At 68.1% G+C, this 57,671-nt stretch carries 50 protein-coding genes (1 of these 50 running past the window's edge); 22 read left to right on the top strand and 28 right to left on the bottom strand.

Annotated features, from left to right (window positions below; genetic code table 11):
- From A5760_RS07925 to A5760_RS07910, 3 genes are all read left to right on the top strand, one after another.
- Positions 1-1,528, top strand: partial view of an acyl-CoA dehydrogenase gene (locus A5760_RS07925; RefSeq protein WP_064879404.1) — the 3' portion only. 299 nt of this gene lie to the left of the window's left edge; 1,528 of the gene's 1,827 nt are visible here — the last part of the coding sequence; its start codon lies off the left edge, out of view; the stop codon is at positions 1,526-1,528.
- Between the two features lie 81 nt (positions 1,529-1,609).
- A complete protein-coding gene (locus A5760_RS27655) occupies positions 1,610-2,380 on the top strand; it encodes a DUF5666 domain-containing protein (RefSeq protein ID WP_196772024.1) in 771 nt (256 codons plus the stop codon).
- A gap of 146 nt (positions 2,381-2,526) precedes the next feature.
- Positions 2,527-3,303 carry a DUF5666 domain-containing protein gene (locus tag A5760_RS07910; protein ID WP_064879400.1) on the top strand — a complete coding sequence of 259 codons (777 nt, stop codon included), beginning with the start codon at positions 2,527-2,529 and terminating at the stop codon, positions 3,301-3,303.
- 52 nt (positions 3,304-3,355) lie between these two features.
- On the opposite strand, the gene A5760_RS07905 is transcribed toward A5760_RS07910, so the two are convergent.
- The 7 genes from A5760_RS07905 to A5760_RS07875 are packed head-to-tail and all read right to left on the bottom strand — an operon-like array spanning position 3,356 to position 9,662.
- On the bottom strand, positions 3,356-3,703 hold the full coding sequence (locus tag A5760_RS07905; protein ID WP_064879398.1) for a metal-sulfur cluster assembly factor: 348 nt from the start codon (positions 3,701-3,703) through the stop codon (positions 3,356-3,358).
- Positions 3,678-4,178: a Fe-S cluster assembly sulfur transfer protein SufU gene (sufU, locus tag A5760_RS07900; RefSeq protein ID WP_064879396.1), complete on the bottom strand. Its 501-nt coding sequence runs from the start codon at positions 4,176-4,178 to the stop codon at positions 3,678-3,680. Before sufU ends, A5760_RS07905 begins: the two co-directional genes overlap by 26 nt.
- On the bottom strand, positions 4,175-5,437 hold the full coding sequence (locus A5760_RS07895) for a cysteine desulfurase (protein ID WP_064879394.1): 1,263 nt from the start codon (positions 5,435-5,437) through the stop codon (positions 4,175-4,177). The genes sufU and A5760_RS07895 overlap by 4 nt, the downstream gene beginning before the upstream one ends.
- A 1-nt stretch (position 5,438) precedes the next feature.
- Positions 5,439-6,221, bottom strand: coding sequence for a Fe-S cluster assembly ATPase SufC (gene sufC / locus A5760_RS07890; protein WP_064879392.1), 783 nt, complete (start codon positions 6,219-6,221; stop codon positions 5,439-5,441).
- Positions 6,218-7,417 (bottom strand): Fe-S cluster assembly protein SufD, encoded by a 1,200-nt coding sequence (sufD, locus tag A5760_RS07885; protein WP_064879390.1) that lies wholly within the window; start codon positions 7,415-7,417, stop codon positions 6,218-6,220. Before sufD ends, sufC begins: the two co-directional genes overlap by 4 nt.
- Positions 7,414-8,862, bottom strand: a complete 1,449-nt coding sequence (gene sufB / locus A5760_RS07880; RefSeq protein ID WP_064879388.1) for a Fe-S cluster assembly protein SufB — start codon at positions 8,860-8,862, stop codon at positions 7,414-7,416. Before sufB ends, sufD begins: the two co-directional genes overlap by 4 nt.
- A complete protein-coding gene (locus A5760_RS07875) occupies positions 8,859-9,662 on the bottom strand; it encodes a helix-turn-helix transcriptional regulator (protein WP_155764249.1) in 804 nt (267 codons plus the stop codon). The genes sufB and A5760_RS07875 overlap by 4 nt, the downstream gene beginning before the upstream one ends.
- Before the next feature lie 80 nt (positions 9,663-9,742).
- Here A5760_RS07875 and mptB point away from each other — a divergent pair, with 80 nt between their 5' ends.
- The 4 genes from mptB to A5760_RS07855 all read left to right on the top strand — a co-directional run bounded on the left by mptB (position 9,743) and on the right by A5760_RS07855 (position 14,218).
- Positions 9,743-11,449, top strand: coding sequence for a polyprenol phosphomannose-dependent alpha 1,6 mannosyltransferase MptB (gene mptB, locus A5760_RS07870; RefSeq protein ID WP_064879384.1), 1,707 nt, complete (start codon positions 9,743-9,745; stop codon positions 11,447-11,449).
- On the top strand, positions 11,446-12,417 hold the full coding sequence (locus A5760_RS07865; RefSeq protein WP_196772023.1) for an ABC transporter ATP-binding protein: 972 nt from the start codon (positions 11,446-11,448) through the stop codon (positions 12,415-12,417). Before mptB ends, A5760_RS07865 begins: the two co-directional genes overlap by 4 nt.
- Positions 12,418-12,494: 77 nt before the next feature.
- Positions 12,495-13,205 (top strand): ABC transporter permease, encoded by a 711-nt coding sequence (locus A5760_RS07860; RefSeq protein WP_231122577.1) that lies wholly within the window; start codon positions 12,495-12,497, stop codon positions 13,203-13,205.
- 83 nt (positions 13,206-13,288) lie between these two features.
- Positions 13,289-14,218, top strand: coding sequence for a COX15/CtaA family protein (locus A5760_RS07855; RefSeq protein ID WP_196772026.1), 930 nt, complete (start codon positions 13,289-13,291; stop codon positions 14,216-14,218).
- On the opposite strand, the gene A5760_RS07850 is transcribed toward A5760_RS07855, so the two are convergent.
- Entirely contained in the window at positions 14,168-14,833 is a 666-nt protein-coding gene (locus A5760_RS07850) for a hypothetical protein (protein WP_064879378.1), read from the bottom strand. The genes A5760_RS07855 and A5760_RS07850 overlap by 51 nt on opposite strands.
- Before the next feature lie 19 nt (positions 14,834-14,852).
- Between A5760_RS07850 and A5760_RS07845 the strand changes: the two genes are divergently transcribed.
- Complete coding sequence (locus A5760_RS07845) at positions 14,853-15,827, top strand: quinone oxidoreductase family protein (RefSeq protein WP_064879377.1); 975 nt, start codon at positions 14,853-14,855, stop codon at positions 15,825-15,827.
- A gap of 80 nt (positions 15,828-15,907) precedes the next feature.
- Here the strand turns inward: A5760_RS07845 and A5760_RS07840 are convergent, their stop codons facing one another.
- On the bottom strand, positions 15,908-16,834 hold the full coding sequence (locus tag A5760_RS07840) for a heme o synthase (RefSeq protein ID WP_064879374.1): 927 nt from the start codon (positions 16,832-16,834) through the stop codon (positions 15,908-15,910).
- Positions 16,835-17,089: 255 nt separating this feature from the next.
- On the opposite strand from A5760_RS07840, the gene tkt reads away from it, so the two are divergent.
- The 7 genes from tkt (at position 17,090) to A5760_RS07805 (ending at position 25,019) form a co-directional block, all read left to right on the top strand.
- Complete coding sequence (tkt, locus tag A5760_RS07835) at positions 17,090-19,189, top strand: transketolase (protein WP_064879372.1); 2,100 nt, start codon at positions 17,090-17,092, stop codon at positions 19,187-19,189.
- A gap of 16 nt (positions 19,190-19,205) precedes the next feature.
- Positions 19,206-20,327: a transaldolase gene (gene tal / locus A5760_RS07830; protein ID WP_064879370.1), complete on the top strand. Its 1,122-nt coding sequence runs from the start codon at positions 19,206-19,208 to the stop codon at positions 20,325-20,327.
- Positions 20,324-21,868: a glucose-6-phosphate dehydrogenase gene (gene zwf / locus A5760_RS07825; protein ID WP_064879368.1), complete on the top strand. Its 1,545-nt coding sequence runs from the start codon at positions 20,324-20,326 to the stop codon at positions 21,866-21,868. The genes tal and zwf overlap by 4 nt, the downstream gene beginning before the upstream one ends.
- Positions 21,869-21,919: 51 nt before the next feature.
- Positions 21,920-22,831: a glucose-6-phosphate dehydrogenase assembly protein OpcA gene (gene opcA / locus A5760_RS07820; protein ID WP_064879366.1), complete on the top strand. Its 912-nt coding sequence runs from the start codon at positions 21,920-21,922 to the stop codon at positions 22,829-22,831.
- A complete protein-coding gene (gene pgl, locus A5760_RS07815; RefSeq protein WP_064879365.1) occupies positions 22,828-23,583 on the top strand; it encodes a 6-phosphogluconolactonase in 756 nt (251 codons plus the stop codon). The genes opcA and pgl overlap by 4 nt, the downstream gene beginning before the upstream one ends.
- 87 nt (positions 23,584-23,670) lie before the next feature.
- Positions 23,671-24,069 carry a hypothetical protein gene (locus tag A5760_RS07810; RefSeq protein WP_064879363.1) on the top strand — a complete coding sequence of 133 codons (399 nt, stop codon included), beginning with the start codon at positions 23,671-23,673 and terminating at the stop codon, positions 24,067-24,069.
- Positions 24,070-24,089: 20 nt separating this feature from the next.
- The gene (locus A5760_RS07805; RefSeq protein WP_064879361.1) at positions 24,090-25,019 is read left to right on the top strand and encodes a histone deacetylase family protein; all 930 of its coding nucleotides are present in this window, start codon (positions 24,090-24,092) and stop codon (positions 25,017-25,019) included.
- 1 nt (position 25,020) lies between these two features.
- Here A5760_RS07805 and A5760_RS07800 read toward each other — a convergent pair whose 3' ends face one another.
- The 3 genes from A5760_RS07800 to ppc form a co-directional block, all read right to left on the bottom strand.
- Positions 25,021-26,007 (bottom strand): aldo/keto reductase, encoded by a 987-nt coding sequence (locus A5760_RS07800; RefSeq protein WP_064879468.1) that lies wholly within the window; start codon positions 26,005-26,007, stop codon positions 25,021-25,023.
- A 107-nt stretch (positions 26,008-26,114) separates the two neighbouring features.
- On the bottom strand, positions 26,115-26,906 hold the full coding sequence (locus tag A5760_RS07795; protein WP_064879359.1) for a DUF4239 domain-containing protein: 792 nt from the start codon (positions 26,904-26,906) through the stop codon (positions 26,115-26,117).
- A gap of 75 nt (positions 26,907-26,981) precedes the next feature.
- Positions 26,982-29,789, bottom strand: coding sequence for a phosphoenolpyruvate carboxylase (gene ppc, locus A5760_RS07790; RefSeq protein ID WP_064879358.1), 2,808 nt, complete (start codon positions 29,787-29,789; stop codon positions 26,982-26,984).
- Between the two features lie 138 nt (positions 29,790-29,927).
- Here ppc and A5760_RS07785 point away from each other — a divergent pair, with 138 nt between their 5' ends.
- Positions 29,928-30,845 (top strand): LLM class F420-dependent oxidoreductase, encoded by a 918-nt coding sequence (locus A5760_RS07785; protein WP_064879466.1) that lies wholly within the window; start codon positions 29,928-29,930, stop codon positions 30,843-30,845.
- A 24-nt stretch (positions 30,846-30,869) separates the two neighbouring features.
- On the opposite strand, the gene secG is transcribed toward A5760_RS07785, so the two are convergent.
- From secG to A5760_RS07750, 7 genes are all read right to left on the bottom strand, one after another.
- Positions 30,870-31,103 carry a preprotein translocase subunit SecG gene (gene secG / locus A5760_RS07780; RefSeq protein ID WP_064879356.1) on the bottom strand — a complete coding sequence of 78 codons (234 nt, stop codon included), beginning with the start codon at positions 31,101-31,103 and terminating at the stop codon, positions 30,870-30,872.
- A gap of 44 nt (positions 31,104-31,147) precedes the next feature.
- On the bottom strand, positions 31,148-31,933 hold the full coding sequence (gene tpiA, locus A5760_RS07775; RefSeq protein WP_064879354.1) for a triose-phosphate isomerase: 786 nt from the start codon (positions 31,931-31,933) through the stop codon (positions 31,148-31,150).
- Positions 31,934-31,947: 14 nt separating this feature from the next.
- Positions 31,948-33,177, bottom strand: coding sequence for a phosphoglycerate kinase (locus A5760_RS07770; protein ID WP_064879352.1), 1,230 nt, complete (start codon positions 33,175-33,177; stop codon positions 31,948-31,950).
- 3 nt (positions 33,178-33,180) lie between these two features.
- Positions 33,181-34,200 (bottom strand): type I glyceraldehyde-3-phosphate dehydrogenase, encoded by a 1,020-nt coding sequence (gap, locus tag A5760_RS07765; RefSeq protein ID WP_064879350.1) that lies wholly within the window; start codon positions 34,198-34,200, stop codon positions 33,181-33,183.
- 124 nt (positions 34,201-34,324) lie between these two features.
- Positions 34,325-35,749, bottom strand: a complete 1,425-nt coding sequence (locus tag A5760_RS07760) for a phytoene desaturase family protein (protein ID WP_064879348.1) — start codon at positions 35,747-35,749, stop codon at positions 34,325-34,327.
- Positions 35,746-37,560, bottom strand: a complete 1,815-nt coding sequence (locus tag A5760_RS07755) for a DUF3556 domain-containing protein (protein WP_064879346.1) — start codon at positions 37,558-37,560, stop codon at positions 35,746-35,748. Before A5760_RS07755 ends, A5760_RS07760 begins: the two co-directional genes overlap by 4 nt.
- Before the next feature lie 148 nt (positions 37,561-37,708).
- The gene (locus A5760_RS07750) at positions 37,709-38,200 is read right to left on the bottom strand and encodes a hypothetical protein (protein ID WP_231122574.1); all 492 of its coding nucleotides are present in this window, start codon (positions 38,198-38,200) and stop codon (positions 37,709-37,711) included.
- Between the two features lie 258 nt (positions 38,201-38,458).
- On the opposite strand from A5760_RS07750, the gene A5760_RS07745 reads away from it, so the two are divergent.
- The 4 genes from A5760_RS07745 (at position 38,459) to A5760_RS07730 (ending at position 43,577) form a co-directional block, all read left to right on the top strand.
- Positions 38,459-39,199, top strand: a complete 741-nt coding sequence (locus A5760_RS07745) for a lysophospholipid acyltransferase family protein (RefSeq protein WP_231122576.1) — start codon at positions 38,459-38,461, stop codon at positions 39,197-39,199.
- Positions 39,200-39,202: 3 nt separating this feature from the next.
- Complete coding sequence (gene fadD12 / locus A5760_RS07740) at positions 39,203-40,834, top strand: acyl-CoA ligase FadD12 (protein ID WP_064879343.1); 1,632 nt, start codon at positions 39,203-39,205, stop codon at positions 40,832-40,834.
- Positions 40,834-42,105, top strand: coding sequence for an alpha/beta hydrolase (locus tag A5760_RS07735; protein ID WP_064879341.1), 1,272 nt, complete (start codon positions 40,834-40,836; stop codon positions 42,103-42,105). Before fadD12 ends, A5760_RS07735 begins: the two co-directional genes overlap by 1 nt.
- Before the next feature lie 104 nt (positions 42,106-42,209).
- A complete protein-coding gene (locus tag A5760_RS07730) occupies positions 42,210-43,577 on the top strand; it encodes an HNH endonuclease signature motif containing protein (RefSeq protein ID WP_082279386.1) in 1,368 nt (455 codons plus the stop codon).
- 3 nt (positions 43,578-43,580) lie between these two features.
- Here the strand turns inward: A5760_RS07730 and A5760_RS07725 are convergent, their stop codons facing one another.
- From A5760_RS07725 to uvrC, 9 genes are all read right to left on the bottom strand, one after another.
- Positions 43,581-44,975, bottom strand: a complete 1,395-nt coding sequence (locus A5760_RS07725; protein WP_064879464.1) for a WS/DGAT/MGAT family O-acyltransferase — start codon at positions 44,973-44,975, stop codon at positions 43,581-43,583.
- 110 nt (positions 44,976-45,085) lie between these two features.
- The gene (locus A5760_RS07720; RefSeq protein WP_064879338.1) at positions 45,086-46,060 is read right to left on the bottom strand and encodes a PPE family protein; all 975 of its coding nucleotides are present in this window, start codon (positions 46,058-46,060) and stop codon (positions 45,086-45,088) included.
- Positions 46,061-46,203: 143 nt separating this feature from the next.
- Positions 46,204-46,560, bottom strand: coding sequence for a DUF732 domain-containing protein (locus A5760_RS07715; RefSeq protein WP_064879336.1), 357 nt, complete (start codon positions 46,558-46,560; stop codon positions 46,204-46,206).
- Positions 46,561-46,647: 87 nt separating this feature from the next.
- Positions 46,648-48,015, bottom strand: coding sequence for a PPE family protein (locus A5760_RS07710; RefSeq protein ID WP_064879334.1), 1,368 nt, complete (start codon positions 48,013-48,015; stop codon positions 46,648-46,650).
- Between the two features lie 12 nt (positions 48,016-48,027).
- Positions 48,028-49,290, bottom strand: coding sequence for a PPE family protein (locus A5760_RS07705; protein WP_155764253.1), 1,263 nt, complete (start codon positions 49,288-49,290; stop codon positions 48,028-48,030).
- Positions 49,291-50,230: 940 nt separating this feature from the next.
- A complete protein-coding gene (whiA, locus tag A5760_RS07700) occupies positions 50,231-51,208 on the bottom strand; it encodes a DNA-binding protein WhiA (protein WP_040631623.1) in 978 nt (325 codons plus the stop codon).
- The gene (gene yvcK / locus A5760_RS07695; RefSeq protein WP_155764252.1) at positions 51,205-52,269 is read right to left on the bottom strand and encodes a uridine diphosphate-N-acetylglucosamine-binding protein YvcK; all 1,065 of its coding nucleotides are present in this window, start codon (positions 52,267-52,269) and stop codon (positions 51,205-51,207) included. The genes whiA and yvcK overlap by 4 nt, the downstream gene beginning before the upstream one ends.
- Positions 52,270-52,277: 8 nt before the next feature.
- The gene (gene rapZ, locus A5760_RS07690; protein ID WP_064879330.1) at positions 52,278-53,198 is read right to left on the bottom strand and encodes an RNase adapter RapZ; all 921 of its coding nucleotides are present in this window, start codon (positions 53,196-53,198) and stop codon (positions 52,278-52,280) included.
- Positions 53,195-55,138, bottom strand: coding sequence for an excinuclease ABC subunit UvrC (gene uvrC / locus A5760_RS07685; protein ID WP_064879328.1), 1,944 nt, complete (start codon positions 55,136-55,138; stop codon positions 53,195-53,197). The genes rapZ and uvrC overlap by 4 nt, the downstream gene beginning before the upstream one ends.
- A 102-nt stretch (positions 55,139-55,240) precedes the next feature.
- Here uvrC and A5760_RS07680 point away from each other — a divergent pair, with 102 nt between their 5' ends.
- Positions 55,241-56,425 carry a cupin domain-containing protein gene (locus A5760_RS07680; protein ID WP_064879460.1) on the top strand — a complete coding sequence of 395 codons (1,185 nt, stop codon included), beginning with the start codon at positions 55,241-55,243 and terminating at the stop codon, positions 56,423-56,425.
- 257 nt (positions 56,426-56,682) lie between these two features.
- A partial coding sequence (locus A5760_RS07675) for a PPE family protein (RefSeq protein WP_064879458.1) occupies positions 56,683-57,671 on the top strand: 989 nt, incomplete at its 3' end.

Genomic DNA, 57,671 nt, shown 5'->3' with positions numbered 1-57,671 from the left:
GATCGGCGGCATGCCCGCCCCGCCGCCGCTGGCGTGGGCGGTCAACGAGATGCTCATCTGCGCCAACCCGTCGGCGAATTTCTTTTGCCTGGGCCCGTTCATGTCTCAGGCGTTGTATGTCGAGGGCAACGAGCAGCAGCGGCAATGGGCCGCGCAGGGCGTGGAGCGGGGCTGGGCGGCCACCATGGTGCTCACCGAGCCCGACGCGGGCTCCGACGTCGGCGCCGGCCGCGCCAAAGCCATCGAACAACCCGACGGCACCTGGCACATCGAGGGCGTGAAGCGCTTCATCTCCGGCGGCGACGTGGGCGATACCGCCGAGAACATCTTTCATCTGGTGCTGGCCCGCCCGGAGGGCGCCGGACCGGGCACCAAGGGGCTGAGCCTGTTCTACGTGCCCAACTTCCTGTTCGACCCCGACACCTTCGAACTCGGCCCCCGCAACGGGGTCTACGTCACCGGGGTGGAACACAAGATGGGCATCAAGTCCTCCCCGACGTGCGAATTGACTTTCGGCGCAACGGATGTGCCCGCTGTCGGCTACCTGGTCGGCGATGTGCACCGGGGCATCGCGCAGATGTTCACCGTGATCGAGCAGGCGCGCATGACGATTGGCGTCAAAGCGGCCGGCACCCTGTCCACCGGTTACCTGAACGCGCTGGCCTTCGCCAAGGAGCGGGTGCAGGGTGCGGACCTGACGCAGATGTCCGACAAGACCGCGCCGCGGGTGACGATCATCCACCATCCCGACGTGCGCCGCAGCCTGATGACCCAGAAGGCGTACGCGGAGGGCCTGCGCGCGCTCTACATGTATGCCGCCGCCCATCAGGATGATGCTGTGGCCCAACGTGTTTCGGGTGCCGATCCCGAGATGGCGCACCGCATCGACGATCTGCTGCTGCCGATCGTCAAGGGGGTCAGCTCGGAGCGGGCCTACGAGGTGCTGACCGAGTCGCTGCAGACGCTGGGCGGTTCCGGCTTTTTGACCGACTATCCGCTCGAGCAGTACATCCGGGATTCCAAGATCGATTCGCTCTATGAGGGCACCACCGCCATCCAGGCGCTGGACTTGTTCTTCCGCAAGATCGTGCGCGACCGGGGTCAGGCCCTGCAGTTCTTGACGACTCAGATCAGCGCGACCATCGACGACTGCGACGAGGCGCTCAAGCCGATCGCCCAGCTGGTGCAGGCGGCCTACGACGACGTCACGGCGATGACGGGTGCGCTGACCGGCTACCTGATGTCGGCGACACAACACCCCACCGAGATCTACAAGGTGGGGCTGGGATCGGTGCGCTATCTGCTCGCGGTCGGCGATCTGCTGATCGGCTGGCGGTTGCTGGCGCAGGCCGACATCGCGACCCGCGCGCTGGCCGACGGCGCCGGGCATGACGAAGCGTTCTACCGGGGCAAGATCGCGACCGCGGGGTTCTTCGCCAAGAACATGCTGCCGAAGCTCACCTCGCTGCGCGGTGTCATCGAGGCCATCGACGGCGAGATCATGAAGGTGGCCGAAGAGGCGTTCTGAGCGCGGCAGATACACAGGTTAAGCACAGTTTAAACGGGTAAACCAGGACGTTGGCTCTAACCGACGAATGGAGAAATGTTGATGTCTGCCAGCTGTCAAGTGCCCCGGCTCACTCGCTTCGCGGTCTTCGCCGTCGCGGGAGCCACCGCATTGTCCCTGTCTGCCTGCGGCTCTTCGAACAACTCCAGTCCCACGTCAACGTCCACCTCAACCTCGACGTCCACCGTCACGTCGACGAGCACGTCGGCCGCCCCTAACGCCGAAGCGCGGGTCAGCGGTCTGATCGCCTCGGTGGCCGGCAACTCCATTCAGGTCACCAAGGAAGACAACGCGACCGCCTCGGTCAACTTCACCTCGACCACCAAGATCACCGAGGCCGTTCCGGCCGGGCTTCCGGACGTCACCCCGGGCAGCTGCGTCAGCGTGAAGCCGACGGAGGGATCGGCGCCCGGCCAGGCGATCACCGCCGCGTCGGTGAAGATCAGCGAGTCCGTGAACGGCGCCTGCCCGAAGCCCCCGGAGTCCGCACCCGGGGCTTCGACCACCACGCCGCCGTCCCTCCCGCCGTCGCAGGCGCCCGCGAAGCCGGCCTGGGTCCGGGGCTCGGTCGCGTCGGTGTCCGGGAACACCATCAACTTGACCAACACGGATCCCAGCGGCAACACCAAGCAAACGACCGTGACGGTCGATGACAAGACCAAATACAGCAAGCGGTCGTCCACGAACACCGACGCGATCACGCCGGGTAAATGCCTGTCCGCGCGTGGAACTCAGGACAACGGCGGCGCGCTGCAAGCGACGAGCATCAACCTACGACAGGCTGTCGACGGCAAATGCGGCAAGCCCAAGTAGCCCGGCCAGGGTGGCTGACCCCGGCTCAGGCTGACTGAGATTGCCGTCACTCTTGACGGCGCGGCGTGAGAACCGCGTCCGGCGGGGGTAATTGCTCAGGGCGCCGAAACGTTTGATCGGAGATGAGTTCTGTGCCTGCCTTATCGTTGAAGACCCGGCGGACACAGATCGCCCTCGGCGTCATTGTTGCTTTCGTCGCGCTCTGCGTCGTCATGTGTGGCTCCTCACACGACACGTCGACCAGCAGCGCCCCACCGGCCGTCACGGCGGTCCCGCCGAGCGCGGCACCCAGCGCCGCGCCGCCGCCGGGGCCGCCGCCGGGGCCGCCGCCACCTCCGGTCGGCAAGGACTATGTCGAGGGCATGGTGCAGTCGAATTCGAACGGCACGATCGCGCTTCGGACGCGATCCGGCTCGGCGACGGTGGACTACACACCGCAGACCAGGGTCATGGACGTCACGCCGGCGAAGCTGACCGATGTGACGCCCGGCAGTTGCGTGAACGTCAAAGCCACCCCGCAGAGCGCGCCGCCCCCCGGGGCTCCAGCGCCCGGCGGGCCGCCCCCCGGCCCGATCACCGCGCAAGCCGTGACGGTCACCCAGTCCGCGGACGGCAAGTGCCCGCCGCCGGCCGGCTTCTACGGCACCGTGGCCTCGGTGACGGGCAACACGATCGCCGTGAACGGCCTGGGCCCGGGCGGCGCGGGCGCCGCGACCAACGTGACCGTCGCCGACTCGACCTCATACCAGCGGCAGACGCCGTCGGACACCGAGGCGATCACGAACGGTAAATGCATTGGGGCCCAAGGAACTCAGGACGGTGGCGCCCTGCACGCGACCATGATCAGTGTGGAGACGTGCCCACCCATGGGCCACCCGCACCCCCACCTGCACCTGCCTCACCTCCCACACATCCACCTCTAGGGGACGCGGGACGCCGCAGTGGCGCCGGGGCGCGGCGTACGAAAAGCCTGACTCAGACGGTGAAGCCGAGGGCACGCAGCTGCTCGCGGCCTTCCTCGGTGATCTTGTCCGGACCCCACGGCGGGTTCCACACCCAGTTGATCCGCAGGTCGTCGACCAGCCCGGCACTCACCAGCGCGCTGCGGGACTGGTCTTCGATGACGTCGGTCAGCGGGCAGGCCGCCGACGTCAGTGTCATATCGATCAGGGCGACCGTTCCCTCGTCGCCGTCTTCGACGTTCAGCCCGTAGACGAGTCCCAGATCGACGACGTTGATGCCGAGTTCGGGGTCGACGACGTCACGCATCGCCTCCTCGAGGTCGGCAAGGAATTCCTCACCCTGCGCGGTGGTTTCGCTCATCTGTGACCTCCTCGAAGTCTGCTTCCTGGTCCGAACAAGCTTTGACCAAAGCATCTTTGAACGCCATCCAGCCCAACAGCGCGCATTTCACCCGCGCCGGGTATTTGGCCACCCCGGCGAACGCGATCCCGTCGCCCAGCACGTCCTCGTCGCCCTCGATGGTGCCCCGCGAGGACACCATCTCGGTGAACGCGGTGATGGTCTTGAGCGCCTCGCCGACGCTTTGACCGATCACCTGTTGGGTGAGCACCGAGGTCGCGGCCTGGCTGATGGAGCAGCCCTGCCCGTCATAGGACACGTCGGCGACGGTCTCGCCGTCCTCGGACAGCGCCACCCTCAGGGTGACCTCGTCACCGCAGACCGGGTTGACGTGAAACACCTCGGCGCCGAACGGCTCCCGCAGCCCGCGGTGCTGCGGGTGCTTATAGTGGTCCAGGATCACGTCCTGATACATCTGCTCGAGACGCAATGTCAGCCTCTCCCAAAGAAATCCAGAGCGCGGCGCACGCCTGCCACCAAGCGCTCGACTTCCTCGGCGGTGTTGTACACGCCGAACGACGCGCGGGCGGTGGCCGCGATACCGAACCGACGATGCAGCGGCATGGCGCAGTGGTGTCCCACCCGCACCGCGACGCCCTCGTCGTCCAGCACCTGCCCGACGTCGTGGGCGTGCACGCCGTCGACGACGAAAGACACCGGCGAGGCGCGGTTGTCCATGGACACCGGCCCGACGATGCGCACGGCGTCGATGCCGGACAGACCGTCGATGGCCGCGGCGACCAGATGGTGCTCGTGGGCCTGCACGGCTTCCATGCCGAGGGCGCCGAGATAGCGTGTGGCCGCGCCCAATCCGACCACCTGGGACGTCATCGGGGTGCCGGCCTCGAACCGCTGCGGCACCGCCGCATAGGTGGACGCTTCCATGGTCACGGACTCGATCATTGAGCCGCCGGTCAAGAACGGCGGCAGGGCCGAGAGCACCTCGCGCCGTCCGTAGAGGACACCGATGCCGTTGGGGCCCAGCATCTTATGTCCCGAGAACGCGGCGAAATCCACGTCGAGGGCGTGGAAGTCGACGGGTTGGTGCGGCACCGACTGGCAGGCGTCGAGCACGGTGAGCGCGCCCACGGCGCGGGCGCGGCTGACCAGCTCGGCCACCGGGGCCACCGCGCCGGTGACGTTCGAATGATGGGTGAAGGCGACGACTTTGACGCGTTCGTCGAGCTGCAGCGAGTCGAGGTCGATGCGCCCGTCGTCGGTGACGCCGTACCAGCGCAGGGTCGCCCCGGTGCGCCGGGCGAGTTCCTGCCAGGGAACCAGGTTGGCGTGGTGCTCGAGCTCGGTGGTGACGATGACGTCGCCGGGGCCGACGGCACGATCGAAACGCTGGTCCCCCAGCACATATGACACCAGATTGAGCGCCTCCGTGGCGTTCTTGGTGAACACCAGCTCTTGTGCGTCGGCGCCCACGAATGCCGCGATGTCGGCACGGCCCTGCTCGTAGGCGTCGGTGGCCTCCTCCATCAGCTGGTGCGCCCCGCGGTGCACGGCGCCGTTGGACGTCAGCAGGAATTCCCGCTCGGCGTCGAGCACCTGCAGCGGCCGCTGTGACGTCGCGCCGGAATCCAGGTACGCCAACGGATTTCCGCTGCGCATGACGCGCTTGAGGATGGGGAAATCGGCGCGGATGGCCGCGACGTCAAGAGGTGAGACCGCCGCCGAAGGTGTAGCCATGTCAGGCCCCGGTTGCCGCCGCTTGGGTGAAGCGGACGTAGCCGTTCTGTTCGAGTTCGTCGGCTAGCTCAGGACCGCCGGATTCGGCGATCCGGCCGCCGACGAACACGTGCACGTATTCGGGGTGGATGTAGCGCAGGATGCGGGTGTAGTGCGTGATCAGCAGGATGCCACCGTGCTCGGTCTCGGCGTAACGGTTGACGCCCTCGCTGACCACCCGCAGCGCGTCGACGTCGAGGCCGGAGTCGGTCTCGTCGAGGATGGCGATCTTGGGCTTGAGCAATTCCAGCTGCAGGATCTCGTGGCGTTTCTTCTCGCCGCCGGAGAAACCCTCGTTGACGTTGCGCTCGGCGAACGCCGGGTCGATCTCCAGCGAGCCCATGGCCGCCTTGACCTCTTTGACCCAGTGCCGCAGCTTCGGGGCCTCGCCGCGGACGGAGGTCGCCGCCGAGCGCAGGAAGTTCGACACCGAGACGCCGGGCACCTCGACGGGATACTGCATGGCCAAGAAGATTCCGGCCCGCGCGCGCTCGTCGATGCTCATCGCGAGCACGTCCTGGCCGTCCAGCGTGATGGAGCCCGAGGTCACGGTGTACTTGGGGTGACCGGCGATGGCGTAGGACAGCGTCGACTTGCCCGACCCGTTGGGACCCATCAAGGCATGTGTCTCACCGGATTTCACCGTCAGGTCGACGCCGTTGAGGATGGGGATCTCCCGCTCGGACTCGGCGGCGTTCGGGTTGACGACGCTGACGTGCAGATCTTTGATTTCCAGAGTGGTCATGAGGCTGTTGTTTCCGTCTTTTCCGTTAAGGCCAGTTCGTGTTCGATGGCTGCGGTCAGGCGTTCCCGTATCTCGGGCACCGCGATCTTGGAGATGATTTCGGCGAAGAAGCCGCGGATGACCAGGCGGCGCGCCTGCTCCTCGGGGATGCCGCGGGAGCGTAGGTAGAACAGTTGCTCGTCGTCGAAACGCCCGGTGGCACTGGCGTGCCCGGCACCGATGATCTCGCCCGTCTCAATCTCCAGGTTGGGCACCGAGTCGGCGCGTGCCCCGTCGGTGAGCACCAGGTTGCGGTTCACCTCGAAGGTGTCGGTGCCGGTTGCGTCGGCGCGGATCAGCACGTCGCCGATCCAGACCGTGTGCGCGTCGGGCAGCGACGAGTCCGGATCGCCTTGCAGCGCACCCTTGTACAGCACGTTCGACTTGCAGTGGGGCTGGGCGTGATCCACCAGCAGGCGCGACTCCAGGTGCTGGCCGTCGTCGGCGAAGTACAGGCCGAGCAGCTCGGCGTCGCCGCCGGGGCCCAGGTACCGCACGTTGGCCGTCATCCGGACCACCTCGCCACCGAGCGTGACGGCGACGTGGCGCAGCACCGCGTCCCTGCCCAGCCTGGCGTGCTGCATGCTGACGTGCACGGCGTCGTCGGCCCAGTCGGCCAGCCACACCACGGTGAGTCGGGCGGCGTCGTCGACGACGAATTCGACGTTGTCGGCCAGCGTTCCGCTGCCCCGGTGGTCGATGACGACGACCGCCTCGGCGAGCTCGGAGACCCGGATCTGCAGGTGCCCGTAGGCGACCGCGCCCTCGCCGGGGCCGGTGACGGTGACTCCGATCGGCTCGGCGATGCGGGTGTCGCGCTCGACGGTGACCAGGGTCGCGGAGTTGAACGACGAAAACGCTTGCGCGGCAACGCGGTCGGTCGGCACGCCGCCCTGGCCGAGCCGCTCGTCGCCGCGGGAGACGGTCTCGACCCGCAGGCCGGGCTGCTCGCTGACGCTGATCCCGGCCTTGCCGGTGGCGCGCGCCGAGCCGTCGTGCAGGCCACGCAGCCGGCGCAGCGGGGTGAACCGCCAGATTTCGTCGCGGCCGTGCGGGACCTCGAACGCGTCCACATCGAACGAGGAGAACAACTCCCCCTTATTCAATGCGGTAAGCGAACTCCCCTCGACGGCCGAAGTCAGATTGTCGGCGGTCATCCGACAGCGCCCTCCATCTGCAACTCGATCAGCCGGTTGAGCTCCAGCGCGTACTCCATCGGCAGCTCTTTGGCGATCGGCTCGACGAAGCCGCGCACCACCATGGCCATCGCCTCGTCCTCGGTCAGGCCGCGGCTCATCAGGTAGAACAGCTGGTTCTCGCTGACCTTCGACACGGTGGCCTCGTGGCCCATGGTGACGTCGTCCTCGCGGATGTCGACGTAAGGGTAGGTGTCGCTGCGGCTGATCGTATCCACCAGCAGCGCATCACATTTCACGCTGGAACGCGATCCGTGCGCGCCCTTGTTCACCTGCACCAGGCCTCGGTAGGAGGTGCGGCCGCCGCCGCGCGCCACGGACTTGGACACGATGTTGCTCGACGTGTTCGGCGCCAGGTGCAGCATCTTCGCGCCGGTGTCCTGGTGCTGGTCCTCGCCGGCGAAGGCGACCGAGAGCACCTCGCCCTTGGCGTGCTCGCCGGTCATCCAGACTGCCGGGTACTTCATGGTGACCTTCGACCCGATGTTGCCGTCAATCCACTCCATGGTGGCGCCGGCCTCGGCGCGGGCCCGCTTGGTGACCAGGTTGTAGACGTTGCCCGACCAGTTCTGGATCGTCGTGTAGCGAACGCGCGCATTGGGTTTCACGATGATCTCGACCACCGCCGAGTGCAGCGAATCCGACTTGTAGATCGGAGCGGTGCAGCCCTCGACGTAGTGCACGTAGGAGCCCTCGTCGGCGATGATCAGCGTCCGCTCGAACTGGCCCATGTTCTCGGTGTTGATCCGGAAGTAGGCCTGCAGCGGGATGTCGACGTGCACGCCCTTCGGGACGTAGATGAACGAGCCACCGCTCCACACCGCGGTGTTCAGCGCGGAGAACTTGTTGTCCCCGGCCGGGATCACGGTGCCGAAGTACTCCTGGAAGATCTCGGGGTGTTCGCGCAGTCCGGTGTCGGTGTCGAGGAAGATGACGCCCTGGGCCTCCAGGTCCTCGCGGATCTGGTGGTAGACCACCTCGGATTCGTACTGGGCCGCGACGCCGGAGACCAGGCGCTGCTTCTCGGCCTCCGGAATGCCCAGCCGGTCGTAGGTATTACGGATGTCCTCGGGCAGATCATCCCAAGTGGCGGCCTGCTTTTCGGTGGAGCGCACGAAGTACTTGATGTTGTCGAAGTCGATGCCGCCGAGGTTCGAGCCCCAGTTCGGCATCGGCTTGCGATCGAAGATGCGCAGCGCCTTCAGCCGGGTCTGCAGCATCCACTCGGGCTCGTTCTTCTTCGCCGAGATGTCGCGGACGACGGCCTCGGACAGGCCGCGCTGGGCGCTGGCACCGGCGACGTCGGAGTCCGACCAGCCGTAGCCGTACCTCCCCAGGGAGGCGATCGCCTCTTCCTGGGTCAGCGGCGCGGTAGCCGTCTTGCTTGCCTCGGGTGTGAGTGTCATCGAGACGCTCCTTTGGTGCTCGTGGTGTCGTGGCGCGGGCTGGGCGCCTGAGTCAGGGGTACGTGCGTGGTGCAGGCGCAGTCGCCGTTGACGATGGTCGCCAACCGCTGGACGTGGGTGCCCAGCACCTCGGCCATGGCCTGCTGTTCGGCGTCGCACAGCTCGGGGAATTCCTCGGCGACGTGCGACACCGGGCAGTGGTGCTGGCAGATCTGCACGCCGTGGATCGGCCCGCCGACTTGCGTGGTGGTGGTGACGTAGCCGGCCTTGGTCAGTGCGGTGGCGATCCGGTCGGCCGTCGCCTCGACGTCGGTGTCCGCCGCGCTGTCGGCCGCGGGGACGTCGGCCAGGATGCCGTCGATGCGCTGCCGGGCGAATGCCTGCACCGCCTCTTCACCACCGATCTCGCGGAGTTGCCGCATGGCCGCCGCCGCCAGGTCGTCGTAGGCGTGGTCGAGCTTGGCCCGCCCGGCCGCGGTCAGCCGATAGCGCTTCGCGGGACGCCCCCGTCCCACCTGCTGCCACGCCGCGGCCGCGGTGGACTCGGCGTCACCGGCCTCGATCAGGGCGTCGAGGTGGCGTCGCACGCCGGCAGCCGCCAGGCCCAGCCGGTCACCGATCTCGCCTGCGGTGATCGATCCGGATTCCAGCAGCAGGCGCACGATCGCGCGGCGGGTGTGACCATCCGGCACCGAGGCGCCGACGTCCGCCGCGCCGGTAACGACGTCAGCGGCCCCATCGGGGCTGGTTCGGATTTTCACAACACCAGTGTGACGCAATTCTGGGGATCGGTCTAGCAAGGGTCCCCTGTCCTGGCGTTGCGCTGCTCACAGCCGCGGCGCGGCGGTGACCCTATCCATCCGGCGGCTACGCTGCTCTGATGGCAGCCCGCCACCACACGCTGAGCTCATCGATCGCCAGTCTGCACGGCGACGAGCAAGCGGTGGGTTCGCCGCTGAACGATACCGAGCTCACCGCGCTGCGCCGCATCCGGCTGTTCGGCGCGACCGGCACCGTGGTGATGGCGATCGGCGCGCTGGGCGCCGGCGCCCGGCCCGTCGTGCAGGACCCCACGTTCGGCGTGCGGCTGCTCAACCTGCCGTCGCGCATCCAGACCGTGTCGTTGACCATGACTACCACCGGTGCGGTCATGATGGCGCTGGCCTGGTTGATGCTCGGCCGGTTCGCGCTGGGAAACCGGCGGATGTCGCGCGGCGACCTGGACCGCACCCTGCTGCTCTGGGTCCTGCCCCTGTTGATCGCCCCGCCGATGTACAGCAAGGACGTCTACTCCTATCTGGCGCAGAGCCAGATCTCGCTGGAGGGTCTGGACCCCTACCGGGTGGGCCCGGCCTCGGGCCTGGGCCTGTCCCACATCTTCACGCTGTCGGTGCCGACGCTGTGGCGCGAGACACCCGCGCCCTATGGGCCGCTGTTCTTGTGGATCGGGCGCGGCATCTCCGCGATCACCGGGGAGAACATCGTCGCCGCGGTGCTGTGCCACCGGCTGGTCGAGCTGCTGGGGGTGGGACTGATCGTCTGGGCGACACCGCGGCTGGCCCGGCGCTGCGGCGTGGCCGAGGTCAGCGCTTTGTGGCTGGGGGCGGCCAACCCGCTGCTGATCATGCATCTGGTGGCCGGCGCGCACAACGAGGCGCTGATGCTGGGCCTGATGCTGGCCGGGGCCGAATTCGCGTTGCGCGGCATCGACGCACCGCGGTTGCTGCCCGTGTCGTGGAAGCGGTTGGGTCCGGAGTGGGAACCGCTGGGGATGCTGATCGCCGGTTCGGTGCTGATCGTGTTGTCGTCGCAGGTGAAGCTGCCGTCGCTGCTGGCGCTGGGCTTCGTCACGATGGCGCTGGCCTATCGCTGCGGGGGCACCCTGCGCGCCCTGCTGCTGACGGGCGGCGGCATGGCGGCGTTGTCGCTGGCGGTGATGGCGCTGGTGGGCTGGGCCAGCGGCCTCGGATTCGGCTGGATTTACACGCTGGGCACCGCCAACGTGGTGCGCAGCTGGATGTCGCCGCCGACGCTGCTGGCGCTCGGCACCGGACAGGTCGGCATCCTGCTGGGCCTGGGCGATCACACCACCGCCGTGCTGGGGCTGACCCGTGCGATCGGCGTGCTGATCATCACGGTCATGGTGGCCTGGTTGCTGCTGGCCGTCTTCCGCGGCCGGCTGCACCCGATCGGGGGGCTGGGCGTCGCGCTGGGCATCACGGTGCTGCTGTTCCCCGTCGTGCAGCCCTGGTATCTGCTGTGGGCGATCATTCCGCTGGCCGCCTGGGCGACCCGGACCGGCTTCCGGGTGGCGGCCATCGTCATCAGCCTGGTCGTCGGGATCTTCGGCCCAACGGCCAACGGCGACCGGTTCGCGCTGTTCCAGATCATCGACGCGACCCTGGCCAGCACCGTCATCGTCGTCGCGCTCATCGCGTTGACCTACACCCGCCTGCCGTGGCGCCGCCCGCCGGGCCAGGACACTGAATCCAATGGCGAACCGGTCAACGACACGGCGGCAACGCCGGCGGCTCCGCCGACCCCCCGCCCGGCGCCGGCACATGACGCCTACGCTGATTCCACGTGAGCTCGGCCTTTCCCGTCCGCGACGCGCGCGAATCCCCTGACGCAGTGGTGCGGCTGCGCGGGGTCTCCAAGAAATACGGATCCGGCGCGACGGCCGTCGAGGCCGTCTCCAATCTCGATCTCGAGGTGTACGCCGCCGAGGTGCTGGCCCTGCTCGGCCCCAACGGCGCCGGCAAGACGACGACGGTCGAGATGTGCGAGGGCTTCGTGCGCCCGGACGCCGGCACCATCGAGGTGCTCGGCCTGGACCCGATCGCCGACAACGCCCGGCTGCGGCCGCGGATCGGGGTGATGCTGCAGGGCGGCGGCGGCTACCCCGCGGCCCGGGCCGGCGAGATGCTCAACCTGGTGGCCGCCTACGCCGCCGACCCGCTGGACCCGGCCTGGCTGCTGGACACGCTGGGCCTCACCGACGCCGCCCGCACCACCTACCGGCGGCTCTCCGGCGGCCAGCAGCAGCGGCTGGCGCTGGCGTGCGCGCTGGTCGGCCGCCCCGAACTGGTGTTCCTCGACGAGCCCACCGCGGGCATGGACGCCCACGCCCGGCTGCTGGTCTGGGAACTGATCGACGCGCTGCGCCGCGACGGCGTGACGGTGGTGCTGACGACGCATCAGCTCAAGGAGGCCGAGGAGCTCGCCGACCGGCTGGTGATCATCGACCACGGGGCGACGGTGGCCTCCGGCACGCCCACCGAGCTGATGCGCAGCGGGGCCAAGGACCAGTTGCGGTTCAGCGCACCGCCGCGCCTCGATCTGTCGTTGCTGTCCGCCGCCCTGCCGGAGGACTACAAGGCCACCGAGGTGACGCCGGGCGAGTACCTGGTCGAGGGGCACGTCGACCCCCAGGTGCTGGCGACCGTCACGTCCTGGTGTGCGCGGATCGACGTGCTGGCCACCGACATGCGCGTCGAGCAACGCAGCCTCGAGGATGTGTTCCTCGACCTCACCGGCAGGAAGTTACGGCCTTGACGGACAACGAGATTCACTCGAGCGTGTTCCCCGCGGGCACCTTCGCTCCCGACCCGCGGCCCAGCGCGGTGCCGAAAATGCTTGCCGCGCAATTCGGTTTGGAGCTCAAGCTGTTGCTGCGCAACGGCGAACAGCTGCTGCTGACCATGTTCATCCCGATCACGCTGCTGGTCGGCCTCACGCTACTGCCGCTCGGTTCGTTCGGCCAGCACCGCGCGGCGACCTTCACCCCGGTCATCATGGCGCTCGCGGTGATCTCGACGGCGTTCACCGGGCAGGCGATCGCGGTCGCCTTCGATCGGCGCTACGGCGCGCTCAAACGGCTCGGCGCCACCCCGCTCCCGGTGTGGGGCATCATCGCGGGCAAGTCCCTGGCCGTGGTCACCGTGGTGTTCCTGCAGGCAATCCTATTGGGCGCCATCGGTTTTGCGCTGGGCTGGCGTCCCACGCCGCCGGCGCTGGCGCTGGGCGCGGCGGTCATCGCGCTGGGCACCGTGGTGTTCGCGGCGCTGGGGTTGTTGCTTGGCGGGACGCTGCGCGCCGAGATCGTGCTCGCGGTCGCCAACTTGCTGTGGTTCGTCTTCGCCGGGTTGGGCGCGCTGACCCTGGAAACCGGGATCACCCCGGCGGCGGTGAAACTCGCGGCCCGGCTGACCCCGTCCGGCGCGCTCACCGAGGCGCTCTCGCAGGCGATGACCATGTCGGTGGACTGGTTCGGCGTCGTCGTCCTGGTGGCGTGGGGCGCGGTTGGCGCGCTGAGCGCGCTGCGCTGGTTCCGCTTCACCTGACTTCCGTGCGCGACCGGGCGTACTACAGCCCGTAGTTTTGGGTGCCTTAGGATCGGGCCGTGCTTGGACGGACGCTCTTGCGACTGGTGGACCTGCTCCCCAACCCCAGCGTGGGTGTGCAGCGCCTGATCGCCGCGGCGGTCATCCTCACCCAGGGCGGCATCGCCATCACCGGCGCGATCGTGCGCGTCACCGCCTCGGGGTTGGGTTGCCCCACCTGGCCGCAGTGCTTTCCGGGCAGCTTCGTTCCGGTGGCCCACACCGAGGTGCCGCGCATCCACCAGGCCGTCGAATTCGGCAATCGAATGGTCACCTTCGCGGTGGTGATCACCGCGGCGCTGGCCGTGCTGGCCGTGACCCGGGCACGGCGGCGTCGCGAGGTGCTGGTCTACGCCTGGCTGATGCCGGTGTCCACCGTCGTGCAGGCAGTGATCGGCGGCATCACCGTGCGCACCGGGCTGCTGTGGTGGACGGTGGCCATCCACCTGCTGACGTCGATGACGATGGTGTGGCTGGCCGTGCTGCTCTACGTGAAGGTCGGCGAGCCCGACGAGGGGCTGGTTCGCGAGCGGGTGGTCAGGCCGCTGCGCGCGCTGACCGCGCTGTCCGGCCTGGACCTGGTCGCGGTGCTGGTCACCGGCACGCTGGTGACGGCCGCCGGCCCGCACGCGGGTGATCGCAGCCCCACCCGGACGGTGCCGCGGCTGAAGGTCGAGGTCGACACCCTGGTGCACATGCACTCGTCGCTGCTGATCGCCTATTTCGCGCTGCTGGTGGGCCTGGGCTTCGGGCTGCTGGCGGTGCGCGCCGCCCGTCCCGTGCGGCTGCGCCTCGCGGTGCTGCTGGTGCTGGTGTTCGCGCAGGCCGCCGTCGGCATTGCGCAGTACTACACCGGGGTTCCCGCCGTGCTGGTTGCACTGCACGTGGCCGGGGCCGCGGCGTGCACGGCGGCCACCGCGGCGCTATGGGCGTCGATGCGAGAGCGGGCCGAGCCCGAGCCGCTCGCAGGCTGACTCCACCGCCAGGGCGAAGCGGCGCTGCGCGAGGTCGCGGGCCGCGGTGTCCAGCCGGCGCCAGCCCAGTGACGGTGCGACCAGGTCGAGCCCTACCAGCCGTTCGCCGGCCACGTCGACCCGCGCGCAGAGCAGCTCCCGGGCGGCGATGCCGGAGCGCTTGGCGGCCGCGGCGAGCGCGGCGTGGCCGAGGTCCCACGACTCGAATTCCGGCTCGACCGGCCAGGCGTGCGACCGCTCGCCGCCCAGGAAGACCAACGACGCGTCGGGCGGTGCGCCCGGATCGGCCGTCGGCACCCCGTCGTGCTCGAGGTCACGCAAATACCGCTCATCGAGGTTCCAAGCCACCGCGCCGGGCGGGTTGAGCAGGTGGCGAATCCGCCGGGTCCAGGCCAGGAATTCGTCGCGCCGATCCGGGATGCCCGCGACGTCCCGCAGTATCACCAGATCCGCGCCGGCGGTGTCCGGATCGTCCCAGGACAGCCAGCGCGCGTGCAGGCCGCGGCGCCGCAGCACGCCCACCAGACCGTCGTCATCGGCCTTTCGGGCAGCGCCGTCGCCCGCCCCCGCCAGCACGATGCGGGGATGGAAGACGTCCGGGCGAGCGAGTTTCATGCCCGGGCATGATAAGCAGATGCACGCAATCGAAGTCAGCGAGACCGGCGGCCCCGAGGTGCTGCGCTACGTGGACACGACCACGCCCGCGCCCGGGCCGGGCGAGGTGCTGATCAAGGCCGAGGCCGTCGGCGTCAACTACATCGACACCTACTTCCGCTCCGGGCAGTACCCGCGGGAATTGCCGTTCGTCCTCGGCTCGGAATTGGCCGGCACCATCGAATCCCTCGGCGACGGCGTCGACGGGTTGCGCGTCGGCGACCGCGTGGTCAGCGCCGCGGCGTCTGGCGGATATGCCGAATATGCCACGGCCCCAGCACATTTGACGGCTGAGGTGCCCGACGGCGTGACGGCCGACGTGGCGGCCTCGGCGCTGCTGAAGGGATTGACCGCGCATTACCTGCTGAAGTCGGTGTATCCGGTGCAGGCGGGTGACACGGTGCTGGTGCACGCCGGCGCGGGCGGCGTCGGCCTGATCCTGACGCAGTGGGCCCGCCTGCTCGGTGTGCGGGTGATCACCACGGTTTCCACCGCGGACAAGGAGCGGCTGTCCCGGCAGGCGGGCGCCGACGAGGTGCTCCCCTACCCCGAGGACGCGAAAGCGTTCGGCGAGCGGATTCGCTCGTTGACCGACGGCGCCGGCGTGGCCGCGGTGTACGACGGCGTCGGCGCGACCACCTTCGAAGCCAGCCTGGCCAGCCTGGCCATCCGGGGCACGCTGGCGCTGTTCGGCGCGGCCAGCGGGCCTGTTCCCCCGTTCGACCCGCAGCGCCTCAACGCCGCCGGCTCGGTGTTCTTGACGCGGCCGTCGCTGGCGCACTTCGTGCGTACCGGTCAGGAATTCAGTTGGCGGGCAGAGGAATTGTTCGCCGCGATCGCCGGCGGCGACATCACCGTCGAGGTCGGTGGGCGCTACCCGCTGGCCGAGGCCGCCCGCGCCCACCGGGATCTGCAGGGCCGCAAGACGGCGGGCTCGATCGTGCTGCTGCCCTAGCCGGGTTGTCGAGTGTGGCGCCTGAGGACGGATTCGAGCCAAAGACGGTACGTAGGGCCCAGGCGTCAGGTGGTCGAAAGTCAGAACAGGTGCGGCAGCGCGATGGCCGAGTCGACCGCCAACGCGCAGAACACGACGGCCAGGTAGTTGTTCGACTGCAGGAACAGCCGCAGCGGCTTGACCGGCTCGCCGGCGCGGACGCCGGCGTAGAGCTGGTGGGCCATCGCCAGGAACCACACCCCGGCGACCACGGCAACGGCGGCGTACAGCCACCCCGTCGCCAGCGCCAGCGCCAGCGTGGCCAGCACCGTCAGCCAGGTGTAGATCAGGATCTGCTTGGTCACCTGACGCTCGGTCGCCACGGCCGGCAGCATCGGCACGCCCGCCGCCTTGTAGTCGTCCTTGTAGCGCATCGCCAGCGCCCAGGTGTGCGGCGGCGTCCAGAAGAAAATGATGGCGAACATCACCAGCGCGGGCCATTGAATGGTGCCGGTGACGGCCGACCAGCCGATCATCACCGGCATGCAGCCGGCCGCGCCGCCCCACACCACGTTCTGCGAGGTCCGGCGCTTGAGCAGCAACGTGTAGACGAAGACGTAGAACGCGATCGTCGCCAGCGCCAGCAGCCCGGACAACAGGTTCGTCGTCCACCAGAGCCAGACGAACGAGGCCACCGTCAGCACCAGGCCGAGCACCAGGGCGTTGCGCGTGGGCACCGCCGCGCGGGCCAGCGGCCGCCGCGCAGTGCGCTTCATCACCTTGTCGATGTCCGCGTCGGCCACACAGTTCAGAGTGTTGGCGCCGCCGGCGGCCAGCATCCCGCCGATCAGGGTGTTGACGATCAGCAGCGGGTTCACGGTGCCGCGCTGTGCCAGCAGCATCGCCGGGATGGCGGTGACGAGCAGCAGTTCAATGACCCGCGGCTTGGTCAGCGCCAGATAAGCCAGCACCGTGGCTTGTATTCGGCTTGGCAATTGGCTCGGCGCGGCGCGCCCGCGAACGCTCACGCAATTACTCCTTGGGGTCGCAGCGGCGCGCAGCATCTACTACACACGATGGTAGACCGCGTTGTGGCGATGGCCCGCCCGCGGGTCCATTCCCGCAGATTTTTCCCAGATTCCCGAACTGAATGTTAAGCGCTTTCGACGGGCGCGTAATTTTCACACCTGCCGGCCGCGGGTACCCGAAATCCTGCGCTGCAAGAGCCGGCCCTCCCGCACTAGGGTGGGATTGATCAGCTCGATGACCCAAGGACAACGTCTGTGACGACACTCGAAGAGATCTCTACGCTGACCCAACCGCACCTCCCCGACGACTGGTCCGAACTCGACTCGGCCGCCGTCGACACCATCCGGGTGCTGGCCGCGGACGCGGTGCAAAAGGTCGGCAACGGCCACCCCGGGACGGCGATGAGCCTTGCGCCCCTGGCGTACACCTTGTTTCAGCGCACGATGCGCCACGACCCCAGCGACACCCACTGGTTGGGCCGCGACCGGTTCGTCCTGTCCTGCGGGCACAGCAGCCTGACGCTGTACCTGCAGCTGTATCTGGGTGGTTTCGGCTTGGAGCTCTCCGACATCGAGTCCCTGCGCACCTGGGGCTCCAAGACCCCCGGGCATCCGGAGTTCCGGCACACCAAGGGCGTTGAGATCACTACCGGCCCGCTCGGGCAGGGCCTGGCGTCGGCGGTGGGCATGGCGATGGCCGCCCGCTACGAGCGCGGCCTGTTCGATCCCGACGCGGCCCCGGGCACCAGCCCGTTCGACCACTTCATCTACGTGATCGCCTCCGACGGCGACATCGAAGAGGGCGTCAGCTCGGAGGCCTCGTCGCTGGCGGCCGTGCAGCAGCTGGGCAACCTCATCGTCTTCTACGACCACAACGAGATCTCGATCGAGGACGACACCGACATCGCGCTGTGCGAGGACACCGCCGCGCGGTATCGGGCCTACGGTTGGCACGTGCAGGAGATCGAGGGCGGCGAGAACGTCGTCGCGATCGAGGAGGCCATCGCCAAGGCCAAGGCTGCCACCGACCGGCCGTCGTTCATCTCGCTGCGCACCATCATCGGCTACCCCGCCCCCAAGCTGATGAACACCGGTAAGGCGCACGGCGCGGCCCTGGGCGACGAGGAAGTCGCCGCCGTCAAGGAGATCCTCGGCTTCGACCCGGACAAGAAGTTCGAGGTGCGCGACGAGGTGCTCGCCCACACCCGCAAGCTGGTGGACCGCGGCAAGGAAGCCCACGAGAAGTGGCAGGCGGATTTCGACGCCTGGGCGCAGGGCCAACCCGAGCGCAAGGCGCTGCTGGACCGGTTGACCGCCGAGGAGCTGCCGGACGGCTGGGACGCCGACATCCCGGTGTGGAATCCGGGCGACAAGGCCCTGGCCACCCGCGCCGCGTCCGGCAAGGTGCTCAACGCCATCGGCCCGAAGCTGCCCGAGTTGTGGGGCGGCTCGGCCGACCTGGCGGGCAGCAACAACACCACCATGGACAACGTCAAATCCTTTGGGCCGCCGTCGATTTCGACCAAGGACTACACGGCGGACTGGTACGGGCGCACGCTGCACTTCGGTGTGCGCGAGCACGCGATGGGCGCGATCCTGTCCGGCATCGTGCTGCACGGTCCCACCCGGGCCTACGGCGGCACCTTCCTGCAGTTCTCCGACTACATGCGCCCGGCGGTCCGGCTGGCCTCGCTGATGGACATCGACACCATCTATGTGTGGACGCACGATTCCATCGGACTCGGCGAGGACGGCCCGACACACCAGCCGATCGAGCACCTCGCGGCGTTGCGCGCCATCCCGAAGCTTTCGGTGGTGCGCCCGGCCGACGCCAACGAGACCGCCCACGCGTGGCGCACGATCCTGGCCCGCGGCAACGGCAGCGGACCGGTGGGGCTGATCCTGACCCGGCAGGGCGTGCCGGTGCTCGAGGGCACCAGCGCCGACGGCGTGGCCCGGGGCGGTTACATCCTGGGCTCGGACGGCGAGGACGCGGACCAAGACCCCGACGTGGTGCTGATCGCCACCGGCTCGGAGGTCCAGCTGGCGGTCGAGGCGCAGAAGTTGTTGGCGGACAAGGACATTGTGGCGCGGGTGGTCTCCATGCCGTGCGTCGAATGGTTCGAGTCCCAGCCCTACGACTACCGCGACAGCGTGCTGCCGCCGACCGTCTCGGCCAGGGTGGCCGTCGAGGCCGGCGTCGCGCAGAGCTGGCACAAGCTGGTCGGTGACACCGGCAAGATCGTTTCGATCGAGCACTACGGCGAATCCGCCGACTACAAAACCTTATTCCGTGAATTCGGCTTCACCGCCGAAGCCGTCGCGGCCGCCGCGGAACAAGTAGTGGATAACTGAGGAAAGGGTAATTCACATGACCGCTCAGAACCCGAATCTGGCGGCGCTGTCCGCCGCCGGCGTATCCGTCTGGCTTGACGACCTGTCGCGTCAGCGGCTGCAGTCCGGCAACCTGCAGGAGCTGATCGACACCAAGAGCGTCGTCGGGGTGACCACCAACCCGTCGATCTTCCAGAAAGCGTTGGCGGAGGGCGATTCCTACGACGGCCAGGTCGCCGAGCTGGCCGAGCGCGGCGCCGACGTCGACGCCACCATCCGCACCGTCACCACCGACGACGTCCGCAACGCGTGCGACGTGCTCAAGCGTGAGTGGGAAGCCTCCGACGGCGTGGACGGCCGGGTGTCCATCGAGGTCGACCCGCGCCTGGCGGCCGAGACCGACAAGACCGTCGCGCAGGCCGTCGAGCTGTGGAAGATCGTCGACCGGCCGAACCTGTTCATCAAGATCCCGGCCACCAAGGCCGGCATCCCGGCCATCACCGCCGTTCTGGCCGAAGGGATTTCGGTCAACGTCACGCTGATCTTCTCCGTCGAACGGCACCGGGCCGTGATGGACGCCTACCTGGCCGGCCTGGAGAAGGCCCGCGAGGCCGGACACGACCTGTCCAAGATCCATTCGGTGGCTTCATTTTTCGTTTCCCGGGTGGACACCGAGATCGACAAGCGGCTGGAGAAGATCGGCAGCGAGGACGCGCTCGCGCTGCGCGGGCAGGCCGGCGTGGCAAATGCCCGGCTGGCCTACGCGGCCTACCAGGAGGTGTTCGAGGGTGGCGACCGCTACGAGTCACTCAAGGCCGACGGGGCCCGCGTGCAGCGTCCGCTGTGGGCGTCCACCGGCGTCAAGAACCCCGACTACTCCGACACCCTCTATGTCACCGAACTGGTGGCGCCCAACACGGTGAACACTATGCCGGAGAAGACCATTGACGCCGTCGCCGATCACGGCGAGATCAAGGGCGACACGGTCTCTGGCACCGCCGGCGACGCCCAGCAGGTGTTCGACAAGCTGTCGGCGGTCGGGATCGACCTGCCGGATGTGTTCGTGGTGCTGGAGAACGAGGGCGTCGAGAAGTTCGTGGATTCGTGGACCGAGCTGCTGGAGGAAACACAGAAGCAGCTGGGTTCCGCCTCGAAATGAGCCCAGCCCGCTCCGCGCAACAATGGCATAACCCGTTACGGGACAAGCGCGACAAGCGGCTCCCGCGGATCGCGGGGCCGTGCGGGATGGTGATCTTCGGCGTCACCGGCGACCTGGCCCGCAAGAAGGTCATGCCGGCGATCTACGACCTGGCCAATCGCGGGCTGCTGCCGCCCAGCTTCTCCTTGGTGGGCTTCGCCCGCCGGGATTGGAGCACGCAGGATTTCGGCAAGGTGGTGCACGAGGCCGTCAAGGAGCACTGCCGCACCCCCTTCCGGCAGGAGAACTGGGATCGGCTGGCCGAGGGATTCCGTTTCGTGCCAGGCGCTTTCGATGATGACGAGGCGTTCGGCCGGCTGGCCGAGACCCTGGACAAGCTGGACGCCGAGCGCGGCACCGGCGGCAACCACGCCTTCTATCTGGCCATCCCGCCCAAGTCCTTCCCGGTGGTGTGCGAGCAGTTGCACAAGTCCGGCTTGGCGCGCCCGCAGGGCGAGCGGTGGAGCCGGGTGGTCATCGAGAAGCCGTTCGGTCACGACCTGGAGAGCGCGCAGGCCCTGAACAAGGCTGTCAACACGGTCTTTCCGGAGGAATCGGTGTTCCGGATCGACCACTACCTGGGCAAGGAGACGGTCCGCAACATCCTGGCGCTGCGGTTCGCCAACCAGTTGTTCGATCCGATCTGGAACGCGCACTACGTCGACCACGTGCAGATCACCATGGCCGAGGACATCGGTCTGGGCGGCCGGGCCGGCTACTACGACGGCATCGGTGCCGCGCGCGACGTCATCCAGAACCACCTGATGCAGCTGCTGGCCCTGACCGCGATGGAGGAGCCGGTCAGCTTCAGCCCGTCGGCGCTACAGGCCGAGAAGATCAAGGTCCTCTCGGCCACCCAGCTCGCCGAGCCGCTCGACGAGACCACCAGCCGCGGGCAGTACACCGCGGGCTGGCAGGGCGGCGAGAAGGTCGTCGGGCTGCTCGACGAGGAAGGGTTCGCCAAGGACTCGACCACCGAGACGTTCGCCGCCATCACGCTCGAGGTGGACACCCGCCGCTGGGCCGGGGTGCCCTTCTACCTGCGCACCGGAAAACGCTTGGGCCGCAGGGTGACCGAGATCGCCCTGATCTTCAAGCGTGCACCGCACCTGCCGTTCGACGCGACCATGACCGACGAGCTGGGCGCCAATGCCATGGTGATCCGGGTGCAGCCCGACGAAGGCGTCACGCTGCGGTTCGGCTCCAAGGTGCCCGGCACCGCGATGGAAGTCCGCGACGTCAACATGGACTTCTCCTACGGCTCGGCGTTCGCCGAGGAATCTCCAGAAGCCTACGAACAGCTGATCCTCGACGTGCTGCTGGGCGAACCGTCGCTGTTCCCAGTCAACGAAGAGGTCGAATTGGCCTGGGACATACTCGATCCCGTGCTCGATAACTGGGCGTCCGGTGGTAAACCCGAACCGTACGATGCGGGCACCTGGGGCCCGGATTCCGCCTTCGAGATGCTGCACCGCACCGGCCGGGAATGGCGGCGGCCCTGATGATCCGCGCCGTGACGATGCAGAGCGCAGCGATGAGGAGGAGCGGCGCCCGTGATCATTGATATGGCGGACACCACCACCACGGCGGTCAACAAGAAGCTCGACGACCTGCGTGAAAGGGTCGGTGCCGTCGCGATGGGCCGGGTGCTGACCCTGATCATCGCGCCGGACAGCGAGGAGATCCTCGAAGAATCGCTGAAAGCGGCCAACAACGCCAGCCACGAACACCCCAGCCGGATCATCGTGACGATGCGGGGCAATCCGTATGCGGACAAACCGCGCCTGGACGCGCAGCTGCGCGCCGGCGGGGACACCGGCGCCAGCGAAGTCGTGGTGCTGCGGCTGTCCGGCGCGCTGTCCGGCCACGCGGCCAGCGTGGTCACCCCCTTCCTGCTGCCCGACATCCCGGTGGTGGCCTGGTGGCCCGATGTCGCGCCGGCGGTCCCCGCGCAAGATCCGTTGGGCCGGTTGGCGATTCGGCGCATCACCGACGCGACGAACGGGATCGACCCGTTGGCGGCCATCAAGAGCCGGCTGCCCGGATACACCGCGGGCGACACCGACCTCGCCTGGGCGCGGATCACCTACTGGCGCGCGCTGCTCACCTCGGCAGTCGACCTGACGCCGCACGAACCGATCGAGTCGGCGCTGGTGTCCGGTCTGGCAACCGAGCCCGCCCTGGACGTCCTGGCGGGGTGGCTGGCCAGCCGGATCGACGGCCCGGTGCGCCGGGCGGTCGGCGAGCTCAAGATCGAACTGGTGCGCAAGAGCGAGACCATCGTCTTGAGCCGCCCGCAGGAAGGAAGGACGGCCACGTTGAGCCGGACGTCCCGGCCGGACGCCCTACTCCCCTTGGCGCGCAGGGAAACCGGTGAATGCCTCGCCGAAGACCTGCGCCGACTGGATGCCGACGAGATATACCAATCAGCGCTCGAGGGCATTGAGAAAGTGCAATACGTGTGAGCACCGACATCGAAGTTTTCCCGGACGGCCAGACCCTGGTCGACGCCGCCGCGACCCGGCTGACCGACACCATCGCGAACGCCGTGGCGGCGCGGGGCCGAGCGCTCATCGTGCTGACCGGCGGCGGCAACGGCATCGGGCTGTTGAAGTCGTTGGTGGGACGCGAGATCGACTGGTCGAAGGTGCATCTGTTCTGGGGCGACGAACGCTACGTCCCCGAGGACGACGACGAGCGCAACGAAAAGCAGGCCCGCGCCGCGTTGCTCTCCCACGTCGACATCCCGTCCAGCCAGGTGCACCCGATGCCGGCCAGTGACGGGGAGTTCGGCAGCGACCTCGCCGCGGCGGCGCTGTCCTACGAGCAGTTGCTTGCCGCCAACGCCGCGCCCGGCGAGCCGGTTCCGAATTTCGACGTGCACCTGCTGGGCATGGGACCCGAGGGCCACATCAACTCGCTGTTCCCTGACACCCCGGCGGTGCTCGAAACCGCCCGCATGGTGGTGTCGGTCGACGACTCCCCCAAGCCGCCGCCGCAACGAATCACCTTGACGCTGCCCGCCATTGCACGGTCGCGCGAGGTGTGGCTGCTGGTGACCGGCGGCGGCAAGGCCGACGCGGTGGCCGCCGCAGTCGGTGGCGCCGCACCGGTCTCGGTGCCGGCCGCCGGGGCGGTCGGGCTGGACACCACGCTGTGGCTGCTCGACGAGGACGCCGCGGCCAAGCTGCCGTCGAACCCATCCGGCGTAGCGTGACCAGTTCTGAAACGCGCTAGCGCATCAGCTAGCGCTTTCGACGGTGGTGCATCCCTTCGGGCTCCCGCCCGCGCCGGGCGGGTCATAATGACGGACATGGCAGACAGAACCGTGCGCGGGGGGCAAGAGCGAAGCCGGATCAAGACGCTCACCCAGGCCGCGTTGAACGCCGACAAGACGGTGGAGCAGGTTGAAGACGTCCTCGACGGTTTGAGCACCACCATGAAGGAGCTCAGCAGTTCGCTTTCCGCCCTGAACGCCACGGTCGAGCGCCTGGAGGCGGGCCTGGATCACCTGGACGGCACCATGACCAGCCTGGATGACCTGGCCAAGCGGCTGATCGTGCTGGTAGAGCCGGTGGAAGCCATCGTCGCGCGGGTCGACGAGATGGTGAAGGTTGGCGAGACCATGATCTCTCCGCTGGCGATCACCGAACACGCGGTGCGCGGCTTCGTGGACAGGCTGCGCAACCGGACCGTCCAGTAGGCACCTCGGCAGGACCCTCGATGGCCACGTTGCTGCTGCATCACTCCGCCTTCGCCGCCCATCGGACGGCTCCCGGCCATCCGGAGCGGCCGGACCGCTACCGCGCGGTGCAGGCGGCGCTGAGCCGTCCGCAGTTCGACGCCCTGGTGCGCGAGGAGGCCGAGCCGGCCGACCTGGCCACGACGCGCTACGTGCACTCGAATCGCTACGTGGACGCGCTGGAAGCCGCGCGGCCCGACGACGGTTACGTCTACCTCGACGGCGGCGACACCATGATGGAGCCCTCGACCTGGGAGACGGCGCTGCGCGGGGTGGGCGCCACGCTGCAGGCCGTGGACCGGGTGCTGGCCGGGGAAGCGCAGAACGCGTTCGTCGCGTGCCGCCCGCCGGGCCATCACGCCGAAACCGAGCGGGCCATGGGCTTCTGCCTGTTCAACAACATCAGCATCGGCGCGCGTCACGCACAGCGCAAACACGGCCTGACGCGGGTCGCCATCGTCGATTTCGACGTCCATCACGGCAACGGCACCCAGCAGATCTTCTACTCCGACCCCAGTGTGCTCTACGCGTCCACGCATCAGATGCCGCTGTTCCCCGGGACCGGCGCGGTGCGAGAAACCGGCGTCGGCAACATCTTCAATTCGCCGCTGGCAGCCGGTGACGGCGGCGCCGAATTGCGCGCCGCCTTTCAGGACCGCATACTGCCCGCGCTGCAGGCGTTTTCACCCGAGCTGATCATCGTGTCCGCGGGTTTCGACGCCCACGAACGCGATCCGCTCGGCTCGCTGACCATGACGGCCGCCGACTTCGCCTGGGTCACCAGGGAATTGATGACGACGGCCGAAAAGCTGTGCGACGGCAGGCTGGTGGCGGTGCTCGAAGGAGGTTACGACCTGCAGGGCCTCACCGATTCGGTCACCGCGCACGTCGGCGAGCTGCTGAAGGGCTGAGCTAGCTCGCCTTCTGGTGCATCTCGGGGTAGGGGCCGCCGACCGGTGTCGCCGCCCCGAGGATCTCGTCGATGGCAACGAGGTCGCCTTCGGACAGGGTGACGTCGGCCGCACGAGAGCTTTCCTGCAGGTATTGCAGGTGCTGGGCCCCGACGATGGCGACGTGCACACCCGGCTGCGCGATGGCCCGCGCGATGGCCAGCTGGCTGATTGTCACGCCCAGGCCGGCGGCCAGAGCCTCAAGGCGCGCAACGACTTCCAGGTTGCGCAGATAGCCGTCGCCGCTGAAGATGTCGCTCTTGCCGCGCCAGTCCTGGGCGGCGAAGCTGGTGTCGGGCTTCATCGTGCCGGTCAGCAGACCGTGCGCCAGCGGCCCGTACACCATCACCCCGATGTCGTGCTCGCGCGCATACGGCAGCAGCTCGTCTTCGATATCGCGACGGAACAGGTGGTAGGGCGGCTGCACCACTTCCACCGGCAGCGTCTCGGAAAACTCGCGCACCTGCGCGGTGTCGTAGTTCGACACACCCACGTGGCGAATCTTGCCTTCCGACACCAGTTCTGCGAGCGCCCCGGCGGTGTCGGCGGCCGGGGTGTTGGGGTCGGGCCAGTGCACCAGGTAGACGTCGATGTGGTCGATGCCCAGCGCGTTCAGGCTGGACTCCACGCCTTCGCGCAGCCATTTCCGGCTGCCGTCGCGAACCAGGCCGTTGTCGGTGGCACGCAGGCCGCCCTTGGTGGCGATCACCACCTCGTCCCGGGATTTCTTGAGATCGTCGCGAAGGGCCTTGCCCAGCAGGCGTTCGGACGCGCCGAATCCGTATTGCTGCGCGGTGTCGAAGAAGTTGATGCCGAGCTCGCGAGCGCTGCGGATCATGGCGATCGCGGCCTCCTCGTCGGCATGGCCCCAGTCACTACAAAACTCCCAGGTACCGAACGCCAACCGGGAAACCTCGAGCCCCGTCTTGCCGAATGTGATGGTCTTCAATGCCAACCTCCCCGTTGCATAGACGTCCACTGCGTATGCGGCCGGTGCGGCCGAGCCCCCGAACTCAACCATAACCAGGCCGATGCCGCGGCCCGCAACGTCAATGCTCAGCGCGGGAAGTAACGGCTGTCGTTGTCGACCGAGTCGAAGATGTCCAGCGCGTGCTGGAAAGGCCCGGACGTGATTCGCTGATCGGTCGCGTACGAGTGGTCGAGTTGGAACACGACGCACAGCAGCACACCCAGCAGAACCGCGACCGTGCCGGACACGATGACGTGGCCGACGGTGCCGCCCATCCGCAGGAAACCCGTAAACGCAACCAGCACAACCGCACCGAGGATCAGGCCCGCCCACATCAGGGCGGGTATCCGCGGCTTGGTGCCCACGATCCGCTCGTTGCGATCGGACGCCAGCACACTCAACTGGTTGAGGAATTGCTGATTGATCGGCTTGGCCGCGATATTGGGCTGCTGGCGCCCGACGGTGCGATACATCCGGGTGATCGCGGTGCGCGCGCCGTCGTTGCGCTGCTTGTTCCACTCCGGGCCCGCCACCGCGCTCGCGTACTTGCGCAACAGCTCCTGAACTTCGGTGCGCTCCGGTTCGGGCATCGCGACGGTCTGCCGATACATCGTCGTCAGGGCCGATGCCTCGCCGGACACGACGACCTGGGTGGACGAGAAGTGTTCCCAGGTGGCCACCACGGTGAAGCCCAGCAGGGCGCCGTAGATGAACCCGACGACGGTAAGGAACGAGCCGATCGCCGGGTTCGGTTCCTTCCCGTACCGCTCCATCGGCAGGACGCGGTTTCCCAGCCAGATGGAGCCCACCGCGATCACGATCGCCACGGCGATGACAGAAACCAGAAATAGCCACAGGGGTAGTCCGGATCCGCTCACTGCTCTCCTCGGTCGGCGTCGCGTCGATTCAGGGTATTCGCGAGCGGGCCGGCCGGGTGACCGATTCGCGGGTTATCAGCCGCTGTTTCGCAGCGCGCTGGCCAGCCCGTTCATCGTCAGCAAAATGCCGCGCTGCACCAACTCGTCGTCATCACCCGACCGGTAGCGGCGGAGCAACTCCACCTGCAGGTGATTCAGCGGCTCGAGGTACGGGAAACGGTTGAACACCGAACGCGCCAGCGCGGGGTTGTCGGCCAGCAGGTTGTCCTGACCGGTGATGAGCTTGTGCATGGCGATGGTTCGCCGGTGTTCGTCGACGATCTTGTCGAAGACCCGGTGCCGCAACTCCTCGTCGTCCACCAGCTCGGCGTAGCGCGCCGCCAGGCCGAGGTCGCTCTTGGCCAGCACCTGCGCCAGATTCGACAGCACGCTGCGGAAAAACGGCCAGCGCCGGTACAAGTCGTGCAGGATGTCCACCCGCTCGCTTTCGCTTTCCGGGCCCGCCGCGATCCACTGCTCGAATGCCGACCCGGTGCCGTACCAGCCGGGCAGCATGACCCGCGACTGACTCCACGCCAGCACCCACGGGATGGCGCGCAGGTCCGAGATGGACTGGGTGGGTTTGCGTGAGGTGGGCCGGCTGCCGATATTCAGCGAACCGATCTCGCTGACAGGCGTGGAGGCCATGAAGTAGTCGACGAAACCCGGTGTGTCGTGCACCAATTCGGCGTAGGCGCGCTGCGCCAGCACGGCCACCTCGTCGAGCACCGCATACGCCGGCTCCGCGGCGTCGCCCAATCCCTCCACATCCAGCAGCGTCGATTCCAGCGTGGCAGCCAGCAGGCTCTCCAGGTTGCGTTGCGCCGCTTGCGCTTCGGCGTATTTCGCGGCGATCACCTCGCCCTGCTCGGTGAGCCGGAGCGAGCCGTTCACCGCCCCGGGGGGCTGCGCCAGGATGGCTTCGTAGCTCGGGCCACCGCCGCGGCCGACGGTGCCGCCACGACCGTGGAAGAGCCGCAACCGGATTCCGGTCTTGCGCGCCACCTCGACCAGGGCCAGCTCGGCCCGGTACACCGCCCAGCTGGAGGCCAGATATCCGCCGTCCTTGTTGGAGTCGGAATAGCCCAGCATCACTTCCTGGCTGTCGTCGCGCACGGCCACCAGCGCCCGGTAGATCGGGAGTTCGAGCATCGCGTGCAGGATCGTCGCGCCGTTGTGCAGATCGTCGATGGTCTCGAACAGCGGCGAAATGCCCACCGGGCAGTACGGCGTATCCCCGGACGCGTCGATCAGGCCCGCCTCCTTGAGCAGGATCGCGGCCTCCAGGACGTCGGAGACCGACCGACACATGGAGATCACGTAATTGGGTACGGCCGACGGCCCGTAACGCTCGATGGCGTGCGCGGCCGCGCGCACCACGCCCAGCTCTTTGTGCGCCAGCTCGGACAGTTCCGAGCGGTTGCCGACCAGCGGCCGGCGGGTGGCCAGCTCGCCGGCCAACAGCTCGACCCGCTCGTCTTCGGGCAGCGAACCGTAATCCGGATGCACCCCCGCCCACGCCAGCAACTCGGCGACCACTTCCTCGTGCACGTCCGAGTTTTGCCGCATGTCCAGGCCGCACAGATGAAACCCGAAGACGCGCACGCCTTCTCGCAGCAGCGCCAGGCGGTCGTCGGCCAGCAGTGCGCTGCCGTGCGCGCGCAGCGACGCATCGATGGTGTCCAGGTCGGCCTGCACCTCGGCCGGGGCGGCGTACGGCGTCAACCCCAGGTCCAGCTCGTGCTGCGGTCGCCGGTCCAGGATCTCGGCGCCCGTCGCGGTGAGCCGCGCGCGGATCACCCGCACCGCGCGCCGGTAGGGCTCGTCGGCGCGGGCCTGCTCCCCGCAACCCTCGGCCAGCTCGGACAGCGCGGGGGTGACCGCGACCAGGCGTGCCGACATCGACAGCTCCTGTTCCAGGGCGGTCAGTTCGGCCAGGTAGTGCGCCAGCGCGGTGAACGCGGCGTTGCCGGTGGCCTGGCGCACCACGTCGGCCGTCACGTTCGGATTGCCGTCGCGGTCACCGCCGATCCAAGACCCGGGCTGCAGGATCGGCTGGTTCAACAGGTCGGCGTCGGGCCAGCGCGTCCGCAGTGCGTCACGCACCCCGGCGTTGACCTGCGGAACCACCCTGAAGAACGCGGCGGCGTAGTAGCGCAGCCCCACCTCGATCTCGTCGGTGATCTGCAACCGGGACAACCGGATCAGAGCGGTCTGCCACAGCGTCAGGACCTGGCGGCGCAGCTCGAGTTCGATGTTGCGGCCCTCGTCGGTCTCTTGGTGCCCCTCCGCATGCAGCCGCATCAGCTCGGTGATCCGGTGCTGGGTGACGAAGACGGTGCGCCGGCGGGTCTCGGTGGGATGCGCCGTGATCACCGGGGCCACCACCGCGCCCTTCAGCGCGTCGGCGACGGTGGCCGAATCCAGTTGCGCCCGGTCCAGTTTGGCGTAGGTCGCGGCCAGGCTGCTGTCCTGCGGCGCTTCGCCGGCGGCGACGTGAATCGCCCGGCGGCGCTCGCGGTGGATGTCTTCGGCCACGTTGGCCAGCAGCGCGAAGTGGCTGAACGCCCGAATGACCGGGATGGCCTGGTGGATGTCGATGCCAAAGAACATCCGCGCCAGCTCGGCGCGGTCGATCTCGGAGCGGCGCACCCGGAACGATTCCACCCGGGCGCGCTCGACGAGCTCGAACACCTCGTGTCCGTTCTGCTCGCGGACCGTGTCGCCCAGGATGGCGCCCAGCAGCCGGATGTCTGCCCGCATCGGTTCGGTCGCCTCACGACCCACCAGGGTGCGCTGCACGGCGCCGATCGGTTCCAGCGTGCCCTCGGATGCCTCAACCATGGGACCCAGTATCGACGCGGATGTCGGCGTCCGCCCGTCGGGGATCACCAGCAGCGGCGAATCACCATGGCGCCCAGTGGGTCAGATCACCATGATTTGGCCGGAATGACCGGCCGACTGAGCGTGTTGGTTGCGGACGTGTCCGCCGGAATCATTCTCATGGCCCGTCCCGATGCCTCCAATCTGGTCGATGACGTGATAGCCCAAGCCAAACGAGCACACGAGCTCGGGGTCGCGCAGGTCTGGCTGCCCCAGCAGCAGAATTACGACGCCATCGCGCTGGCCGCGCTCGTCGGAGCAGCCGTGCCCGGGCTCGGCGTGGGCACCTCGGTGGTGCCGATCAACCCCCGTCACCCGCTGATCATCGCCTCACTGGCGCAAACGGCGCAGGCCGCCGCGCACGGCAACTTCAGCCTTGGGCTGGGACTGGGTGCCCGCCAAGTGGAAGGCCCGGCCTTCGGCACCGAATGGCCCAACACCATCACCCGGCTACGCGAGCACCTGACGATCCTGGCGTCGGTATTCAACACCGGCGGCGTCGACTTTCACGGCAGCGAACTCAGCGCCAGCCTCACCTGGCCGGTGCAGGTGCCCGGCGGCACCCCGATCCCGGTGTATGTGGCGGCCATGGGCCCCAAGGCGTTGCGGGTCACCGGCGAACTGGCCGACGGGACACTGCCCAACCTGGCCGGGCCCCGCACGATCGGAGAATTCATCGTGCCCGAAATCACCAAGGCGGCGGCCGAGGCGGGCCGCCCGGCACCGCGCGTCATCGCCGCCGTGCCCGTGCTGTTGTCCGACGATGTCGAGGGCGCTCGCACCACCGCCGCCCAACAGCTGAGCTTTTATGAGGCCATCCCGTCGTATCGCAACGTGATCGCCCGAGAGGGCCTTGCCAGTGTCGTCGACCTCGCCGCAATCGGGCCCGAGGAATCTGTCGCACGGCAGTTGCGCCGCTACCGTGACGCCGGAGCCACCGACCTCGTGCTCAGCCCCCTGGACCGTTCCAACTCGGTCGACCGCGAAGCACTGTGGAGACTCACCGCCGCACTGTGAACGCGCGGAATCAGCTATCGGCCGTCAGCGGTACTTGATCATCAGCTCCATGCCGACGATGCACACCAGCCAGATGGCGGTGATGAAGTACGTCAGCCGGTCCAGGTTCTTCTCCACCACCGTGGAGCCGGACAGGCTGGACTGCACGCCGCCACCGAACAGCGTGGACAGGCCGCCACCCTTGGCGCGGTGCAGCAGCACCAGCAGCACCACCAGGATGCTGGTGACGACCAGGGTGATCTGCAAAGCCAACTGCATGACGGCCAGCCTACCGGGGCGGGGTGGTTCTCAGGGCCCCCACCCTAGGGAAGAGGCCCACCGGCGGCGATCGCCGCCAGCGTGGCGAACTGCTCGCCGTCCAGGGACGCGCCGCCGACCAGACCACCGTCGATGTCGTCGCGGGCGATCAACTCGCCGATGTTCTTCGCGTTCACCGAGCCGCCGTAGAGCACCCGCACGTCCTCGGCGATCTTTGACGAGGCGAGGGACGCCAACTCTTTCCGGATCGCCGCGCACACCTCTTGGGCGTCACCCGCGCTGGCCACCCGCCCGGTGCCGATGGCCCACACCGGTTCGTAGGCGATGACGACCTTGCCGATCTGTTCGGCGGACAGCCCGGCCAGCGAGCCGCGCAGCTGATCCTCACAGTGGCCGACGTGGTTTCCTGCCTCGCGCACCTCGAGGTGCTCGCCGATGCAGACGATCGGGGTCAATTCGTGCTTGAGCGCGGCGGCAGTCTTGGCGGCCACCACCGCGTCGTCCTCGTGGTGGTAGGTCCGCCGCTCGGAGTGCCCGACGACGACGAACGTGCAACCCAGCTTGGCCAGGAAGGCGCCGCTGATGTCGCCGGTGTAGGCGCCCGAGTCGTGCTCGGACAGGTCCTGCCCGCCGTAGGTCAACCGCAGCTTGTCGCCGTCGACCAGGGTTTGCACGCTGCGCAGATCCGTGAACGGCGGCAGGACCGTGACGTCCACCTTGTCGTAGTACTTGTCCGGCAACGCGAACGCGATCTTTTGCACCAGCGCGATGGCCTCGAAGTGGTTGAGGTTCATCTTCCAGTTGCCGGCGATCAGCGGTTTGCGGCTCACGACTCAGGGCCTCCCTAGTTGTGGTCGGGCTGGGATCGGCTCAACACCTCGATACCCGGAAGCGTCTTGCCCTCAAGGTATTCCAGCGACGCTCCCCCACCGGTGGAGATGTGCGAGAAGTCGCCCTCCGGGATGCCCAGCGCGCGCACCGCGGCCGCGGAGTCACCGCCGCCCACCACGCTGAACGCACCCTTACCGGTGGCCGCGGCGATCGCCTCGGCGACGCCCTTGGTGCCCGCGGCGAACGCGGGGAACTCGAACACGCCCATCGGCCCGTTCCAGAACACGGTCTCCGCGTTGGACAGCAACGTGGTGAACCGCTTGACCGAGCCCGGTCCGATGTCCAGGCCCATCAGGTCGTCCGGGATGGCGTCGGCCGCGACGGTCTGCGGGGCCGCGTCGGCGGCGAACTTGTCGGCCGCCACGATGTCCACCGGCAGCCGCAGCACGTCGACGTAGGTGTCCAGCAGCCTGCGGCAGGTGTCCACCATCTCGGTCTCCAGCAGCGACTTACCAACCGAGAAGCCCTGTGCAGCAAGGAAAGTGAAGCACATCCCGCCGCCGATGACGATGCTGTCGGCCTTGGTGGCCAGCGACTCGATGACGCCGAGCTTGTCGGACACCTTCGACCCACCCAGTACCACCGCGTAGGGGCGCTTGGTGGAGCTGGTCAACTGCTCCAGCACCTGGATCTCCTCGGCCACCAGCGTGCCGGCGTAGTGCGGCAGCAGGGTGGCGATGTCGTACACGGAGGCCTGTTTGCGGTGCACCACGCCGAAGCCGTCGGAGACGAAAGCGCCTGTCGGCCCGACCAATTCGGCCAGTTGTTTGGCCAGCGCCAGCCGTTCGCCGTCGTCCTTGCTTGTTTCGCGGGCGTCGAAGCGGATGTTCTCCAGCAGCAGGACGTCGCCGTCGGTCAGGCCCTCGGCGCGCGCCAGCGCGTCGGTGCCGACGACGTCGCCGGCCAGCTGCACGTGCCGGCCGAGCTGCTCACCGAGCGCCGCGGCGACCGGCGCCAGCGACAGCTTCGGATCGGGTCCACCCTTGGGCCGCCCCAGGTGCGCGGTGACCACCACCTTGGCGCCCGCATCGATCAACGCCTTCAGCGTGGGCACCGAGGCGGTGATGCGGCCGACGTCGGTGATCTTGCCGTCGTCGAGCGGCACGTTCAGATCGGAGCGCACCAGCACGCCGCGTCCGGAAACCCCCTCGGCGAGAAGGTCTTTCAGAGTGTGGACAGCCACGGTTTACAGCGACTTGCCGACCAGGGCGACCAGGTCGACGAGGCGGTTGGAGTAGCCCCATTCGTTGTCGTACCAGGACACCACCTTGGCTTGGTCGTCGATCACCTTGGTCAGGCCGGAGTCGAAGATCGAGCTGTGCGGGTCGGTGACGATGTCGCTGGACACGATCGGTGCATCGTAGTACTTCAGGATGCCCTTCATGGGCCCCTCGGCGGCGGCCTTCATCGCGGCGTTGATCTCGTCGGCGGTGGCGGACTTCTTCAGGTCGGCGGTGAGGTCGGTGACCGAGCCGGTGGGGATCGGCACCCGCAGTGCGTACCCGTCCAGCTTGCCCTTCAGCTCCGGCAGCACCAGGCCGATGGCCTTGGCGGCGCCGGTGGAGGTCGGCACGATGTTCAGCGCGGCGGCGCGGGCCCGGCGCAGGTCCTTGTGCGGCCCGTCCTGCAGGTTCTGGTCCTGGGTGTAGGCGTGGATGGTGGTCATCAGGCCCTTGACGATGCCGAACTCGTCGTTGAGCACCTTGGCGATCGGGCCGAGGCAGTTCGTGGTGCACGAGGCGTTGGAGATGATGTTCTGGCTGCCGTCGTACTTGTCGTCGTTGACGCCCAGCACGATGGTGATGTCCTCGTCGGTGGCGGGCGCGGAGATGATCACCTTCTTGGCGCCGGCGTCCAGGTGGCCCTTGGCCTTGGCGGCGTTGGTGAAGATGCCGGTGGACTCGACGACGACGTCCACGCCCAGGTCGCCCCAGGGCAGCGCCGCCGGGCCTTCCTTGACCTCGAGCGCCTTGATCTTCTTGCTGCCGACGACGATGGTGTCGTCACCCTCGAGGCTGACGTCGTGGGGCAGGCGGCCCAGGATGGAGTCGAATTTCAGCAGGTGCGCCAGGCTGGCGTTGTCGGTGAGGTCGTTGACCGCGACCACCTCGATGTCGGCGGTGCCTTGCTCCTGTTGAGCCAATAAGGCCCGGTAGAAGTTCCGCCCGATTCGACCGAAGCCGTTGATACCTACTCGGACCGTCACTTGTCTCTCCTCTGTCTTTCTTTCCTGTGTCCGCTGATCTGCGCTCGTCGCCAGCCTAGTTCAGTGACGTCCCCGGTTGCCGCGCTGGTACAACGGCCGTGACGTCGGCCACACGCGATCGGAGCTATCGGCGACGTCGGGCGGCCCAGGCCAGCGCCGCCTCGGCGGCGTAGTAGCCACACAGGCCGTGGATGCCGGCTCCCGGCGGCGTGGACTGCGAACACAGGTAGACACCCGGCACGCCGGTCGCATACGGGTTGACCGAGATGCGGGGCCGCAGGATGACCTGGAGCCCGTCGTTGGCGCCGCCGAGGATGTCGCCGCCGATGTAGTTGGGGTTGTAGGCCGCCAGCTCGGCGGTGCTTTTGCTGACCGTCGCGACGATGCGGTCGCGGAATCCGGGGGCGAACCGCTCGATCTGGTCGATGACGGCCGCGGTGGCGTCGCCGGTGTAGCCGAACGGCACGTGCGCGTAGGCCCAGACCGGGTTGACGCCGCCGGCCGAGCGCGACGGGTCGGCCAGGTACTGCTGCCCGACGAGAACGAACGGCCGCTGGGCCATCTTGCCTTGCGCGCGCTGGCGTTCGGTGCCGGCAATCTCGGCGAAGCCGCCGCCGAGGTGCACGCTGCCCGCGCGCCCGCAGTCGGGGTTGGTCCAGGGGATGTCGCCCTGCACGGCGAAATCGACCTTGAACGCCGAGGACCCCTGGCGGTAGCGACGGTAGGACCGTTTGATGCGGCCGGGCATGGCGTCGCCGTAGAGCTGCAGCGCCGCGGCGGGGCTCAGGTCGAGCATGACGATGTCGGCGTCGGGGATGTCGCGGCGGCCGGTGACGGTCACCCCGGTGGCGATGGCGCCGCCGTGCGCCTCCACGGCGGCGGCCAGGGCGCGGGTGATCGACCCGGAACCGCCCTCGGCGACCGGCCAGCCGTAGCGGTGCCCGCTGGCCAGAAAGAGCAGCCCCATGGACGCGGTCAGCGGGCGGTCCAGCCGGGTATAGATGTGCGCGGCGGCGCCGCCGAACAGCGCGCGGGCCTGCGCGGTGCGAAACCAGCGGGCCATCACCGTGGCCGGCAGCAGCGCGCGCGGCCCGAAACCGGCCAGGCGCACCGGGTGGCGTGGGATATGCAGCACCGGGCGCAGCAAGTCCTGCGCCAGCTGATCGAATCCGGCGGCGAGGTCGCCGACGGCACGCCGCCACCGGGCGGCGTCGGGCCCCATGCCGGCCGTCGTCCGATCGATCGACTGGTACAGCACGCCGGCGGTGCCGTCGTCGAGCGGATGCGTGCAGTCGATTTCCGGCCACTTCCAGACCAGCCCGTAGCTCGGCAGGTCGATCTCCGCCCAGAACGGCGAACCGACGCCGAACGGGTGGGTGGCCGAGCAGACGTCATGGATCACCCCGGGCAGCGTCAGCTCGGCCGAGCGCGCTCCCCCGCCGACGGTGTCGCGCGCCTCCAGCACCTGCACGTCGACACCGCGGCGGGCGAGCTGGATCGCCGCGGCCAGGCCGTTGGGCCCGGCGCCGACGACGACCGCTCTGGTCATCGAGCGCCGTGCCGAGTCGTCCGCGGCGATCGCAAGCGCGGCGAAGCCGGGCGCCGCGGGTCGCCGCCATCGATGACGTGCACGGGGTAGTCGTCGCCGGGCTCGGGCCAGGGCTGGCGGCTCAGCATGCCCGCGACGTCGACGTAGCCCTCTTCGATCAGGCCGGTCTTGGCGTCGACGATGCGGTAGGCCTGCGTCTGGCGCTGGATCGGCTGGGCCTCCAGGATGATCACCCGCACGTCGCCCTCGTCGAAGTCGCAGCGCCGCTGCACGGCGGCCAGCAGCTGTTCGTTGTGCAGGTGGCCTTCGCCGAAGTTCCACCCGATCAGCGGTCCGGCGATGATCTCGCCGTCACGCAACAGGTAGTCGGCCTCGTCGGCGCCGGCGGGCAAGGCTCGCGGCACCAGCCCGCCCAACGCCCGCCCGTGCGTGTGCATGGATCGCCACGCCATCAACTTGTCGATCATGAGCTCGGCGGTCTGCGGATCGTAAAGCCGGGCAAGCTGATTGGGCGCCAGCGCCGACGCCTTGGCGATGTTCGCCTCGATCTTGTCCTCGGCACCCCTACGCAGACACCAAGTGCTGGTGGCCCAGTTGCCCGCGTAGTAGCGCATCGCCGGGAGAAACGAAATCTGTTGTGGGAAGAGGTTTCCCGCGATCGGCACCACCGCCAGCGCGACGATCAGGATGATCAGCAGCAGCGGCGAGCTCAGCCCGGCGGCCGTGATGCCGGCGTAATGCCCGAACAGATAGAACAGCGAAAAGATGAAGAATACGTTCCACTCCAGCGGGACGCCCATCGGGATGGTGGACGTGATGTTGAGGTGGAACAGCACCATGAAGGCGATCAGAAACCACGCCCAGCGGTGACCGTCGGCGACGAACACCAGCACCAGCGGCACCAGAAACTCCGCGGTCGTCCCGCCGACGTGGGCCATCATCTTCGGGATCCACGAGGGCCGCAGGTCGTCGACCGGGTCGAGATAGAGCCGGCGCTTGAACCAATTGAAGGCCCGGCTGCGCAGCAGTGGGCTGTTGCTCATCATGACCGCGACGACGTACGGGAAGTGATGGTTGAGCTTGGAGGTCGCCGCGCCCCACCACAGCGCCAGCATGATGATCTTGAAGGCGGCGATCTGATCGGTGAACCCGAAGAAGAACACCAGCAGGGTCAGCCCGTAGTGCTCGCCGCGGGCCGCCAGGAACACGGTCTTGTCCCGCAGGCCCAGCAGCGCGAGCGCGACGATGGCGGGCACGACCAGCATGGGATCGATCAGGCCGACGTCGCCCGCCGGGGTGACCGGACCGCCCCGCCCCGAGGAGAGCAGCGCCCAGACACCGGAGGCCAGCACCACGAGATACAGGGCGACGTCGACGACGGTGCGGCGATCCCCACGGGTGAACGGAACCTTGTCCGGCCACGCCGGGAGCCGAATAGTATTGGGCCGCAACCAATACAGGAAGCCGCCGAACGGCGGCCAGAACCGCGCGGTCAGCGGCCCGGATCCGCAACCCAGGCCCAGCATCTCAAACAGCAGCGTGAAGACGACCAGCTTCTGGTACACGATCGGCTGCGTCCACCAGTCGGCGAGGTGGCCCAGCCCGCCCAGGCCCGGCGTCAGGGAGACCACCGCGGCGGCGCCGGCGGCGTACCCGGCGATCTTGAAGACGTAGAACAGATAGACGGCGTACGGGGAGCCGAAGCCGTGTTCGACCCAGTGCCGGGCCATGATCTGACGCCTGGTCGAACGCGGCAGGCTCAGCCACGTCTGCGGGTCGACGTCGGGAAACTCCGGGGCCATGAATCCCATGGGCTGCCTCGTTCCTGTCTAGAAACCAGCTGGCCCATAGAATGTATCGGCACCGCCACGCGGGTGTGCGGATTTGTGCGCGTCGGTGATCCGCGCGGGCTACCCCGTCACTCCTCCGATGACGAAAACCGCTGCGGGGATGGGTGATTCAGCCTACGACTGGGGTGGCCCGACGAACCGCAGGGCGTGCCTGAGCCGAACCCGTGGCCGGTTCCTGTCGGACAAACCGCCGGCGCAGCTTGTCGAGCAGGGCGTCCAGGGTCCGCCGATCCTGCTCGGCGATGCGCACCAGGCGGCGCAGGTTCGCCACGGCGTCGAGATCGCCCTTGGCTTCCGCGGTGCCGATCTTGCGCTGATACTCCTCGATGCGCTGATCGATGAAGCCGCGCCGCCCGCCGAGCAACCGCACGAAGTAGTCGGCCTGCAGTTGATCCGCGCTATCCGGAGTTGCCGAAGCGAGTGCGTCGGCGGCCCGCTCGAGGGCGGGTGCGGGCCGGGACGCGCCTTGGCCCTGACGAGTGGTTTCCGGGCGGGACGCGGCGGTGTGGGCGCGCCGCGCGCGCCGATCCCGGGTACCAGCCGATCTGTATGTGGCGCTTGAGCGTGCGCCGCGCTCAGGTGACAGACCGGCTACGTCCATCGGATCCCCCTTGCTCGAGGATTACTTAGGGCGCCGTAACAATAGCGTCCACCACCGTGCCGCACCACATACCCGAACGAAATAGGGTGAAACACCCTGACAGCAACGAGGGTCCGGTCGCTACCATCGAGGGACTCGACTCGGCCCCCCAAACCTCAAGCGGCCTCGTGCGAGTGTCAAGGGAGGAACGTGACCGACAACGGCAACCCCGGCGGCGGGGACATCGGCAAATTCGACCCCGGTTTGACCCAGCGCCTGATGGCGGTGATGCGCCCGGTCCTGAAAACCTACTTCCGGTCCGAGGTACACGGCTTGGAAACGTTCCCGCCCGGTGGAGCGCTGGTGGTGGGTAACCACTCCGGCGGCATGTTCCCGATGGACGTCCCGATCTTCAGCGTCCACTTCTACGACAAACTCGGCTACGACCGGCCGGTCTACACGCTGAGCCACGACATCCTGATGACCGGCCCCACCGGAGACTTCTTCCGGCGCACCGGATACATCCGGGCCAACCGCGAGAACGCTGCCGAGGCGTTGCGGTCGGGCGGCGTGGTGATCGTGTTCCCCGGCGGCGACTACGACGCCTACCGGCCGACCCTGTCGGAGAACGTCATCGACTTCAACGGCCGCAAGGGATACATCCGCACGGCGATCGAGGCCGGCGTCCCGATCGTGCCTGCGGTGTCCATCGGCGGCCAGGAGACCCAGCTCTACCTGACCCGTGGCACCTGGCTGGCAGAGCGGCTGGGCATCAAACGCTTGCTGCGCAGCGCGATTCTCCCGTTGTCGTTCGGCTTCCCCTTCGGCCTGAGCGCGGTCATCCCGCCGAACCTGCCGCTGCCCACCAAGATCGTGACCCAGGTGCTGGCGCCCATCGACATCGCCAACCAGTTCGGCGACGACCCGGACGTCGACGAGGTCGACGAGTACGTGCGGTCGGTGATGCAGGAGGCGCTGACCGAGCTGGCCGCCAAACGTCGCTTCCCGATACTGGGCTGAGCCATGCCGAATCCGTTGAGCGAGACCCTCGGCCTCGTCACCACGCTGAGCCGCGCCGGCATGATCGCGCCGATGCGCCCCGACCGCTACCTCAAGATGGCCGCGGCCATGCGCCGCGAGGGCATGGGCATGACGGTCGGCTTTGCCAGTGCGGCGCAGCGCTGCCCGGATCGTCCCGGGCTGATCGACGAACGCGGCACGCTGACCTGGCGCGAGCTCGACGAGCGGATCAACGCGTTCGGCGCCGCGCTGCAACAGCTGCCCGCGGGTCAACCCAAGGTCGTGGGCATCATGTGCCGAAATCACCGCGGCTTCGTCGAGGCGGTGGTGGCCGCCAACCGGATCGGCTCCGACGTCGTGCTGCTCAATACGTCGTTCGCCGGGCCCGCGCTGGCCGAGGTGGTCAACCGCGAGGGCGTCGACGCCGTGGTGTACGACGAGGAATTCACCCCGACGGTGGACCGCGCGCTGGCCGACAGGCCGGACGCCGCCCGCATCGTGGCCTGGACCGACGGGCAACACGATCTCACCGTCGAGAAGCTGATCGCCACCCACGCCGGGCACCAGCCCCAGCGCTCCGGCCGCAAGGGCCGGATGATCCTGCTCACCTCCGGCACCACCGGAACGCCCAAGGGCGCCAACCAAACCGGCGGCAACGCCGGAATCGGCACGCTCAAGGCGATTCTGGACCGCACGCCGTGGCGGGCCGAGGAAAACATCGTGATCGTGGCGCCGATGTTCCACGCCTGGGGTTTCTCCCAGTTGATCTTCGCCGCATCCATGGCCTGCACGGTGATCACCCGGCGCAAGTTCGACCCCGAGGCCACGCTGGACCTCATAGACCGGCACAAGGCCACCGGGCTTGCCGTGGTGCCGGTGATGTTCGACCGCATCATGGAGCTGCCCGCCGAGATTCGGCGCCGCTACAGCGGCCGGTCCCTGAGATTCGCGGCGGCATCGGGATCGCGGATGCGACCCGACGTGGTCATCGCGTTCATGGACGCGTTCGGCGACGTGATCTACAACAACTACAACGCCACCGAGGCCGGCATGATCGCGACGGCCACCCCGCAGGACCTGCGCGCGGCACCCGACACCGCGGGCCGGCCAGCGGGGGGAACCGAAATCCGGATCCTGGACCCGGAATTCAACGAACTGCCCACTGGCGAGGTCGGCAGCATCTACGTCCGCAACAACACTCAGTTCGACGGCTACACCGAGGGCTCCACCAAGGACTTTCACGCTGGCTTCATGTCGTCGGGCGACCTGGGCTATCTGGACGAGGCGGGGCGGCTGTTCGTCGTCGGCCGCGACGACGAGATGATCGTCTCCGGCGGCGAGAACGTGTACCCGATCGAGGTCGAGAAGATTCTGGCGGCACATCCCGAAGTGGCGGAGGCGGCGGTGATCGGCGTGGACGACGAACAATACGGGCAGCGGCTGGCCGCCTTCGTGGTGCTCGAGCCCGGCGCCGCGCTCGACGCGGGCGCCGCACCCGAGGCGCTCAAGCAGCACGTGCGGGAGAACCTGGCCAACTACAAGATCCCCCGCGAGATCGCCGTGCTGGACGAGCTTCCCCGCAGCAGCACCGGCAAGATCCTGCGCGCCGAGCTGCAAGCGCGGGTGACCGGCTGATGCGGCCGGCCCGGACCATCAGAAAACCCCGGCCGCTCGCCCGTGCCGCGCTCGAATTGGCCAACGCCGCCAACGGTTTACGCCCATTGGCCCGCAAGGGCTACACCACCGTGCTGGTCTTCTGGTTCGGCTGGCCGGCCTCCGAGGTGCCCGGCGTCTACTTCTCCGCCTCGCTGCTCGACACGCTGCGGCGGGGCCGCCGCGGTGACTTCGCCGGGCGGCGCGGCAAGGCCGCCCTGGCCCTGACGGCAGCGGCCTGGGCCATCCTGGGCGTGATCAAGTATCGCGGCGTCACCACTCCCGGCCCGGTGCTGGAGGCGGGGCTGCGCGACCAACTGGGCGACGACTACGAAGAGGCGCTGAACAAGCTGCCCCAGAGCATACCGACGCGCAGCGGGCGGCGCACCCTGCCGCTGGGCAACACCGTGGCGCGCCGCCGCTACGTCGAGAAGACCAACGTGGTGTCCTACGGTCCGCACGGCCGCGCCAACCTCGCCGACATCTGGCGCCGCCACGACCTGCCCCGCGACGGCAAGGCACCGGTGCTACTGCAGGTCCCCGGCGGCGCCTGGGTGATCGGAATGCGCCGTCCCCAGGCCTATCCGCTGATGAGCCACCTGGCCGCGCGCGGCTGGGTGTGCGTGTCGATCGGCTACCGGGTGTCGCCGCGGCACACCTGGCCCGACCACATCGTCGATGTCAAACGCGCGCTGGCCTGGGTCAAGGAGAACATTTCCCGCTACGGCGGCGACCCGAACTTCGTGGCCATCACCGGCGGATCCGCCGGCGGCCACCTGTGTTCGCTGGCGGCGCTGACCCCGAACGACCCGAAGTTCCAGCCCGGGTTCGAGGATGCCGACACCTCGGTGGTCGCCGCGGTGCCGGTGTACGGGCGCTACGACTGGTTCTCCACCGAGGGCGAGGGCCGGCGCGAATTCGTGGACCTGCTCCAAAAGTTCGTCGTCAAAAAGAAATTCGCCAGCCACCGCGACGTCTACGTCGACGCGTCGCCGATCCGGCGGCTGCGCGCCGACGCACCGCCGTTCTTCGTCCTGCACGGCCACGACGATTCACTGATCCCGGTCGGCGAGGCCGAAGAGTTCGTCGAGGAACTGCGCGCGGTATCCAAGAACCCGGTCGCCTACGCCGAATTACCGCACGCCCAACACGCTTTCGACATCTTCAGTTCCCCGCGGGCGCATCGGTCCGCGGAGGCCGTGGCGCGATTCCTGTCGTGGGTATACGCGACGAACCCGCCCGAGCGCGACTAGCCGTTGCCCCCACCCAGCCGATCTTCTGTAATCCCTTGCGTCACTGTGATTTCAGTGGTCACTGGGTGGCTGTTCTTGTCGGTGGGTCGGGCTAGTTTGGTGGTGTGAGTCCGAGTAGCGCCCAGGATGTCGATGCGGTGTTCGACGCGCTCGATGCCGACTTGGACCGTGCCTGCGAATTGTCGTTCGACGGGCTGAACGCGCGGCGACAACTGGCGATCCTGGAGCGCTGTGAGAAGCTGCGCCGTCGCATACCGGCGCTGGAGCATCCGCTGATCAATTCCCTTGCCCGCCAAGCCCCGTCCGAGGAACTCGGCGGCACATTGACCCATGCGATCACCGAGTCGACGCTGATCAGCCGCGGCGAAGCCGCCCGGCGCGTCAACGAGGCGCGGGATCTGGGCCCGCGGCACGGCCTGACCGGTGAACCCGTCCCACCGGTGCTGGCCGCCACCGCGGCCGCCCAACGCGACGGCAAGCTGGGCGCCGGCCAAGTGGCGGTGATCCGCAAGTTCTATCACCAGCTGCCGGGCCGGGTGGACGGGGCGACCCGCGAGCAGGTCGAGGCTCGGTTGGCCAAGGAGGGCGCCCGGTTTCGTCCCGAACAACTGGCGGCGCTGGCCAATACGCTCGCTGACTGCCTCAACCCCGACGGCATCTACCGCGACGAGGACCGCGCCCGGCGCCGGGGTCTGACGTTGGGTAACCAGCAATCCGACGGCATGTCGGAGTTGCGCGGCCTCCTGACACCCGAAGCGCGCGCCACCCTCGAGGCGGTGCTGGCCAAACTGGCCGCCCCGGGCATGTGCAATCCCCTCGACGAAAGTCCCTGTGTGCTCGGCGCACCGAGCCAGGAAGCCATCGAGCACGACCCGCGCTCAGCGAGCCAACGCAACCACGACGGGCTGCTGGCGAGCCTGCGCGGCGTGCTGGCCTCTGGAGAGTTGGGTCAACACAATGGGTTACCGGCGTCCATCGTCGTCACCACGACGCTGGCCGAGCTCGAGGCCGCCGCCGGGCGCGGTCTGACCGGGGGCGGCACGATCCTGCCGATGAGCGATGTCATCCGGTTGGCCCGCCATGCCCACCACTATCTGGCTGTCTTCGATCGCGGTAAGGCGCTGGCGCTGTATCACGCCGAGCGACTCGCCTCCCCCGGACAGCGAATTGTCTTGTACGCCAAGGATCGCGGATGCTCGGCGCCGGGCTGCACCGTTCCCGGCTACTACTGCGAGGTCCATCACGTCACCGACTACGCCGCCTGCCACACCACCGACGTCAATGACCTCACCTTCGCCTGCGGGCCCCACCATCGCCTCCTACGACCCCGCGCCTGGACCACCCGCAAAAACACCCGAGGCGATACCGAATGGATCCCGCCGCCGCACCTGGATCAGGGACGACCGAGGACAAACACGTTTCATCACCCCGAACGATTCCTACGGGGCGGGGACGACGACAAACCCGATTGAGACCTAGCTGGTCTCGCGCGCCGCGGCCTTCTCGAGGTCGGTCAGGGCGGCCTCGATTCGGTCGGCCATGTCGTCGATATCGTTCGCGACCTCCGGTGTCGTCACGAAACCGAAGTCCAAGTAGTCCTGGTAGGAGAAGCAGGTGATGTTCAGCGCGACGTCCATCACGGGCGGCCCCAGCGGCACTAGCGAATCCAGTTTGGCGCCGGCCATATACAACGGGAACGGCGGGCCGGGCACATTGGAGACGACCAGGTTGATGGGGGCCAGGTTTCTGGACAGCCCGCTGGCCGTGTAGGCCCGCGCGGCGAGCCCCAACAACCCGGGCGGCGTGGTCTCGGTCAGCCCCATGATCTGATGCGCCGACAGCGCCTTGGCCATCAGCTTGGCGTTCTGGGTGCTTTCGTGGATGGCACGCAGCCGCTCCCCCGGGTCCTCGACATGGGTGGCCAACGAGACGGTCATCGAGCTCACCTTATTGCCGACGTCGTCCTTGTTCTCGTCGGTGCGTGTCGAAACAGGGATCTGCGCGATCAGCGGTTTGGCGGGCAGCTCGCCGCGTTTCTGTAAGTAGTCGCGGGCGGCCCCGGCCACCAGTGCCAGCACGACGTCGTTGAGCTTGACGCCGTAGGCGTCCTTGATGACTTTGGCGCGGGCCAGTTCGACACGGCAGCCGGTGATGCGCCGGTGCGGCGACACCGACGCATTGAAACGGGTTTTCGGCGCATCGAAGTAGCGCGACGGCTTGCTGGTCACGCCCAACGCGGCGACCTGCTGGCGCAGCGTTTGCTCCACCAGTCGGGCGATGCGGAACGGCGTCTTGACACCGACGTTGATCAGCGCGCCCACCGCGCGCCGTTCTATACCCGGAATCTGGAGCCCCACCAGCGACCCGACCGTTTCCTGTTGCGGCGCACGCGGTTCCGGCGTGGTGTCCAACAAGATCTCGCCCAGCCCGGCGCCCGAGACCCCGTCGACGATGGCGTGGTGCATTTTGGTCAGCGTGGCCATCCGCCCGCCCTCGACGCCCTCGATCACCCACATCTCCCACAGCGGCCGCGAGCGGTCCAGCTTGTAGGACATCAACCGACCCACCAGCTCCTCGAGCTCGCGGCGACCGCCCGGCGCGGGAACACCGATGCGGCGAACGTGGAAGTCGACGTCCAGCTCCTCGTCTTCGACGAACCACGGCCGGTCCAGTCCCAGCGGCGCACCGGTGACCCGCCACCGCAATTGCGGTACCTCCGGCAGACGCTCGATGAGTAATTGACGGAGACGTTGAAAGCTGTACTCGGAGCATTCCTTCGGGTCGCAAATCGCCAATGCCCCCACGTGCATGTGCCAGCCCGCGGTCTCTGCCGACCAAAACGCCGCGTCAACACTCGAAAGCCGTTTCATCACCTGACCGTAGCCCCCCAACCCCCGTCGCGACCAGCAATGGCAGACAAACTACCGGGCGGCTCGGCCGAGGAGGAGTTCGCGTGGTCACCAGCCGGAGCGGCAAGCGCTCATTGGCTTCGATCAACGGGAGCCGCTTGGGGACTCGGCGACGTTGGGCACGGCATTGATCGAATCCACGCCTGCGGAACCGACAAGACTCCGATTGCCGCCCCGCTACCGCGACTCACACGCGGCGCGGCGTGATCCGTGCGGCCCCCGCCGGGCCGCAGCGACCACAAGGCCGCGGCCCTGCTCAACGCGGCGGCCTTGTTGAGGGCACTCAGGTGGTTGAGTGCGAAGTCCAGCGGCGCCGACAATGCACTCAACCTGGACAGAGGCGCTGTTATCGACAACAGGGACGCGTCGAACGTGGCCAGTGGGGAGGAGGACAACGCACCGAGCGCTTGGGAGATAGTTGAGATCACTTGACAGCCAGTCGCTATGACCTCCGGCGCCACCGTCAGACGCCAGTTACGGGACGGTTCACTGAACCCCGGAGCATGGCGCGCGAGCGCGCAGGGACCGGTGGAGGGCGGGGGCGAATTGAACGGTGTCAGCTTCCAGATGCCAGCAGAGGCGCGGGCGTAGGCATACATGGCGGCGGCGTCTTTAGCCCACATCCTTTCGTAGTCAGCTTCGGCGTCCGCGATAGCCGCACTGCTCTGGCCTAGGCAGTTCGTCGCGGCCAGCGAGTTCCGCTGCAGCCGGTTGGCATCGATCACATGTGGCGCCACCACCGCCGCAAGCGTCAAACCGTAGGCGCTCGCGGCCTCCTTGGCCTGGATTGCCGTCTGCCGGGCCTGTGCAGCGGTAGCCTCGAGCCACGCGACATAGGCTGCGAAGGCTTGGTTTACCGCCGTTGCCGAGGCACTTTCCGGTCCCGAATCCAGCTCCGAGATCGCCGCCCGATAGGTCAGTGCCATGTCACTGAGCTGGGCGCCCAGCACACCCCAAGCCTTGGCGGCGTCCATCATTGACCCGGCGCCGGGGCCCGTATGCATCCGCCCCGAATTACTTTCCGGCGGTAGCGTACCGAAATCCATCACTAACCCAAGCTCAGCGGCGGGCGAATTGTACTGCAAAATAAGGCTTTTCTCTGAGGAGTGAAGGGGTGGGCTTGAGTGATTCTGGTTGTCGTGCTTGTCGTGCGGTCGCGGGTTATATTGCGGCGGTTGGGCTCAGTGGTTCAGCCGCCTTTGGCACCAGGTCCCGCGGAAGCGTCGAGTTGTCGTGGGCAATACGCCTTGGCTGATATCGTCGCGAACTGGGCGGCGCCGTTGGTGGTGAGTGCGGGGTTGTTGTCCCGCAGATCGTTGAGGAGTTGCAGACCGGATACGCCCCGAGCGAGCAAGCCGCAGACCGCTTTCCCGGCGCTCACGGCTTGGCCCGGGTCCTGAAAGCTGATGCCCACCGTACGTAGGTCAGCGATGAAGGCTTGATTGTTGTCGTCACCGGCCGCCTCATCCTCGCCTGGCATGGCGTGCGCGGGCACCGCGGTAACGATCACCAACAACACACCGAGAAGCGCTAACAGCAGTTTCATGCATCCTCCTTCGATGCGTCCGTTGATGGAGTTTTCCCTGTTGCAGTGTGTGTCAGTCTGCGGGGCAGCGGCGCGAAAACCACTGCGCTACCCCATCTTCGATTCGGGCGCTCCGACCGTGATCTCCTCGCCCTCGGTCACGTGCACGGCGTGTACGCCGGGTGTTGTTCTGAGTCTGGCGACCAGGTCATTAAGGCCGGCCTCATCGACGTTCCAGTGCTGTACCTGATCGGGCATCTCCTGAAGTTGGGCGATGACGCGGTCCAGCTTGACCGGCCCCCTGCGGCGCTCGCCGGTGATCGCACGGGCCTCGATGCCAGTCGAGCTGACGACCCGCGCCGCCGGGCTGCCCAGGGCGCCGCCGGCCAGACTGCCCAAGGTCGCCTCGTTGACCAGGCCACCGGGGAAACCTGCCGCAGCAGCCGCAGCGAGGCTGGTGGCCGGTAGCGCGCTGGAGGCCAGCCTGATCGCCGGGGCGGCGGTGGCCCAGCTTGGCGGCACCGACAATTTGCCCACAGTCGGCGCGTCGCCCAACACCGCCGATACGGGCTTGACCGGGACGGCCGCGGCAACATGCCCCGGAGACGCCAGACCGGCGCCCAATGACGTTTTCGCCATCGCGGCGCTCCACGGCGCATAGACGAAGAAGTTCTTCCACTGCGAGACGCCCAGGCCCGTACTGGCATTGACGACGTTGGTCCACGTCGCCTGCGTGCCGAATTGCGAAATGGTCGAATACAGCGTCTCCCAGAAGGGCGCTATCTCCGTACTCCCCGTAGCCCCCCCGATCAAGTTCTGCCAAAACTTGGTGTACTGGCCGGCGAGCGAGGTGATGTAGTCCTCGATCTGTTTCAGCCACGACGACAATGACTGCGCCTCCGACGTGGCGACCGCCGCTGCCTGCGTCGCCGGTCCGGCGTCATTGGTGGTGACCGGTGCGTCCTCGAACGGGGTCAGCTCTCCAGCGGACTCCGACGCGCTGGCATACCCGAACATCGCCGCGACATCTTGGGCCCACATCTGGCTGTACTCGGCTTCGGTGGCCGCGATCGCCGCGCCGTTCTGCCCCAAGATGTTGGTCTGCAACAGTACGGCCAACTGGCTGCGGTTCGCCGCGACAATCGCCGGCGGCACGGTGGCCGCCAACGCGGCCTCGTATGCGCCGGCCGCGGCCCGGGCCTGGGCGGCGCTCTGCTCAGCCTGGCCCGCCGCGGTCGATAGCCACGCCGCGTACGGTGCGGCCGCGGCGGCCATGGACTCCGATGACGAGCCCTGCCACGACTCGCCGACCAGCTCCGAAATCACCGATGCGTACGAAGCTGCAGTGGTGTGCAATTCGGCGGCCAGCCCGTCCCACGCCGCCGCGGCGGCCAGCAACGGCCCCACGCCCGGGCCCGTGTAGATCTGGGTGGAGATCACCTCCGGTGGTAGCGCTGCGAAATCCCCGAAAACCATTGCGCACCTTCCTTATTTCGCGTTCGGTGGTATCACGATGACGGTGGACGTGGTGGCGATGTCGTCGACGGCCACAGCGCCGGGCACGCGAACGGTTGACCCCGCGGCAGCGCGAGTGGCGGTCGCGCCGACGGCGCGTCCCGCCAAACTCGACAGGGCGGTCGGGCCGAACATGCCTTGTTGACCGTTCACCGCCATCGCGGGAGCGGCGTCCAGCATGGTCTCCGGCAGCTCGGCGGCAAGCGTCCTGACCGCCGGGACCGCCGAGGCCCAGTTCGCCGGGACCGACAACGACCCCACCAGGCCGGCGCGGCCGGCCGTCGCCGAAACCGTCCCGGCACCCGACAGCGCGGTCGAGCCGGTCAGCAGATCGCTATGCAGCAGCGGCGCCAAAACGCCGAGAAGCGGTTTCGGGTGAAGCAGTGGACCAATGCCTTGGATTCCGGTACCCAGACTCGGGATGCTGATGGCAATCTGGTACCAGTTCTTCATCAGGTTCCCTACGCCAAGCGGCGTGTACGGTCCGGACACAACGCCCATGACGCTGTTGAAGGTCTTCAGAATCCCGGTGAGGTCCGTGAGGCTCAGCGGGAACCCGGCAGCAGCCGTCACCGCATTCGCGTTCACCGCCAGGCCTTGCGCCGCTACCGGAGCTTGCGAAACGGACTGTGACACAGCAGATTCGACGCCGGATGCGGTCGACGACTGTAGCGCGGAGGTGACCGCGGCCGACTGATCGGCCAGCCCATTGGCGTCGGCGGTCGTAGGTGGGGCGCTGAACGGGGTCAGCCGGGTCGCGGCCGCCGAGGAACCCGCATAGGCGTACATCGCGGCGGCGTCTTGGGCCCACATCTCGGTGTACTGGGCCTCCGTGGCCGCGATCGCCGGAGTGTTTTGGCCGAGGAAGTTGGTCGCGATCAGCGACTCCAACAGCGCCCGGTTGGCCACGATCACCGGCGGCGGGACAGTGGCCACGAAAACGGCTTCATAGGCCGCGGCCGCCGCCTTGGCTTGGACGACCGTCTGTTCGGCCTGCACGGCGGTGCCGTCGAGCCACTCGATGTAGGGTGCCGCCGCGGCGGCCATCGCTGCAGACGACGGCCCACGCCACGTGGTTCTCAGCTCCGAGATCGCCGAACCGTAAGACGCTGCAGTCGAATGTAATTCGGCTGCCAGCCCATTCCAGGCGGCCGCAGCTGCCAGCAACGGCGCCGACCCCGGCCCTGAGTAGACCCTGCCGGAGTTGATCTCCGGCGGTAACAACCCGAAATCCATGCCTTCCTCCGCCTCCGGCCGTGTCACCACCGCCGACCCTGTGCCTGTGTCGCCGACAAGCCGAACGTCACCGCCATCGAGCAACTTCATCACCGCCAGATGAGTTTGCTGTGCAGCGACCATGTCCTCGTGTAGCCAGGACACTAGCCAGCGACGAGCAAAACGCCGTCCGCCGAAATCGACTCGGGGCGGCACCGCCGCAGGGCGCCAATGCGAGGGCCGAACGTGCGTGGTTCGACAACCAAGCCGCCCATAAACGTCTCTACCTCGCACAAATCCGGCAAGGCGACAGGGTGAATAGGTGATGGAAACCCAGGAATGGTGCCTCTCGACCGCTAACCGCGAATAAAAATCTCGCCTTCACAAATTGAGTTCGCGGCGAATGGAGCGCGTGCTACGACGTGTCCATGGCGATGGTCCGCCTGGCTACCAGAACGAGGCCCGGGCACAGAAAAGGTGTGGAATACGAGCTGGGCGTTCATCCCGCTGCCGCGCCCTTACGGTGGACGACCCTGCGGCTGAAGCAGGTTCGGCGTGGCCCCCGCGTCAGCGCTCGCAATCCACGCCTCCCCGCGGACAGCTCCCATTCGCTCACGCCACGGTCGATACGTCGCCGAACCATATCGTTTTCAAAGAATTTATGTAAGCTCTATGAATTGTGCGCCGGCCTGGTATCCAAAGACCCCGATTCCGCCTATTTGCTTCCGGGCGCTGTCCATAAGAAGACTGTCAATAATCGCAATTCATATCCAACTTAAAGAAATCATGTTATTCATAAAATTTATCACTGGCCGCCCAGACCCAGAAACATGGAAGAATGGCCTGGGACACGTATGCCCTTGGCCGCGCGTATCGAGTCACCATGCACGTCGGGCAATACGGGCGTTGCTCTTCTGACGAGTGAGCGCTCAACGAGAGTATTTGCCACGGGCGGGTCGGGCTAAGCGTCCTCCAGCAAATCCGGCGTGACCGCCGACTCGGTGTCGGGAATGCCCTCGACCTTCGCCTTGCGATCGGCCATCGACAGCAGCCGCCGAATACGGCCCGCCACAGCATCTTTCGTCATCGGCGGGTCGGCGAGCCGGCCGAGCTCCTCCAGCGACGCCTGCCGGTGCTCGACGCGCAGCTTGCCGGCCGAGGCCAGATGGTCGGGAACGGTGTCGCCCAGGATCTCCAGCGCCCGCTCCACCCTGGCCGCGGCCGCGACCGCGGCCCGCGCCGAGCGGCGCAGGTTGGCGTCGTCGAAGTTGGCGAGCCGGTTGGCCGTGGCCCGGACCTCACGCCGCATCCGGCGCTCCTCCCACACCAGCCGGGTGTCCTGGGCGCCCATCCGGGTCAGCAGGGCGCCGATCGCCTCGCCGTCGCGCACCACCACCCGGTCGGCACCGCGCACCTCGCGGGCCTTCGCGCTGACACCGAGCCGGCGCGCGGCACCCACCAACGCCAGCGCCGCTTCCGGGCCGGGGCAGCTGACTTCCAGCGCCGACGACCGCCCCGGCTCGGTCAGTGATCCGTGCGCCAGGAAGGCTCCTCGCCACGCGGCCTCGGCGTCACCGACGCTGCCGCCCACCACCTGCGCCGGCAGTCCGCGCACCGGGCGGCCGCGGTTGTCGAGCAGTCCGGTCTGGCGCGCCAGCGCCTCACCGTCGTTGGCCACCCGCAACACGTACCGGGTGCTCTTGCGAATCCCACTGGCCGACAACACATGTACGACGGCGTTGTATCCGTAGAGCTCGAAAATGTCCTTGCGCAACCGCCGCGCGACGTTGCCCAGGTCCACCTCGGCCTCGACCACGACGCGGCCACCGACGATGTGCAGCCCGCCGGCGAACCTCAACAGGGACGTGACCTCCGCCCGGCGCGCGCTGACCGATTTCACGATGAGGCGGCTCAGTTCGTCCTTGACTTCGGTCGTCATCGCCACGCGTCGTCACCCCTTGGTCCGCTGCCGGCAGGTCCACTCCCACCGGCTGGTGGGCTTGCACCGTCGACCCGAATATCCGCGGTGGCCGTGACCGAAGAAGGTCCCGGAGCCTTGTGGGCCGTCCGGACCCCGTCCAGGGCCGCCGCGAGCTTGCCTGGATCATGTAAAGGTGTACCAGGTCTGGCCAAGTCGGCGAAGTGGACCTCGGCTGAAAGCAGTGTGGCGGTGCGGCGCAGTTGATCGCGTTCGCGCTCGCTGGGCACCCGTTCGGCGTCGATGATGATGTCGTGCACGCTGAATTCCGGTGCGTGCTGGGCCAGCACGTGCAAGTGACGCTCCACCGAGAAGCCGGCCGTCTCCCCCGGCTCGGCCACCAGATTGAGCACCAGCGCGCGCCGTGCGGTGGTCGCCCGTAGCGCCGCCGCCAGCCCGGGCACCAGTACATGCGGAATCACGCTGGTGAACCACGAGCCGGGGCCCAGCACCACCAGATCGGCGGCCATGATGGCGTCGACGGCCTGCCGGGTCGCAGGGGGGTTGTCCGGCAGCAGCCGGACGCGGCGCACCTTGCCCGGTGTGGTCGCGATCGCCACCTGGCCGCGGATCAGCCGGAACATCCGCGGGTCGCCTTCCAGACCGGAGACGTCGGCCTCGATCTGCAGCGCGATCGGGCACATCGGCAGCACCCGGCCCTTGACGCCGAGAATGCGGCCCAGCTCGTCGAGGGCGGCCACCGGGTCGGCCAGCACCTCGGACAGGCCGGCCAGCAGCAGGTTGCCGATCGGATGCCCGGCCAGGGCGCCGCTGCCGCCGAACCGGTGCTGCAGGATGGTCGCCCACAGCCGCCCGTGCGGGCTGTCGGATGCCAAGGCCGCCAACGCCATTCGCAGATCACCCGGCGGCACCACGTCCAGTTCGCTGCGCAGCCGGCCGGAAGAACCACCGTCGTCGGCGACGGTCACCACCGCGGTGACGTGGGGAGTCAGCCGGCGGGCCGCCGACAGCGTCGCGTAAAGGCCGTGTCCGCCGCCCAGCGCGACGATGCCCCGGTTCATCGGCTCGGTCATTCGCGGCCCAGATCCCGGTGCAGCACCCGCACCGACAGTTGCGCTTCACCCTTCTGGGCGTTCAGCAACTGCATCAATGCCTCCGCGATCGCGACGCTGCGATGCTTGCCGCCCGTGCAGCCGATGGCGACCGTCATATAGCGCTTGCCTTCCCGGCGGTAGCCTTCGACGACCAGAGACAGCAATCGATGGTAGGCGTCGAGGAACTCGGCCGCGCCCGGCTGGCTCAACACGTAATCCCGCACCGCGGGGTCCTGCCCGGTGCGGGGACGCAATTCGTCGACCCAGTGCGGGTTGGGCAGGAACCGCACGTCCATCACCATGTCGGCGTCCATCGGCAGGCCGTACTTGAAGCCGAAGGACTCAACCGTGACGCTGGTGGTCGCGCTGGCGACGCCGGCGAAGGCCCGCTCGATGGTCTCGCGCAAGCCGCGCACCGACAGTGTCGAGGTGTCGATGATCAGGTCCGCGGTGGCGCGAACCGATGCCAGCATCCGGCGCTCGGCGGCGATGCCCTCGGCCAGGGTCTGATCGCCCTGCAGCGGGTGACTGCGCCGATTCTGTTCGTAGCGGCGCACCAACATGTCGTCGGATGCTTCCATGAAGACCACGCGCGGGGCGATGTTTCGGGTGGCCAACTCGGTGCGCACCGAGTCCAGGTCGCCGGTGAAGCCGCGCGACCGCACGTCCATCACCACCGCGAGCTGGGTGATCCGCGAGCCGGCGGCCAGACCGAAATCGACCATCCGGGTGATCAGCTGCGGGGGCAGGTTGTCGGCCACATACCAGCCGAGGTCTTCGAGCACCTTGGCTGCGGTACCCCGCCCGGCGCCGGATAATCCGGTCACCAGAACGACGTCGATACCGGCCGGGGCATCCACCGAGTGGCCGCCCGCGAACTCACCTGGGCCCGTCACCGGGCGGCCTCGGACTGATCGGGTCGCAGCGCCTCCAGGACGGCGGTGGCGGTTGCCACCCCGATGCCGGGAACGGCGGTGATCTGGTCGACGGTGGCCTCCTTGAGGCGGGCTATCGATCCGAAATGGCTTACCAGCGCCTTGCGGCGATGTTCTCCCAATCCTGGCACCGAATCCAGCACCGATGCCGTCATTCGCTTGGATCGCTTGCTGCGATGGTAGGTGATCGCGAACCGATGCGCTTCGTCACGGACGCGCTGCAGCAGATAAAGTCCCTCGCTGTTGCGCGGCATGATCACGGGATCGGGCTCCGACGGCACCCACACCTCTTCGAGCCGCTTGGCCAGGCCGATCACCGCGACGTCGGTGATGCCGAGTTCCTCGAGCACCGCGCTGGCCGCGTTGACTTGCGGCGCACCGCCGTCGACGACGTACAGATTCGGCGGGTAGGCGAACCGGCGAGACTTTCCTTCCGGCGAAAGCATATTCGGGTCGTTTTGTTCACTCAGGTGCCGCGCGAAGCGGCGCCGGGTCACCTCGGCGATGGAGGCGACGTCGTCGGAGCGTCCCTGTCCGGCGGCTTCCCGGATGCCGAAGTGCCGGTAGTCCGATTTGCGTGGCAGGCCGTCCTCGAACACCACCAGCGATCCCACCACGTCGGTGCCCTGGACATGGCTGATGTCCACGCATTCGATGCGCAGCGGCGCGTCGGACAGGCCGAGGGCGTCCTGGATGTTCTGCAGCGCAGCAGATCTGGCGTTGAAGTCGCCGGCGCGCCTCAGCTTGTGTTGCTGCAGCGCCTCTTTCGCGTTGCGCTGCACGGTTTCGGCCAGCGCACGCTTGTCGCCGCGCTGCGGTACCCGCAGCGCCACCCGGGATCCACGCAAGCCGGACAGCCAACTGGTCAGCTCGCCGGCATTGGACGGCAGGCAGGGCACCAGCACCTCGCGCGGCACCGGGTTCACCGATTCGTCTGCGGCGCCGCCCAATTCGGCCTGCTCACCGTAGAACTGGGTCAGGAACTGCTCGACCAGCTGTTCCTCACCGGAATCGCCAGGGTCGGCGGACTTTTCGACGATCCAGCCCCGCTGGCCGCGGACCCGGCCGCCGCGGACGTGGAACACCTGGACCGCGGCCTCGAGCTCGTCGTCGGCGAACGCCACCACATCGGCGTCGGTGCCGTCGCCCAGGACGACGGCCTGCTTCTCCATCGCCCGCTTCACCGCGCCCAGGTCGTCGCGCAGCCGCGCGGCCCGCTCGAAATCGAGCTGCTCGGCCGCGGCATTCATCCGCTGTTCCAGCTCCCGGGCGAACCGATCGGTCTTGCCGGACAGGAAGTCGCAGAAATCGTCCACGATCTGGCGGTGCTGCTCCGCGCTGACCCTGCCGACGCACGGCGCCGAGCATTTGTCGATGTAGCCGAGCAGGCAGGGACGGTCAATCTGCTTGTGTCGCTTGAACACTCCCGCCGAGCAGGTACGAGCCGGAAACACCCGGGTGAGCAGGTCCAGCGTTTCCCGGATGGCCCACGCGTGCGAGTACGGCCCGAAATACCGCACCCCTTTGCGGCGGGGGCCGCGATAGACCATCAGCCGCGGGAACTCCTCGTTGAGGGTCACCGCCAGTACCGGGTAGGTCTTGTCGTCGCGATAGCGGACGTTGAACCGCGGATCGAATTCTTTGATCCAGTTGTATTCGAGCTGCAGCGCCTCGACTTCGGTGTTGACCACCGTCCACTCGACCTTGGCCGCGGTGGTCACCATCTGCCGGGTTCGCGGGTGCAGGCTGGCGACGTCGGCGAAGTATGACGTCAGCCGACTGCGCAGGCTCTTGGCCTTGCCGACGTAGATGACTCGCCCGTGCGGATCCCGGAATCGGTACACGCCGGGCTCGACCGGGATGGACCCGGGGGCTGGGCGGTAGGTAGCGGGATCGGGCACAGATCCAGGCTAGTAGCCGCCGGCGTGGTGCCGAGAAAGGCGGGGCGCGTGCGGGTGCCGGTCTAGTGTGGCGCACACCGGTCGCCACGATGTTTGAGGGGGATTACCGTCGTCGAGTCCTCGCTAGCCTGGCTGCTGCAGCCCCTCGGTGTCGACACCTTCCTCGACGAGATCTGGGCGAGCAGACACCACCACATCCGGCGCTGCCGGCCGGGCTACTTCGACCAGCTGCTGCCCGGGCCTTCGGCCGTCGATGAACTCCTCGAGCATGTGCAGCCCGAACCGTCCGCCGTGCGGCTGGTCAAGGGCGGCGAGGACAAGGATCCGGCGGCCTACCGCCGCGCCGACGGTGGCCTGGACCCGGCCCGGGCACGCGACGGCCTGGCCGAGGGCTACACGATCGTCATGAACGGGGTCGAGCGCTATCTGCGCACCATCGCGTCGTTGTCCCATTCCATCGAGGTCGAGCTGAACTTCCCGACCCGGGTCAACGCCTACGTCACGCCACCGGAGTCGACCGGCTTTGCCCCGCACTATGACCCGCACGACGTGCTGGTCCTGCAGATCCAGGGATCCAAGACGTGGCATGTGTCCGACGGGGCCGCCGTGCCACCGCACGAAATCCAGCGGCGCAGGGGCGTGGGGGCGGACGGGCTCACGTCGTCGACCGACGTGTGCCTGCAACCCGGCGACGTGCTGTATCTGCCGCGCGGCCAAGTGCATTCGGCCGAAACGCGCGCCGAGCCGTCGGTCCATCTGACGATCGGACTCCATGCGCCCACCGTGCTCACACTCCTCACGCACGAGCTTTACGCGCTGAGTCTGCGCGACCCGCGCGTGCACGCCCGCCTATCGCCACGGCACCAAAATGACGCAGCCGCCCGCGCCGGCCTGGGCGACCTCGTGCGCGACACCCTGCGCGCCCTCGAGGATCCCGAACTCCTCACCGAAAGCCTCGACGCGCTGGCCGACGTCCTGGTCCGGCGCGGCCGATGCCCCCCGGTCGGGCGGGTGAGCGACACCGTCGGGATCGACGGGCAAACGCTGGTCGCGAAGTATGAACCGCTCTATGCGCGGGTGGCACACGTCGACGGCCGCGTCGTCCTGCAGTTCGCGCAGCTGTCGGTGGGCGCCGGCGCCGACCATGAGGCGGCGATGCTGTTCCTCGCCGACCGCACCGAGCCGTTTCGGGTCGGCGACCTGCCCGGGTTGAGCCCGACGCAGCAGACCGGGCTGGCGCAGACGTTGATCCTGAACGGGTTCTTGGTCCGGCTGTCCAAAGGCTGACAGTTGTCTTCGCATCTCCGGTGAACGTCCCGATTTCTATCCGTATTTGCGGATACTTTTGGCGTAAGCTTCGGTACATGCGGGTCGCCATCCGCGCGGCCGCTGTCTTTATCGCTTAGCTGGCCCACTGAGAGGCCGGGACAAAGCGTTTTCCCGCGTGACTGATCGGGACGCCGCCCGCCGGCCACACGGGACGCTGAACCGGTTCGTCGGGAGGAGCGCAACATGGCAGCACGGGCGCACGCGGGTGGTCACCGATGACGATGCCGATCTGGGGCGCCTTTCCCCCGGAAGTGCATTCGGCGGCGCTCTCCAGCGGCCCGGGGCCCGGATCCTTGCTGGCGGCGGAGCAGGCGTGGCAGGCGTTGAGTGCCGAATATGACTCGGCGGCCCAGGAACTCGGCGACTTGCTGGCGGCGGTGCAGGCCGGGACGTGGCAGGGACCCAGCGCGGAGGCGTACGTGGCCGCCCACGTGCCGTACCTGGCATGGCTTTTGCAGAACAGCGCCAACAGTTCGGCAGCCGCCTTAGAAGCCGATACCGTGGCCGCGGCCTACACCGCCGCACTGTCCGCCATGCCAACCCTGGAAGAGCTGGAAGCCAACCACGCCACTTTCGCACAACTGGTGGCGACGAATTTCCTTGGCGTGAACACGATTCCGATCGCGCTCAACGAAATGGACTATCTGCGGATGTGGCTGCAGGCGGCCACCACGATGGCGATCTATGAAGCGGTGTCCGAGACCGCGCGGACGTGGGTCCCGCCGACCGCCCCGCCCCCGCCGATCCAGCTGGCCAACCCGCCCAACCAAGACGCGGGCGGCGGGGCAGATCAGCTGAGCTGGTGGGTGACTCGCGTGCAAGAAGTCGCCCAGGAACTCAGCGCGGACCTGAGCCAGTCAGGCGGGTCCAACCCGTCCTCGGTCCTCAACAGCCTGATGACCGACCCGCTGCTGGCCGCCAAGGTGCCGCACTGGGCGGGCGAGGCGCTCTACACGTTCCCTACGACCCAGGTGCCGCAACTGGCGCAACTCTCCGTCGGCCTGATCGCCCCCTTCATCCCCGTCGCCGGTGCGGCGGGTCTGGCGGGGCTGGCCGGGTTGGCCGACGTGGCACCCACCCCCACGCTGCCGGGCGCGGATGCCGCCCCGGCTCCGTCACACCCGGGAGCGCCCGTCGCGATGGCACCCGGCCTCGGCGCACCCGCTCCTGCCCCGGCCACCGCACCCGGTCTCTTATACACATC

This window comes from Mycobacterium colombiense, assembly GCF_001665835.1.
In the GTDB taxonomy this organism is placed as follows: domain Bacteria; phylum Actinomycetota; class Actinomycetes; order Mycobacteriales; family Mycobacteriaceae; genus Mycobacterium; species Mycobacterium colombiense_A.
The sequence above is the reverse complement of the archived record's forward strand: the minus strand, read 5'-3'. Positions and strand labels throughout refer to the sequence as shown.

Bases quoted from the DNA above. Each gene is read 5' to 3' on its own strand.
- A5760_RS27655 (WP_196772024.1), top strand. From the start codon at position 1,610: ATGTCTGCCAGCTGTCAAGTGCCCCGGCTCACTCGCTTCGCGGTCTTC.
- A5760_RS07905 (WP_064879398.1), bottom strand. From the start codon at position 3,703: ATGAGCGAAACCACCGCGCAGGGTGAGGAATTCCTTGCCGACCTCGAG.
- A5760_RS07895 (WP_064879394.1), bottom strand. From the start codon at position 5,437: ATGGCTACACCTTCGGCGGCGGTCTCACCTCTTGACGTCGCGGCCATC.
- sufC (WP_064879392.1), bottom strand. From the start codon at position 6,221: ATGACCACTCTGGAAATCAAAGATCTGCACGTCAGCGTCGTCAACCCG.
- sufD (WP_064879390.1), bottom strand. From the start codon at position 7,417: ATGACCGCCGACAATCTGACTTCGGCCGTCGAGGGGAGTTCGCTTACC.
- sufB (WP_064879388.1), bottom strand. From the start codon at position 8,862: ATGACACTCACACCCGAGGCAAGCAAGACGGCTACCGCGCCGCTGACC.
- mptB (WP_064879384.1), top strand. From the start codon at position 9,743: ATGGCAGCCCGCCACCACACGCTGAGCTCATCGATCGCCAGTCTGCAC.
- A5760_RS07860 (WP_231122577.1), top strand. From the start codon at position 12,495: ATGCTTGCCGCGCAATTCGGTTTGGAGCTCAAGCTGTTGCTGCGCAAC.
- A5760_RS07850 (WP_064879378.1), bottom strand. From the start codon at position 14,833: ATGAAACTCGCTCGCCCGGACGTCTTCCATCCCCGCATCGTGCTGGCG.
- A5760_RS07845 (WP_064879377.1), top strand. From the start codon at position 14,853: ATGCACGCAATCGAAGTCAGCGAGACCGGCGGCCCCGAGGTGCTGCGC.
- tal (WP_064879370.1), top strand. From the start codon at position 19,206: ATGACCGCTCAGAACCCGAATCTGGCGGCGCTGTCCGCCGCCGGCGTA.
- zwf (WP_064879368.1), top strand. From the start codon at position 20,324: ATGAGCCCAGCCCGCTCCGCGCAACAATGGCATAACCCGTTACGGGAC.
- A5760_RS07810 (WP_064879363.1), top strand. From the start codon at position 23,671: ATGACGGACATGGCAGACAGAACCGTGCGCGGGGGGCAAGAGCGAAGC.
- A5760_RS07805 (WP_064879361.1), top strand. From the start codon at position 24,090: ATGGCCACGTTGCTGCTGCATCACTCCGCCTTCGCCGCCCATCGGACG.
- ppc (WP_064879358.1), bottom strand. From the start codon at position 29,789: ATGGTTGAGGCATCCGAGGGCACGCTGGAACCGATCGGCGCCGTGCAG.
- secG (WP_064879356.1), bottom strand. From the start codon at position 31,103: ATGCAGTTGGCTTTGCAGATCACCCTGGTCGTCACCAGCATCCTGGTG.
- A5760_RS07760 (WP_064879348.1), bottom strand. From the start codon at position 35,749: ATGACCAGAGCGGTCGTCGTCGGCGCCGGGCCCAACGGCCTGGCCGCG.
- A5760_RS07755 (WP_064879346.1), bottom strand. From the start codon at position 37,560: ATGGGATTCATGGCCCCGGAGTTTCCCGACGTCGACCCGCAGACGTGG.
- A5760_RS07750 (WP_231122574.1), bottom strand. From the start codon at position 38,200: ATGGACGTAGCCGGTCTGTCACCTGAGCGCGGCGCACGCTCAAGCGCC.
- A5760_RS07745 (WP_231122576.1), top strand. From the start codon at position 38,459: ATGGCGGTGATGCGCCCGGTCCTGAAAACCTACTTCCGGTCCGAGGTA.
- fadD12 (WP_064879343.1), top strand. From the start codon at position 39,203: ATGCCGAATCCGTTGAGCGAGACCCTCGGCCTCGTCACCACGCTGAGC.
- A5760_RS07735 (WP_064879341.1), top strand. From the start codon at position 40,834: ATGCGGCCGGCCCGGACCATCAGAAAACCCCGGCCGCTCGCCCGTGCC.
- A5760_RS07725 (WP_064879464.1), bottom strand. From the start codon at position 44,975: ATGAAACGGCTTTCGAGTGTTGACGCGGCGTTTTGGTCGGCAGAGACC.
- A5760_RS07720 (WP_064879338.1), bottom strand. From the start codon at position 46,060: ATGGATTTCGGTACGCTACCGCCGGAAAGTAATTCGGGGCGGATGCAT.
- A5760_RS07715 (WP_064879336.1), bottom strand. From the start codon at position 46,560: ATGAAACTGCTGTTAGCGCTTCTCGGTGTGTTGTTGGTGATCGTTACC.
- A5760_RS07710 (WP_064879334.1), bottom strand. From the start codon at position 48,015: ATGGTTTTCGGGGATTTCGCAGCGCTACCACCGGAGGTGATCTCCACC.
- A5760_RS07705 (WP_155764253.1), bottom strand. From the start codon at position 49,290: ATGGATTTCGGGTTGTTACCGCCGGAGATCAACTCCGGCAGGGTCTAC.
- whiA (WP_040631623.1), bottom strand. From the start codon at position 51,208: ATGACGACCGAAGTCAAGGACGAACTGAGCCGCCTCATCGTGAAATCG.
- yvcK (WP_155764252.1), bottom strand. From the start codon at position 52,269: ATGAACCGGGGCATCGTCGCGCTGGGCGGCGGACACGGCCTTTACGCG.